31 protein-coding genes and 1 pseudogene are annotated in these 45,315 nt (G+C 73.8%); 16 read left to right on the top strand and 16 right to left on the bottom strand.

Annotation, left to right across the window (positions count from 1 at the left end; translation table 11 throughout):
- From sucB to ACMA1D_RS26045, 6 genes are all read left to right on the top strand, one after another.
- Positions 1 to 1,015: 2-oxoglutarate dehydrogenase, E2 component, dihydrolipoamide succinyltransferase (gene sucB / locus ACMA1D_RS26070; RefSeq protein ID WP_414726435.1), on the top strand; the 1,015-nt coding region annotated here is incomplete at its 5' end.
- 431 nt (positions 1,016 to 1,446) lie between these two features.
- Positions 1,447 to 2,070, top strand: coding sequence for a GntR family transcriptional regulator (locus ACMA1D_RS26065; RefSeq protein ID WP_349997574.1), 624 nt, complete (start codon positions 1,447 to 1,449; stop codon positions 2,068 to 2,070).
- A 742-nt stretch (positions 2,071 to 2,812) separates the two neighbouring features.
- Positions 2,813 to 4,090 (top strand): sensor histidine kinase, encoded by a 1,278-nt coding sequence (locus ACMA1D_RS26060; protein ID WP_414726434.1) that lies wholly within the window; start codon positions 2,813 to 2,815, stop codon positions 4,088 to 4,090.
- Entirely contained in the window at positions 4,087 to 4,740 is a 654-nt protein-coding gene (locus ACMA1D_RS26055) for a response regulator (protein ID WP_414726433.1), read from the top strand. The genes ACMA1D_RS26060 and ACMA1D_RS26055 overlap by 4 nt, the downstream gene beginning before the upstream one ends.
- 256 nt (positions 4,741 to 4,996) lie before the next feature.
- Entirely contained in the window at positions 4,997 to 7,729 is a 2,733-nt protein-coding gene (gene aceE, locus ACMA1D_RS26050; protein WP_414726432.1) for a pyruvate dehydrogenase (acetyl-transferring), homodimeric type, read from the top strand.
- A gap of 172 nt (positions 7,730 to 7,901) precedes the next feature.
- Positions 7,902 to 8,876 carry a helix-turn-helix transcriptional regulator gene (locus tag ACMA1D_RS26045; RefSeq protein WP_414726431.1) on the top strand — a complete coding sequence of 325 codons (975 nt, stop codon included), beginning with the start codon at positions 7,902 to 7,904 and terminating at the stop codon, positions 8,874 to 8,876.
- 99 nt (positions 8,877 to 8,975) lie between these two features.
- Here ACMA1D_RS26045 and ACMA1D_RS26040 read toward each other — a convergent pair whose 3' ends face one another.
- Positions 8,976 to 9,920, bottom strand: coding sequence for an SDR family oxidoreductase (locus ACMA1D_RS26040; protein ID WP_414726430.1), 945 nt, complete (start codon positions 9,918 to 9,920; stop codon positions 8,976 to 8,978).
- 255 nt (positions 9,921 to 10,175) lie between these two features.
- Here ACMA1D_RS26040 and ACMA1D_RS26035 point away from each other — a divergent pair, with 255 nt between their 5' ends.
- On the top strand, positions 10,176 to 10,706 hold the full coding sequence (locus ACMA1D_RS26035; RefSeq protein ID WP_414726443.1) for a DUF4240 domain-containing protein: 531 nt from the start codon (positions 10,176 to 10,178) through the stop codon (positions 10,704 to 10,706).
- A gap of 11 nt (positions 10,707 to 10,717) precedes the next feature.
- Here ACMA1D_RS26035 and ACMA1D_RS26030 read toward each other — a convergent pair whose 3' ends face one another.
- Positions 10,718 to 11,191: an N-acetyltransferase family protein gene (locus tag ACMA1D_RS26030; RefSeq protein WP_414726442.1), complete on the bottom strand. Its 474-nt coding sequence runs from the start codon at positions 11,189 to 11,191 to the stop codon at positions 10,718 to 10,720.
- 354 nt (positions 11,192 to 11,545) lie between these two features.
- Here ACMA1D_RS26030 and ACMA1D_RS26025 point away from each other — a divergent pair, with 354 nt between their 5' ends.
- On the top strand, positions 11,546 to 12,451 hold the full coding sequence (locus ACMA1D_RS26025) for a TIGR01777 family oxidoreductase (protein ID WP_414726429.1): 906 nt from the start codon (positions 11,546 to 11,548) through the stop codon (positions 12,449 to 12,451).
- A gap of 661 nt (positions 12,452 to 13,112) precedes the next feature.
- Entirely contained in the window at positions 13,113 to 14,429 is a 1,317-nt protein-coding gene (locus ACMA1D_RS26020; protein WP_414726428.1) for an FAD-dependent oxidoreductase, read from the top strand.
- Positions 14,430 to 14,701: 272 nt separating this feature from the next.
- Here ACMA1D_RS26020 and ACMA1D_RS26015 read toward each other — a convergent pair whose 3' ends face one another.
- Positions 14,702 to 16,360, bottom strand: coding sequence for a regulator (locus ACMA1D_RS26015; RefSeq protein WP_414726427.1), 1,659 nt, complete (start codon positions 16,358 to 16,360; stop codon positions 14,702 to 14,704).
- 641 nt (positions 16,361 to 17,001) lie between these two features.
- On the opposite strand from ACMA1D_RS26015, the gene lipB reads away from it, so the two are divergent.
- From lipB to ACMA1D_RS25995, 4 genes are all read left to right on the top strand, one after another.
- The gene (gene lipB, locus ACMA1D_RS26010; RefSeq protein ID WP_414726426.1) at positions 17,002 to 17,811 is read left to right on the top strand and encodes a lipoyl(octanoyl) transferase LipB; all 810 of its coding nucleotides are present in this window, start codon (positions 17,002 to 17,004) and stop codon (positions 17,809 to 17,811) included.
- Between the two features lie 158 nt (positions 17,812 to 17,969).
- Positions 17,970 to 18,920: a lipoyl synthase gene (gene lipA, locus ACMA1D_RS26005; RefSeq protein WP_349993121.1), complete on the top strand. Its 951-nt coding sequence runs from the start codon at positions 17,970 to 17,972 to the stop codon at positions 18,918 to 18,920.
- A gap of 212 nt (positions 18,921 to 19,132) precedes the next feature.
- Complete coding sequence (locus ACMA1D_RS26000; RefSeq protein ID WP_414726441.1) at positions 19,133 to 19,342, top strand: hypothetical protein; 210 nt, start codon at positions 19,133 to 19,135, stop codon at positions 19,340 to 19,342.
- A 10-nt stretch (positions 19,343 to 19,352) separates the two neighbouring features.
- Positions 19,353 to 20,033 carry a DUF4191 domain-containing protein gene (locus ACMA1D_RS25995; RefSeq protein WP_349993122.1) on the top strand — a complete coding sequence of 227 codons (681 nt, stop codon included), beginning with the start codon at positions 19,353 to 19,355 and terminating at the stop codon, positions 20,031 to 20,033.
- Between the two features lie 404 nt (positions 20,034 to 20,437).
- Here ACMA1D_RS25995 and ACMA1D_RS25990 read toward each other — a convergent pair whose 3' ends face one another.
- Positions 20,438 to 20,905: an RDD family protein gene (locus ACMA1D_RS25990; protein WP_414726425.1), complete on the bottom strand. Its 468-nt coding sequence runs from the start codon at positions 20,903 to 20,905 to the stop codon at positions 20,438 to 20,440.
- 268 nt (positions 20,906 to 21,173) lie between these two features.
- Between ACMA1D_RS25990 and glnA the strand changes: the two genes are divergently transcribed.
- Complete coding sequence (gene glnA, locus ACMA1D_RS25985) at positions 21,174 to 22,583, top strand: type I glutamate--ammonia ligase (RefSeq protein WP_414726424.1); 1,410 nt, start codon at positions 21,174 to 21,176, stop codon at positions 22,581 to 22,583.
- Between the two features lie 190 nt (positions 22,584 to 22,773).
- Here glnA and ACMA1D_RS25980 read toward each other — a convergent pair whose 3' ends face one another.
- The 4 genes from ACMA1D_RS25980 to ACMA1D_RS25965 form a co-directional block, all read right to left on the bottom strand.
- A complete protein-coding gene (locus tag ACMA1D_RS25980; protein WP_414726423.1) occupies positions 22,774 to 23,310 on the bottom strand; it encodes a toll/interleukin-1 receptor domain-containing protein in 537 nt (178 codons plus the stop codon).
- Positions 23,311 to 23,455: 145 nt separating this feature from the next.
- Positions 23,456 to 25,669 carry a glycosyltransferase family 4 protein gene (locus tag ACMA1D_RS25975; RefSeq protein ID WP_414726422.1) on the bottom strand — a complete coding sequence of 738 codons (2,214 nt, stop codon included), beginning with the start codon at positions 25,667 to 25,669 and terminating at the stop codon, positions 23,456 to 23,458.
- Between the two features lie 560 nt (positions 25,670 to 26,229).
- Positions 26,230 to 28,143, bottom strand: a complete 1,914-nt coding sequence (locus ACMA1D_RS25970; RefSeq protein WP_414726421.1) for a choline/carnitine O-acyltransferase — start codon at positions 28,141 to 28,143, stop codon at positions 26,230 to 26,232.
- Between the two features lie 332 nt (positions 28,144 to 28,475).
- Positions 28,476 to 29,339 (bottom strand): arpA protein, encoded by an 864-nt coding sequence (locus ACMA1D_RS25965; RefSeq protein WP_414726420.1) that lies wholly within the window; start codon positions 29,337 to 29,339, stop codon positions 28,476 to 28,478.
- Positions 29,340 to 29,871: 532 nt separating this feature from the next.
- On the opposite strand from ACMA1D_RS25965, the gene ACMA1D_RS25960 reads away from it, so the two are divergent.
- A complete protein-coding gene (locus tag ACMA1D_RS25960; protein WP_414726419.1) occupies positions 29,872 to 32,307 on the top strand; it encodes an SMI1/KNR4 family protein in 2,436 nt (811 codons plus the stop codon).
- Between the two features lie 193 nt (positions 32,308 to 32,500).
- Here the strand turns inward: ACMA1D_RS25960 and ACMA1D_RS25955 are convergent, their stop codons facing one another.
- The gene (locus ACMA1D_RS25955) at positions 32,501 to 32,785 is read right to left on the bottom strand and encodes a hypothetical protein (RefSeq protein ID WP_414726418.1); all 285 of its coding nucleotides are present in this window, start codon (positions 32,783 to 32,785) and stop codon (positions 32,501 to 32,503) included.
- 130 nt (positions 32,786 to 32,915) lie between these two features.
- Between ACMA1D_RS25955 and ACMA1D_RS25950 the strand changes: the two genes are divergently transcribed.
- Positions 32,916 to 33,284, top strand: a complete 369-nt coding sequence (locus ACMA1D_RS25950; protein ID WP_414726417.1) for an ArsC/Spx/MgsR family protein — start codon at positions 32,916 to 32,918, stop codon at positions 33,282 to 33,284.
- Between the two features lie 266 nt (positions 33,285 to 33,550).
- Here ACMA1D_RS25950 and ACMA1D_RS25945 read toward each other — a convergent pair whose 3' ends face one another.
- The 7 genes and pseudogenes from ACMA1D_RS25945 to ACMA1D_RS25915 all read right to left on the bottom strand — a co-directional run bounded on the left by ACMA1D_RS25945 (position 33,551) and on the right by ACMA1D_RS25915 (position 45,299).
- Entirely contained in the window at positions 33,551 to 34,138 is a 588-nt protein-coding gene (locus ACMA1D_RS25945; RefSeq protein ID WP_414726416.1) for a DJ-1/PfpI family protein, read from the bottom strand.
- A 1,014-nt stretch (positions 34,139 to 35,152) separates the two neighbouring features.
- Positions 35,153 to 35,926, bottom strand: a pseudogene (locus tag ACMA1D_RS25940) (ABC transporter ATP-binding protein); the annotation flags it as partial.
- A 148-nt stretch (positions 35,927 to 36,074) separates the two neighbouring features.
- On the bottom strand, positions 36,075 to 37,040 hold the full coding sequence (locus ACMA1D_RS25935) for a FecCD family ABC transporter permease (protein ID WP_414726440.1): 966 nt from the start codon (positions 37,038 to 37,040) through the stop codon (positions 36,075 to 36,077).
- A gap of 356 nt (positions 37,041 to 37,396) precedes the next feature.
- Positions 37,397 to 38,449: an ABC transporter substrate-binding protein gene (locus tag ACMA1D_RS25930; protein WP_414726415.1), complete on the bottom strand. Its 1,053-nt coding sequence runs from the start codon at positions 38,447 to 38,449 to the stop codon at positions 37,397 to 37,399.
- Positions 38,450 to 38,522: 73 nt separating this feature from the next.
- A complete protein-coding gene (locus ACMA1D_RS25925) occupies positions 38,523 to 43,349 on the bottom strand; it encodes an amino acid adenylation domain-containing protein (protein ID WP_414726414.1) in 4,827 nt (1,608 codons plus the stop codon).
- The gene (locus tag ACMA1D_RS25920) at positions 43,336 to 43,593 is read right to left on the bottom strand and encodes a phosphopantetheine-binding protein (RefSeq protein ID WP_349996754.1); all 258 of its coding nucleotides are present in this window, start codon (positions 43,591 to 43,593) and stop codon (positions 43,336 to 43,338) included. The genes ACMA1D_RS25925 and ACMA1D_RS25920 overlap by 14 nt, the downstream gene beginning before the upstream one ends.
- A gap of 41 nt (positions 43,594 to 43,634) precedes the next feature.
- Entirely contained in the window at positions 43,635 to 45,299 is a 1,665-nt protein-coding gene (locus tag ACMA1D_RS25915; protein ID WP_414726439.1) for a long-chain-fatty-acid--CoA ligase, read from the bottom strand.
- Positions 45,300 to 45,315 lie beyond the last annotated feature (16 nt).

Genomic DNA, 45,315 nt, shown 5'->3' with positions numbered 1-45,315 from the left:
CCCGGCGCCCGCTCCGGCTCCGGCTCCGGCCGCCCCCGCGCCGGCCCCCGCCGCCGCTCCGGCCGCGGCGCCCGCCGCTGCTGACGCCGAGGGTGCGTACGTCACTCCGCTGGTGCGCAAGCTCGCCGCGGAGAGCGGCGTCAACCTGGCCACGGTCAAGGGCACCGGCGTCGGCGGTCGCATCCGCAAGCAGGACGTCGTGGACGCCGCTGCCGCCGCCAAGGCCGCCCAGGCCGCTCCGGCGCCGGCCGCTGCCGCCGCGCCGAAGGCCCCGGTCCTGGAGGCGTCGCCGCTGCGCGGCCAGACCGTCAAGATGCCGCGCATCCGCAAGGTCATCGGCGACAACATGCTGAAGGCCCTGCACGAGCAGGCGCAGCTCTCCAGCGTGGTCGAGGTGGACGTCACCAAGATCATGAAGCTGCGGGCCCGGGCGAAGGACGCGTTCGCGCAGCGTGAGGGCGTCAAGCTCTCGCCGATGCCGTTCTTCGTCAAGGCCGCGGTCCAGGCGCTGAAGGCCCACCCGTCCGTGAACGCGCGGATCAACGAAGCCGAAGGCACCATCACGTACTTCGACGTGGAGAACGTCGGCATCGCGGTGGACGCCGAGAAGGGCCTGATGACCCCGGTCATCAAGGGTGCCGGCGACCTGAACCTGGCGGGCATCGCCCGTAAGACGGCGGAGCTCGCGGGCAACGTCCGGGCCAACAAGATCAGCCCGGACGACCTGGCCGGCGCGACGTTCACGATCAGCAACACCGGCTCGCGCGGTGCGCTGTTCGACACGATCATCGTGCCCCCGAACCAGGTCGGCATCCTCGGCATCGGTGCGACCGTCAAGCGCCCCGTGGTCATCGACCACCCGGAGCTGGGCGAGACCATCGCCGTCCGTCACATGACCTACCTGACGCTCTCCTACGACCACCGCCTGGTGGACGGCGCGGACGCCGCCCGCTACCTCGGTGCCGTGAAGGCGATCCTGGAGGCCGGTGAGTTCGAGGTCGAGCTCGGCCTGTGAACATCACCGCTGACGCGGTAGCCAAGCAGTGACCCGGCGGCCCCGGCCCACTTCGGTGGACCGGGGCCGCTGGCGTGTTCGGGTTGTTTGGTGGGGCGGCTGTTTGTGGGATGCGGGAGCGGGGAGCCGGGTGTGGACGGGGCGGGGCCGGTCCGCGGCGGAGGGCGGCTGGTGGGACGACGTCACGCGGGGGCGGCAGGGGCAGGGGGCGATGTGGCGTACGGCGGCCTCGCTCGCGGGCCTCGCCGTACGGGGCCACTGCCGGGTGTCGCCGGGCCGTCGTCACGCGCCCCGGGGCCGCTCAAGGCCCGTGCCGGGCCGCCGCGGGGTCCCCGGGGCCCCGTTACCGAGATAATGGCCGTCGTTCACCGTGCCCTCCCCCCGTCCAGCGCACGGTGCCTGAACCCACTCCGGAAAGGTAGGGCACCACCATGACCCCGCCCGTCGTCCATTCGCTGCGCGAGCAGATCCGCGAGCACATCCTGAAGGGGATCATCAGCGGACGCTGGCAGCCGGGCGAGCGGATCGTGGAGCGCCACATCGCCGTCGAACTGGAGGTCAGCCAGACCCCGGTCCGCGAGGCGCTGCGCGAGTTGGAGTCCCTACGGCTGATCGAATCGGCACCCAACAAGGGCGTTCGCGTACGCAGTCTGACCGCCGCCGACCTGAAGGAGAGCTATCCGGTCCGGGCCGGGCTTGAGCAGGTGGCCGCGGAGTTGGCCGCCGACCGGCTGGCCGACGACACCACGGCCCTGGAGCGCGAGGTGGCGGCGCTGTGCGAGGCGGACCGCGCCCCGGACGGAGAAGCCCAGGTCAGGCACACCGTCGCCTTCCACCGCGAGATCGTACGGGCCGCCGGCAACAGCGTCCTGCTGCACACCTGGGAGTCGCTGGGCGTCGAGGTGTGGACGACGCTGTCCATCCGCTGGCTGAGCCCGGAACCGCGCTCGCACGCGCAGGAACACCAGGACCTGGTGGACGCCTTCCGCCGACGCGACCCCCGCATCGGCGAACTCATCCGCACCCACGTCCTGAGCTGCGCACCGCGGGTCTGAACTCCCCTGGTGCCCCGCGCACGGGCCCGGGCAACGACCGGCCGCGGCGGCTGAGCAGCGGGCGCCGCCCGCCCCGTCCCTCGTGCCGGTCCCGTCGCAGCGGCGACCCCCGAGGTCACCGCTCCTCCCCGAACGCCCCGTCCCCCGGCGCCCTGTTCGCCGGGTCGGCCGCGCCGCGGCGCGACGCCGGTGGCGCGCCGTCACCGGCTTCGGGCCGTGCACCGGATGGGGCTGGGCGATCCGCCCCGGCGCCCGGGCCCGCGGCACCGGTCCGAGGTGGGCGGGCGGCCTCCACCGGCCGGGGGCGACCGCGGCAGGCGGGCCCACAGTGGACCAGGCTCACGGCGGTGACCGCCGTGAGGAGTAACCAGAGCATGTGCACGTCCCGTCCTCCTGCTGCTCGTGGGTGACAAGGTTCCGTGGCCGGGCGGGCGAGGGCCGGTGGGTGGCGGCGCCGCCCAGCTCCCCGCCGCCCCGGCCAGCCCCGCCCCAACCCCGGCCCCCGCCCCGCTCCGGGTGGCCGGGCGGGGACCGGCGGGCACGCTGCGACCCCCCGACCGCAGCGGCCCGCCCACACCCCGCTCCGGGCCCGGGTCCCGGCGGGTGGGCAGGGTCCACGATGCCGCGCCCCGGCCCCCCGAGGCATCGGGCCACGGACGGCAACGGGGTACGCCGGCTGTAGCCCACGGGCGTAATCCTCCGGGCCGATGCCGCGCCGCGGCGGGGCCCGTACGATCCCGCCATGCCCATCACCGCGCGCCGCGGGCGCAGCCGCCCGCCCCGACCGGACGGCGCCGCGGGGTCCGCGCCCGCTGAGCCGCGCAAGCGCGTCCGGCCCGCCGTGCGGACGGCGCTGGTCTGGGGCGCGGCGCTGCTGCACCCGGTGGCGCTGTTCGCCGCGGTGCAGGAGGTACCGCGCCATGCGGCGGCGACGCGGATCACGCTGTTGCTCGCCGCCACGGCCCTCCCGTGGTGGCTGCTGCGGCGCAGCCCGGTGCCGGCCCTGCTGTTGATACTGACGGGTACTGTCGCCGCTTCGACGGCGTCGGAGCTCACGTGGCCCGCCGTCTACTGGCTGATCCTGGTGGGCGACGTGGCACTCGGCTACCTGGCGGCGCACAGACCGGGGCAGACAAGCCTGCTGATGGCGGCACTGACCCTGTACGCACAGGTCACCGCGGCGTCTGTGGGGATGCTCGCCAGCGACGACACCCTCAATGCCCTGGCGCTGTGCGCGCTGGCCGTGGTGATCGCCTGGACGATCGGGCGGACGCTGCGCGAGCGCCGCGAACACGCCGCGGCCCTGCGCGACCAGGCCGCGGCCCGGGCCGTCACCGCCGAGCGGCTGCGCATCGCCCGCGAACTGCACGACATGATCGCGCACAGCATCGGCGTGATCGCCATCCAGGCGGGCGTCGGCAGCCGGGTCATCGACACCCAGCCCGCCGAAGCGCGCAAGGCCCTCTCCGTCATCGAGGCCACCAGCCGGGAGACGCTCGCCGGACTGCGGCGGACCCTGGTCGCGCTGCGCCGCGGCGAGTCGGACACCGAGGGCGCGGTGGGCCCCCGCGAGCCCGCCCCCGGCCTGGCCGACCTGGGCCGGCTGGCCGCGACGACGGCGGACGCGGGCGTCCGGGTCGAGGTGCGGTGGGCGGGCGAGCGCACGCCGCTGCCGCCCGACATCGACCTGGCGGGCTACCGGATCGTGCAGGAGGCGCTCACCAACGTGATCCGGCACGCCAGGACCGACACCTGCCGGGTGACCGTCGCCTACCGGGAGGCGGCGGTGGCGGTCGAGATCACCGACGCCGGCCGCGGTGGCACGGTCGAGCCCGGTGCCGGCCTGGGGATCATCGGCATGCGGGAGCGGGTCGGCCTGCTGGGCGGCCTGTTCTCGGCGGGCCCCCGACCGGGCGGCGGGTTCGCGGTGACGGCCGAGTTGCCGGTGCCTGCCGGGGCGACCGGCCCGAGCGCGGCGGCAGCGGACGGGGCGGCGGCAGCGCCGGGGGTGGCGCGATGAGCGTGCGCGTCGTCCTGGCCGACGACCAGCCCCTGGTACGGGCCGGGCTGCGGGTCCTGATGGCCGATACGCCCGACATCGTGGTGGTGGGCGAGGCGGCGACCGGCGCCGAGGCCGTGCGGCTGGCCGCCGAGGTCACTCCCGACGTGGTCGTGATGGACATCCGGATGCCCGAACTCGACGGCATCGAGGCCACCCGTCGGCTCACGGCCGACCACCCGGGCGTCCGCAGCCTCATCCTCACCACCTTCGATGACGACGACTACGTGTACGCGGCGCTGCGCGCCGGGGCCAGCGGGTTCCTCGTCAAGGACATGGCGTTGGACAGCATCCTGGAGGCGATCCGGGTGGTCTCGGCCGGCGACGCACTGATCGCGCCGAGCGTCACCCGGCGGCTGATCGAGGAGTTCGCCGACCGCCCGGAGCCGACGCCGTCCCGGGCCCCGGCCGTCCTCACCGACCGGGAGCGCGAGGTGCTCACCCTGGTCGGCCGGGGCCTGTCCAACGCCGAGATAGCCGCCGAGTTGGGCATCGCCGTCGCCACCGCCAAGGCTCACGTCGCGCGGTTGTTCACCAAGCTCGACGCCCGCGACCGGGTCCACCTGGTCATCGCCGCCTACGAATGGGGCCTGGTCAGAACCGCCCGCTGACCCCGCCCAACCACCCAGCCCAAGCAACGCGCTCAACCCACTCAATCCACGCGCCCCGTCCACCGATCCCCCTCCTCAGCCCAAGAATTCCGGCACTCCGTGCCGGGCATTGCGACACCGCGTGCCGACTTTTGCGGTTTCGCCCGGGAATCATTGATCGATCATCGATCAGCGTCTTATCGTCGGTGCTGGGGCGCGACCCGGCCCTGCCTGCCGCCTTCGCTCACTTCGTCCGGAATCCGGAAAGGGGCTCCTCATGCCCGACGCCGTACGCCCGCCGTACAGTCAGCTCGACCAGCTCCCGGACCGGGACCCGCAGGAGACCGCCGAGTGGCGCGAGTCCCTCGACGCCGTGGCCAAGGCCGCCGGGCCGCACCGCGCCGGGTACCTGCTGCGCCGCACCCTGGAGCACGCCGCGCAGACCGGGACCCCGAGCCTGCCGCTGCTCCTGGAGACGGACTACGTCAACACGATCCCCACCGCAGCCGAGCCCGCGTACCCGGGTGACGAGGCGATGGAGGCCAGGATCACGGCGTGGAACCGGTGGAACGCCGCCGCGATGGTCACCCGTGGTTCGCGGCTCGGCCTCGGCGGCCACATCGCCACCTACGCCTCCGTCGCCTGGCTCTACGAGACCGGCTTCCAGCACTTCTTCCACGGCAAGGAGGGTGACCAGTCGGGCGACCAGCTCTACCTCCAGGGCCACGCGTCGCCCGGCATCTACGCCCGTGCGTTCCTCGACGGCCGGCTCACCGAGGCGCACCTCGACCGGTTCCGGCAGGAGGCGGGCAGCGGCGACGTGCCCGGCCTGCCGTCCTACCCGCACCCGCGGCGGCTGCCCTGGCTGTGGGAGTTCCCCACCGTCTCGATGGGCCTCGGCCCGCTGTCGGCCATCTACCAGGCCCGGTTCAACCGCTACCTGGAGCACCGCGGCATCAAGGACACCTCACGCTCCCGGGTGTGGGCCTTCCTCGGCGACGGCGAGATGGACGAGCCCGAGGCGACCGCGGCGCTGGCGCTGGCCGGCCGCGAGGGCCTGGACAACCTCACCTTCGTCGTCAACTGCAACCTGCAACGCCTCGACGGCCCGGTGCGGCCCAACTTCAAGATCGTGCAGGAGCTGGAGGCCCAGTTCCGCGCCGCCGGCTGGCACGTCATCAAGTCGCTGTGGGGCCACGCGTGGGACGACGTACTGGCCAGGGACACCGAGGGCGCGCTGCTGCGCAGGCTGCGCGAGGTGCCGGACGCCCAGTTCCAGACGTACGCCACGCGCGACGCGGGGTACGTGCGTGACCACTTCTTCGGTGCCGACCCGGCGCTCGCCGCGCTGGGCCGGGAGCTGACCGACGCGAAGCTGCTCGAACTGTTCCAGAGCTCGCGCGCCGGCCACGAGCCGCGCAAGGTGTACGCGGCGTACCGCGCGGCGGTCGAGCACAGCGGCGCCCCGACGGTGATCCTGGCGCAGACCGTGAAGGGGTACACACTGGGCCCCGGCTTCGAGTCGCGCAACGCCAACCACCAGATGAAGAAGCTCACGGGCAAGGAGTTCCGCGCCATGCGGGACCTGCTCGAACTGCCCATCCCGGACAGCGCCCTCAGCGACGAGCTGGTGCCGTACGCCCACCCGGGCGAGAACTCCCCCGAGGTGCGCTACCTGCGCGAGCGCCGGGCCGCGCTCGGTGGCCCCGCCCCGGCCCGCAAGGTGGTTGCAAAGCCGCTGCCGGCGCCGGCGGACAAGCCGTTCGAAGCGCTGTACAAGGGCTCGGGGACCCAGGAGATCGCCACCACCATGGCGTTCGTCCGGCTGGTGAAGGACCTCATGCGGGACAAGGAGACCGGCCACCGCTGGGTGCCGATCGTCCCCGACGAGGCCCGCACGTTCGGCATGGAGTCGCTCTTCCCCTCGGCCGGGATCTACTCCCCGGTGGGCCAGACGTACGAGCCGGTCGACCGTGACCAACTCCTGTACTACAAGGAGGCCAGGAACGGTCAGATCCTCAACGAGGGCATCACCGAGGCCGGCTCGCTGGCCGACTTCACCGCGGCGGCGACCTCGTACGCCACGCACGCCGAGCCGATGATCCCGTTCTACATCTTCTACTCGATGTTCGGTTGGCAGCGCACGGCCGACCAGTTCTGGGCGCTGGCCGACCAGTTGGGGCGCGGCTTCGTCATCGGCGCGACCGCGGGCCGTACGACGATGACCGGCGAGGGGCTCCAGCACGCGGACGGCCACTCCCATCTGATCGCCTCCACCAACCCCGCCGCGCTCTCCTACGACCCGGCGTTCGCCTTCGAGGTCGCGGTGATCGTCAAGGAGGGGCTGCGCCGGATGTACCGCCCCTCGCCCGGCGAGGACCCGGACGTCTTCTACTACCTGACGGTCTACAACGAGACCAAGGTGCAGCCCCCGATGCCGCCCGGCGTCGAAGAGGGAATCCTCAAGGGCCTCTACCGCTACCGCCCGGCCGACGCCCTCCCGGCGCCCGCCGGCGCGGCCCCCACCGCAGTGCCCACCGCCGAAGGTGACGCACCGCGCCTGCAACTCCTCGCTTCCGGCACGGCCATCCACTGGGCCCTTGAGGCCCAGCAGTTGCTGGCCGCGGACTGGGGAGTCGCCGCCGACGTCTGGTCGGCACCCTCTTGGACCGAGCTGCGCCGCGACGCCCTGTCCTGTGACGCGGCGCAGCTCAAGGGCGAGGATCGGGTCCCGTACGTCACCCGTGCCCTGGCTGGCGCACCGGGCCCGGTCCTCGCCGTCAGCGACTGGATGCGGTCGGTCCCCGACCAGATAGCCCCCTGGGTGGAGCAGGACTGGTCGTCGATCGGCACGGACGGCTTCGGCCTCTCCGACACCCGCGAGGCCGCCCGCCGCCACTTCGGCGTGGACGCCCCGTCGGTGGCCGTCGCAGCGCTGGCCGCACTCGCCAAGCGCGGCGAGGTCAAGCCGGAGACGGTGCGCGAGGCCAGGGAGCGGTACGGCCTCTGACCGGCCCGTACGCCACCGTCCGCGCTCCCTGCCCCGCGCCCGCGTGGAGCGGGGAGCGCGGGGTGGCGGGTGGCCTGGCGGGACCGGCCACCGGACGCCGCGTGGGCCCGCCAACCGGCCCCCGCCCGGTGCCAGGGCGGCGACTGTCAGTGGCCGCGGGCATGATGACCCCATGCGCGCGGCCCGACTGATCAAGATGGTGCTGCTCCTCCAGTCCCGGGCCTCGATGACGGGGGCCGAGTTGGCGGAGCAGTTGGAGGTGTCCGAGCGGACGGTGGCCAGGGACGTGCTGGCGCTGTCCGAGGCCGGTGTCCCGGTCTATGCCGACCGCGGCAGGGCCGGTGGGTACCGGCTGGTCGGCGGGTACCGCACGCGGCTCACCGGCCTGGGCCGGGCCGAGGCGGAGGCGCTGTTCCTCTCCGGGGTGCCCTCGGCGCTGCGCGAGATGGGGCTCGCCGACGCGGCCTCGGCGGCCCGGTTGAAGGTCTCGGCGGCCCTGCTGCCCGAGTTGCGCGACGCGGCGGACGGCGCGGCCCAGCGCTTCCACCTCGATGCCCCGAACTGGTACCACGAGCCGGACTCCCCGCCGCTGCTCCCCGAGATCGCCGACGCGGTGTGGGACGACCGTCGCCTCCTCGGCCGCTACCGCCGCGGCGGCACCGAGGTGGAGCGCGTGCTGGAGCCGTACGGGCTCGTCCTCAAGGCGGGCGTCTGGTATCTGGCGGCGCGGGTGGACGCGTCGTGGCGGGTGTACCGGGTCGACCGGTTCGCCGCGGTGGAGCCGTCCGGGGAACACTTCACCCGTGACCGGGACTTCGCCCTGCCCGACTTCTGGGCGGAGCGCGCGGCGGACTTCCTGCGCTCGATCCTGCGCAACGAGGTCATCCTGCGGCTCACGGAGCGCGGCGTACGCCTGTTGCCGCTCGCCACCGACCCGCTCTCCGCCCGCGAATCACTGGCCGCGTCCCCCACCCCCGACGCCCGCGGCTGGACCACCGTGACCCTGCCCGTGGAGACCTTCGACGTCGCGTACGAGCAACTGCTCAGGCTCGGCCCGGAGTGCGAGGTCCTGGAGCCGCCGGAGCTCCGCGCCCGGATGGCGGCGGCCCTGGCGCGCGCCGCCGCGCTGTACGACGCGGTGGATTGACTTCCGCTCCCCGGGCTTTAGCCCGGGGAGCGGAAGTCAAGAACCGCCGATGCCCACGCTGCCAGCACCCGGCAGCAGCCCCCGACGGCCGGCGGGCCCCTACCGATAGTCCTCCGCCCGGCCGTCCCGGCCGCCGAAGACGACGTCTTCGAAGTAGCCGAAGGCGTCCGGTTGGGAGCCGTCGGTGTCGCGGAACCCGTAGACCTTGGCCAGTTGACCGCTGGAGAGCGAGGCACCGGTCCAGCGGGCCCGGTCCGGGTCGGCGGCGAGTGCGGCGACCGCGCGGCCGATGTACGCCGGGGACTCGGCGATGGCGAAGTGCGGCTCCTGCTCGACCGCGTCCCGCCAGGTCGCCTCGGTCACGCCGAAGTGGTCGAGCATCTCCTCGGAGCGGAGGAATCCGGGCGAGAGGCTCACCGCCGTACCGCCGTACTCCTTCAGCTCCTCCGAGATCCCGAACGCGGCCCGGATCGGCACGTTCTTGGTGATGTCGAAGAAGAGGTTGTTCCGGTAGGTCCGGTTGAAGTCGGCCGTGCCGTCCGTCACCTCCACCACCAGTCCCCCGGGCTCCTTGATGACCAGCGGCAGCGCGAAGTGCTGGGTGATCAGGTGCGTGTCGATGCCCAGGCGCAGCATGCGCAGCCCCTTCTCCAGGTCCACCTCCCACGCCTTGGTGTCGAACTCGATCAGCCGATCGCCGCCCCAGACCCCCACCACCAGGATGTCGAGCCGGCCGTGTTCCGCGTCGATGCGCCGCACCAGGTCGCGTACCTGGTCGGGTTCGAGGTGGTCGGTGCGGACGGCCAGGCCCGTGCCGCCGGCGGCCGTGACCAGTTCCGCCGTCTCCTCGATGGTCTCGGTGGCCCGCCCCACCTCGCTCAGGGCGGTTCCGGCGCCGGCCGCCTCGCGCGAGGTGCGGCCGGTGACGTACACCGTCGCCCCCGCCCCGCCCAGCGCCACGGCGATGGCCCGACTCGCGCCCCGGGTCGCGCCCGCGACCAGTGCCACCTTGCCCGTCAGGGTGCGTACGCCCTCGGTCTCCACGTCAGATGTCCCTTTCGTCCAGGCCCCGAAGCGGGCCGCGCACGACTGTGCCGAAGAAAGCGGTCATCTCCTGTCGTGATTGCGGCGCGGCTACGACGAGTTTTCCGCTCCCGGCCGCCGGCCGCCCGCCGACCACGCCCCGGCCCCCACCCGAGCGGGCGCATAACGGACCGGCCCGGGTGCGGTAACGACACAGCAGCATCCGGGTTGCTCGGCGTGCACGGCCACCGGACAGGGCCGATGCTGGTCCCTGTGATGGACGAGACGGAGTTCTGGGCGTTGATCGACGCCTCGCGCGAGGCCGCCGACGGCGACCCCGACGCGCAGGCGGACCTGCTCATCGACCGGCTGGTGCAACTCGACCCGGACGCCGTGACCGACTTCGCCCGCCACTTCGAGGCGCGCTACAACCGCGCCTACCACTGGGACCTGTGGGGCGCCGCCGCCGTGCTCCTCACCGACCCGAGCGAGGACGTCTTCGAGGACTTCCGCTGCTGGCTGATCGGCCAGGGCCGGGAGGTCTTCGAGGGGGCCCTGTACGACCCCGACGACCTCGCCGACCTCGTCGGGGACTTCGACCCCCGTACGGACGGCGACGCGGAGGACCTCGGGTACGCGGCCGACGAGGCGTACGAGCAGCTCACCGGGGCCGAGACGCCGGACCTCGGCCTCCCGGAACCGGCCGACGAACCCGCCGGGACCCCCCTGGACCTGACCGACGAGAAGGCCCTCGCGGAGCGCCTCCCCCGGCTGTGGGCCCGCTTCCGCGACGGCGGCGCGGGCTGACCCCGCCGCCGCTAGACGCTCCGCCCCATCAGCACGTCGTCCACGTACGCGCCGGCCAGCAGGAACTCCCCGGGCAGCACGCCCTCGACCACGAACCCCTCGGCCTCGTAGAGCCGGCGCGCCGCCGCGTTGTGACCGAGGACGCGCAGGGTCAGTCGGGACGCGCCCTGCCGCCTGGTCTCCGCGCACGCCGCGCGCAACAGGGCGCGCGCCGCTCCGCGCCCACGGGCCCACTCCTCCACCGCGAGCCCCTGTATCTGCCGTACGTGGGCGTTGGACGCGAGCGGCGTCGGCGGGCACAGCCGGATGTATCCCGCCACCCTGCCGTCCACCTCGGCCACCAGGTGCTGCGCCGGCGGGTGGTGGTCGGCGAAGAAGGAGCCGAACGGGGCGCGCGGCGGCGGCTGTACGGAGTGCAGCGTGGACCAGATGCGCCGGTCGATGGCGGCCAGCACCTCGTCGTCGGCCCACCGGGCGGGGCGCACCCGTAGGGAGCCCGCGGCGCCGTCGTCCGCGGCGGCGGGGCGCGGCGCCGGCGGGGCGTCCCCGTCGCCGGCCGCCGGGCGCGACGGGGCGGGGCGCGGGGGCTCCGTGGTCGGTGTGGTGCGGGCGGTGGGGCCGTCGGCGCCCGGCGGCGACGGTTCGCCCGGTGTGGCGGAAGGTGCGGGAACGGGCTCGGACATGGCGGCCACTGTGCCATCCGGAACCCCGCGTCGGACAGCCCATTAACGCAGGCGACCGTGCCCGGCCCGCCGTGCCGCGCCCCCGCCGTGCCGCAGCGGGCCGCGCCGCGCCGCGTTCGGCCGCCGCCACACATCCCGACGCCGATCGGGGGCAGGATGGCGGGCATGCGTATTGCAGTCACCGGTGCGAGCGGCCTCGTCGGCTCCGCGCTCGCACACGACCTCCGCCGCGACGGCCACCACGTCGTACGCCTCGTGCGGCGCGCCCCGCGGACCGACCACGAGGTGGAGTGGGACCCGCACCGGCAGTGGGTGGACGCGCCCGGGCTGATCGGTTGTCAGGCCGTCGTGCACCTGGCCGGCGCGGGCATCGCCGACCGGCGCTGGAGCCCGGCGCGCAAGCGGGAGTTGCGGGACAGCCGGGTGCTGGGCACGGCCGCCGTCGCCGAGGCCGTCGCGTCCCTCGACACCCCGCCCGACGTACTGGTCTCCGGCAGCGCCATCGGTATCTACGGCGACACCGCGGACCGCAGGGTGGACGAGGACACACCGCCGGGGCACGGCTTCCTGGCCGATCTGTGCCAGGAGTGGGAGGAGGCCGCCGAACCTGCCGTGGAGGCGGGCATCCGCACCGCGTACGCGCGTACGGGGCTGGTCGTGGCGCGCGCCGGCGGCGCCTGGGGGCGGATGTTCCCGCTCTTCCGGCTCGGCCTCGGCGGTCGGCTCGGCTCCGGTGACCAGTACTGGAGCTTCATCGCGCTGCGCGACGAGGTGGCGGCCCTGCGGCACATCATCGAGACCGAGTCGCTGGCGGGCCCGGTGAACCTGACCGCGCCCAACCCGGTCACCAACCGCGAGGTCACCGCCGCCATGGGCCGGGTGCTCGGCCGCCCCGCGGCGCTGGCCGTGCCCCGCCCGGCGCTCCGCCTCGCGCTCGGCGAACTCTCCTCCGACGTACTCGGCAGCCAGCGCGTCATCCCCCAGCGCCTGCTGGACTCCGGCTTCTCCTTCGCCCACCCGGACATCGACGGCGCGATCGAAGCGGCCTGGTCGAACCGCTGATACCGGGCCCCGACCACCAACCACTGAGCCCCCCGGCCGACGGCCGTACGCAACCCCGGCACCACGCCCGCTCGGATCCGTACGCCACGAGGCCCCGGGGACCACACCCACCCGGAGCCGTACACCACAAGGTCCCCGGGGACCACACCCACCCGGAGCCGCACGCCGCGGAGACCACGCCCGGGCCCCCACCCCGGAAGGCCCGGAAAGCGACCCCAGGCGGAGCCCCACCCCGCCGCGGAGCCACTCCCCGGCGCCCCGGCGGAGCCGCCCCCACCCCCCTGGGGCACCGCCCCCTGCCGCACCCGCCGTACCCACCCCGCCCGCAGCGTCGGTGCGGGCGACCCCGTGCCCGCGCACCGGCGCCCCGTACCGTGCGCACCCCCGCCCCGTACGCCGGTGTGGCCCCATCGCGCCCCGGGGCCACACCGCGGTGGGGCTCACGCTCCCGCTCCGTCGCGGGCCCAGGTCACCGCAGGTGCCCCGGGCCGCCCGGCCGCGTCACCGGCTAGACGTGCGACCGCCGTGCGACCGTGCTCGGTCGGTGCGCGACTGCCGGGGCCCGGATTTCTCTCTACCGTCGAGTCCGGTTCACGCATCCTCACCGCCAGCCGAGGGCATCAGGCCCCCGACGTGGTGCAGCGACCTCGGGGAGGGGCACGTGCTCGGCAGTGCACACCACACGGACGTCGTCGTCGTCGGAGCGGGTCTCGCCGGCCTCGCCGCGGCCCAGCAACTGACCAGCGCCGGCCTCGCGGTCACGGTCGTGGAGGCCGAGCCCCGGGTGGGCGGACGCATGACGACCGACGAGGTGGACGGATTCCGGCTGGACCGCACCGGCCAGTTGCTCAACACCTCCTTCCCCGAGCTGCGCCGCACCCCTGGCCTGCGCGACCTGCCGCTGCGGCCCTTCTCGCCCGGCGTCCTGGTGCACGGCGAGGGGCGTACGCACCGCATCGGCGAGCCGCGGGGCACGGGCGGCGCGTTCGCCACGGCCCGGGCGCTGGCCACCGCGGCCCGCACGCCGCGCGCCGGCGGGCTCGACCAGGCCCGGCTCGGCGCGGCCCTCAGCCGCCTCGCCGCCGTGCCCACGCACCGGCTGCTCGCCCGCCCCGAGCGCCCGGCCGCCGCGGCGCTCTCGGTCCGCGGCCTCTCGTCGCGCACCGTCGACGGCTTCCTGCGCCCCCTGCTCACCGCGCTGCTCGCCGACCCGGACCTGATCACCTCAAGCCGTTGCGCCGACCTCGCCCTGCGCGGCTACGCACGGGGCCGGCTGTGCCTACCGGCGGGCGGCGCCGCCACCGTGCCCGAACTGCTGGCCGCCGCACTGCCGCCGGGCACCGTGCACACCGGGGTACGCGCCCTGTCGGCGGCCACCACCTCGGTGACCACGGCCGAGCACGGCGAACTGCGCTGTCGCTCGGTCCTGGTGGCAACCGGCGCCGAAGCAGCCGCCGCCCTGCTGCCCGGCCTGCGGCTGCCGGCCTTCCACCCGGTGACGGTGGTGCACTACGCCGCCGACGGCGCCCCGCTGGGCGAGCCCGCCCTCGTCCTGACCAGCGACCGGCGCGGGCCCGTCGCCTACACGGCGGTGACGAGCGAGGTGGACCCGGGGCGCAGCCCGGCCGGGCGGGCGCTGATCACCGCGGTCGTCCTGGGCGCCGCCGCGACGGCCCCGACGGCGGCGCTGGACACCGCCGTGCGCGGCCAGCTCTCCCGCGTCTACGCCACCTCGACGGCCGGCTGGTCCCTGCTCGGCGCCTTCCACGACCCGCAGGCGGTGCCGACCATGCCGGCCCCCCACGACCTGCGCCGCCCGGTGCGCCTGCTGCACGGCCTGTACGTGTGCGGCGACCACCGCGACACCAGCTCGGCCCAGGGCGCCCTGTACTCGGGCCGGCGGGCGGCCCGGGAGGTGCTGCGCGACTTCGGTCTCAAACCGGGCTGCGACCCGGCCCCGCTCAGCGCCGCGGCCTAGCCGGCCGGTGGTACGCGCCCTGCGGCGACAGCACCCGTACGGGAACGAGCCCGAGAGGCGGCGCGGGTACGAGAACGCCCACGGGGGGGCGGCAGCACACCGACGGCAGCGGGCGCGAGAGGCGGCAACGCGCGCACGAGAGCGCGTACGAGAAGCGGGAGCGCGCGTACGACAGACGAACGCCGAACGGAGCGCTGCGCCCGTTCGGCGTTCGTCATGTGGGGAGCCGGGCTCCCCACGGGTGCGGGGGCGGGGCCCCCGGGGTTCGGGAATCACCCCAGGGCCGCCACCCGCTCCCGATAGCCGCGCACCGGAGCGGCGTCCCGGTAGGGCTCTAGCCGCCGCTCGAAGTCACGGACGTACTCCACCGCGCGCACCGACCGCATCTCCGACGCCTGCTGCGCCGCCTCCGCGCCCAGCGCGCACGCCTGCTCCAACTCGCCGAGCCCGAGCCTGGCCGTGGCGAGCACCACCCGGCAGAAGACCCGGCTGCGGGCGAACCCGGTGCCGCGCAGTTGGAGCGAGCGCTCCGCGTGCTGGGCCGCGGCCCGGTACTGCTGGAGGTCGCGGTAGCAGTGCCCGAAGTCGTCCGCGAGCTGCGACTCGTCGAAGAACCGCGCCCAGTGCGGCACGTCGTCGCCCGGCCGCGCCGTCTCCAGCGCCCGCTCCGCCCTGGCCAGCGAGGCCGTGCAGGCGCGGGCCTCGGAGAGCACCCCGTGCCCGCGGGCCTCCGCCGCGTGCAGCAGGGCCTGCACGACCGGCGGCGCCCCGGAACCGACGCCCTGCTGGGCCACCCGCGCCAGTTGCACCGCCTCCCGCCCGTGCCCCAGGTAGACGGCCTGCCGACTCATCGTGACCAGCACGTAGCTGCCGTACGCCCGGTCGCCCGCGGCCTGCGCGAGCCGCAGCGACTGGACGAAGTAGCGCTGTGCCAGACCGTGCGCCGCGATGTCGTACGAGGTCCAGCCGGCCAGCCGGGTCAGATCGGCGACGGCGGCGAACAGCCGCCGGCCGATGGCCTCCCCGTAGCTGCCGCGGAGCATGGGTTCGCCCTCATGCTCCAGGTAGCGCACCAGGGCCTGCCGGGCGTGGCCGCCACCGTAGGCGTGGTCCAGGGCCCGGAACAGCTCGCCGACCGAACGCAGTGCGGCGATGTCACCGGCGGTCACCCGATGGCCGGGGCCGCGGTCGGTGCGGTCGGTGAGCCGCTGGCGCGGCACCGCCACCCGGTTCTGCAACGGCACGCGCGCGTGGCCCACGCCCGTGACGGAACCGGCCGCGCCCGGCGCCCCGGCGAGCGGCTGCCCGCCGCCCGGACCCGCTGCGCCGCCCTGGCCGCCCGCAGTTCCCGGGCTTGCCGTTGCGCCACCGCGCCCGGCCGCACCGGCGGGCGCGCCGCCGGGCCGGACACCGCCGGGGGCCACCCGGCCCGGGGGCTCCGCACCGCCCTGGGCGGGGCGTGCGGTGACGGGCATGCCGCGCGCCACGCGCTCGTCGGCCCGTCCGATCAGCCAGTCCCGGCTCGGGACCACGAGGCCGGCCGGGGTGAAGGCGATCTTCCGTAGTTCGCTGTGGCTGCCGGAGTCCTTCCGCCACAGCCCGCTGACGATGTCCACCGCCTCTTCGGGCGAGGAGGCGAACTCCAGCCCGGCGTAGACGGGGGCACATGCGTCGAGGCCGAGGTCTTGGGCAGACAGCCGTCTGCCGAGGCGCCGGGTGAAGACCTCGGCGATCAGTGCCGGGGTCGTACCGCGCGGCTGCTGCCCGCGCAGCCAGCGCGTCACCGACGTCTTGTCGTATCGCAGGTCAAGGCCGTGCTCAAGCCCTAGCTGGTCCACTCGCCGGGCGAGGCCGGCGTGCGAGAAACCGGCTTCGGAAATGAGCGCGGCGAGCTGACGGTTAGGGGTGTGCTGCGGGGATCGTTCCGTCATCAGCCTGCCGGTCTCCCTGGATCGCATCGCTCTGTGGAACGGCGTGAATTTAGCGGTTGACAGTGCCCTCCTCGCCACCTTCGCCCCACATTCATCCGATCGTGTGAGAAGCGATGAGATACGTAACGCGCATGTGCCGTCCGACCTGCTCCCTTGCAGGCCCGCGCGGGTCCCCGCGGGCGCGCGCCGCCCACCTCAGGCTTCGATCCCGCCTTGCGCCGGCCTCCGTCGGGCCTCCGGCGCGGCACGCCCGCGCCCCCGTCACGACCGGCTCCCGACACGGCTCGATCTCGCCCCCGCCCCCGTCCGCGCTCCGGCTCGGCGCGCCCTTCGCACGCCCGTGCCACCGGCGCACCCCTCGCCGCGCTCTCCTCCGCCCCTTGGCAGCCCCTTGGCCACCACTGCCGTCGTGTGGCGGCGCTCCCCTCACGCTCCCTGACCGGCGCGAAGCCCCGTACCGGCCCCGCCGTCGTCTCTCCTCCCACCGCCCGACCTGCGGCGAAACGGCGGCTGCGCCCCGGCGCCCGGCGCGGTGGGGCGGCGCCGGGCGTGGTGCCGGGACGGCCGCGTGCCGGCTGCCTCGGCCACCGCCGTACAGTGGCTGAGGCGCAACGGTTGCGAATGTGTTCGAAGGAGCTGCCATGGGGGTTCCCCAGCCAAGCGGAGATCAGAGCGAGCTGCGCTTCGTCCACCTGGGCTTCGGTGCGGAGGCCGTCGAGTACCAGGAGGCGTGGCAGCAGCAGCGCCAGGTGCACGCGGCCCGCTTCGCCGACGAGATCCCCGACACCTGCCTGCTGCTCGAACACCCCCCGGTATATACGGCGGGGCGGCGCACCGAGGACAGCGAGCGCCCGCTGGACGGCACCCCGGTGGTGGACGTGGACCGCGGCGGCAAGATCACCTGGCACGGCCCCGGCCAGCTCGTCGGCTACCCCATCCTCAAGCTGCCGCGCCCGGTGGACGTGATCGCCCACGTGCGCCGGCTGGAAGAGGCCCTCCTGCGCACCTGCGCGGAGCTGGGCCTTGAGACCACCCGGATCGAGGGCCGCAGCGGGGTGTGGGTGCTCGGCGACCCCGTCGAGCAGCGCCCGGCCATCGGCGGTCTGAGCCTGGACTTCGACCCGCGGCTGACCGACGACGAGTTCGACGCCCGGCTGAACGGCCCCGAGTACGCCCCGTCCAACGCGGGCCAGCGCCGTGAGGACCGCAAGCTGGCGGCGATCGGCGTGCGCATCGCCAAGGGCGTGACCATGCACGGCTTCTCGCTGAACTGCAACCCGGACAACACCTCGTTCGACCGCATCGTGCCGTGCGGCATCCGGGACGCCGGTGTGACCTCGCTCTCCCACGAACTCGGTCGGGACGTGTCGGTGGCCGAGGTGCTGCCGCTGATCGAGCGGCACCTGACCGCCGTGCTGGGCGAAAGCGTGCCGCTGCCCCGCGCCGGGTAGCTGCCGGGCGGCCAGGGCGCCGCCCCGTTGTTCCGCGCGAGCGGAATGCACCCCGCAGCTCACGGGTTGGTCTCGACAGAAGAGCACGTGTTGTACGGGCGTACCCTGGTGTTCGCCGAAGATTCGAAAGCCGCGCCAAGCGAAGTGGAGTGCCGGACGTGTCCGCAGTCGCACCCGATGGACGCAAAATGCTGCGCCTGGAGGTCCGGAACAGCCAGACCCCCATCGAGCGCAAGCCCGAGTGGATCAAGACCCGGGCGAAGATGGGTCCCGAGTACAACCAGTTGCAGAAACTGGTGAAGACCGAGGGCCTGCACACGGTGTGCCAGGAGGCTGGCTGTCCCAACATCTTCGAGTGCTGGGAGGACCGCGAGGCGACGTTCCTCATCGGCGGCGACCAGTGCACGCGGCGCTGTGACTTCTGCCAGATCGACACCGGCAAGCCGCAGGAGCTCGACCGCGACGAGCCCCGCCGGGTCGCCGAGTCCGTCCAGCAGATGGAGCTGCGCTACGCCACCATCACCGGCGTCGCCCGCGACGACCTGGAGGACGGCGGCGCCTGGCTGTACGCGGAGACCGTCCGCCAGATCCACGCGGCGATGCCGGACACCGGCGTCGAGCTGCTGATCCCCGACTTCAACGCGGTGCCCGAGCAGCTCGCCGAGGTCTTCTCCTCCCGCCCCGAGGTGCTGGCCCACAACGTCGAGACGGTGCCGCGGATCTTCCGCCGCATCCGCCCCGGCTTCCGGTACGAGCGCTCCCTCGAAGTGATCACCAAGGCCCGCGAGGCCGGCCTGGTCACCAAGTCCAACCTGATCCTGGGCATGGGCGAGGAGCGCGCCGAGGTCAGCCAGGCCCTGCGCGACCTGTACGAGGCGGGCTGCGAGCTGATCACCATCACCCAGTACCTGCGGCCCACGCCGCGGCACCACCCGGTCGAGCGCTGGGTCAAGCCGCACGAGTTCGTCGAGCTGAAGGACGAGGCCGACGCCATCGGCTACGCCGGCGTCATGTCGGGCCCGCTGGTCCGCTCCTCCTACCGCGCGGGCCGGCTGTACCAGCAGGCCGTCGAACGGCGTAACGCCGCGGTGCCGGCCCAGACCGCCTGACCGAGCCGCCGCGGCCCACCCGGCCCGGCCGCCCGCCGCTTCGGCTCTCCCCCGTGCGGCCCGTACGACCTGCGACTTCCACGCGCCCGTACGGGCCGCATCGGCGTTTCCCGCGGTTTGACCGGGCCGAAACCCGCTGCTAACACCGAAGAGCGACCGTAGCGGAGCAGCACGCATCCGTGGACACCACGCGCCCCGAGGAGACCACCACCATGCTCGCCCTGCCCGTACGCCCGCCATTTCGCCCGTCCGTCGCCGCGACCCTGCGGGCGGTCGAGGGCCTGCTGCTGGGCCCCGGGCAGCGCACCGCCCGGCGCAACGCCTGGACGGCGGTCCTCGCGGACCGGCGCCGCGCCAAGGACCGGCGCGAGGCCGAACACCTGATGGAGGCCGTGGCTACCCGCACGCCACAGGCGACGTAAACTGCCGTACATGGCGAGGAAGGAAACATCCGAGAACCCCGGGCGGCTGAAACAGATCGCCCTGACCTACAAGATGACCAAGAAGGTCGACTCGAAGGTCGGCTTTGTCGTCGCGGCTGTGGGCATCATCACGTTCGGTGTCTTCCTCGCGATCGGTCTGTGGATCGACCATCCGATCCTGCTTGGCATCTTGGGCTTCGTGCTGGCCTTCCTCGCGATGGCCATCATCTTCGGCCGACGGGCGGAGCGGGCGGCCTTCGGGCAGATGGAGGGCCAGCCGGGCGCGGCTGCTGCGGTCCTGGAGAACGTCGGGCGCGGCTGGTCGGTGACGCCGGCCGTGGCGATGAACCGCAACCAGGACGTCATCCACCGGGCCGTCGGCAAGGCCGGCATCGTGCTGGTGGCGGAGGGCAACCCGAACCGGCTGCGCTCCATGCTGGCCGCCGAGAAGAAGAAGATGGCGCGCATCGTGGCCGACGTGCCGGTGCACGACGTGATGGTCGGGGACGGCGAGGGCGAGGTCCCGATCAGCAAGCTGCGGACCAAGCTGCTGAAGCTGCCGCGCGTGCTGCCCGGCGCCCAGGTGACCGTGGTCAACGACCGGCTCAGGGCCCTCGGCGACCTGATGAAGAACATGCCGATCCCCAAGGGCCCGATGCCCAAGAACATTCGCATGCCGAAGGGCCGCTGAACCGGCTCCCGGCCGACCCGGGCGAGCCCCGCGGCGCGACCTCAAGAGGGGTGACCAGGACCGACAGGTCCGGGCCACCCCTCTCGCGCGTTGGCCCTGGGCCGGGGACAGGCTGCGGGTTGTGTGTCCGTACGCCTACGCCTTCACGTACGTACGCGCACGCGCGCGCAGTCAGCCAATGCCAAGCCAGCCGCCAGCCAGCGAGGCGCACGTCAGCGCCACGGACCGTACGCGGAGGACGTACGCGGATTCCGCACGCAGGCGGTACGCGGAGGTACGCAGACCTCGGACGCGTCCCCGCGGGCCGGTCGTCGTGCGGGCCCGCGGGGGGGGCGTCGCACACGGGTGACGGACACATCCGCGCCCCGGCCGCAACGACGGCGCGGGGCGGGGCGGGAGCGCGGTCAGATGCGGATCTGGACGGCGCCCGCTATGCGGTCGTGGAGGCCGCGGGAGTCGCGGTCCCAGATGACGGCGGGGATGACCACGCCCAGCAGCACGCAGCGCACCAGCGTGCGCGGCAGGGAGAGGCGGTTGCCGTCGATGCCGACCACGCGGATGCGGAGCAGCATCTTGCCCGGGGTGCAGCCGAGCGTGCCCACGGTCAGCACCGACATCACGAGGAAGACCGGCAGGGCCCAGTTCCCCGCCGAGGTCGCGTTCCGGTCGGCCAGCAGGGCGTACGCGATGAGCATGCACAGCGCCCAGTCGACGAGCAGGGCGAGCATGCGTCGGCCGGGCGGCGCGATGGCGCCCCGGCCCTCGCGGGGCAGCCCCAGCCGTTCACCCCGGTAGCCGAAGTCGACGCCCATCTGCTCGGCCGTCGCACGCGGTCCGGAGAGCCACGATCCGAGTACTTGCCTGTTATCCACCCCACCAAGGTACTGCGCGGGTCTGACAACCGGGCCCTGCGGGTCGGCCAACGGCCCGATGGCGTGGTCTGCGGGTACGCGGCACCCTCGGAGTAGCAGGCATGACGGCCCCGCGCGCCGGTTAACCTCAGCGAAACAAATGGGTCATGCTCGGGAAATCCCGGCTACCTATGGTCGGGTTCAGCGCAGCACCGTACAGATTCAGACCGCACAGGTCAGCGCGATCGAAGCAACCCCGACCGCTCTCCGGCCGGGCTAGGAGGATTTGGTGTTCCAGAACGGCGACGACGCCAAGAAGTTCATCGCGGACGAGGACGTCAAGTTCGTGGACGTCCGCTTCTGCGACCTGCCTGGCGTGATGCAGCACTTCACGATCCCGGCGACGGCGTTCGACCCCTCCGAAGAGCTGGCCTTCGACGGGTCCTCGATCCGCGGTTTCCAGGCGATTCACGAGTCGGACATGGCGCTGCGCGCGGACCTGAGCACGGCGCGCCTCGACCCGTTCCGCCGGGACAAGACGCTCAACATCAACTTCTTCATCCACGACCCGATCACGGGCGAGCAGTACAGCCGCGACCCGCGCAACATCGCCAAGAAGGCCGAGACGTACCTGGCCTCCACCGGCATCGCGGACACCGCGTTCTTCGGCCCCGAGGCCGAGTTCTACGTCTTCGACAACGTGCGCTTCAACACCGCGGCGAACGAGTCCTTCTACCACATCGACTCCGAGGCCGGCGCCTGGAACACCGGTGCGGTGGAGAACAACCGCGGCTACAAGGTGCGCTACAAGGGCGGCTACTTCCCGGCCCCGCCGGTGGACCACTTCGCCGACCTGCGTGCGGAGATCTCCCTGGAGCTGGAGAAGGCCGGCCTCCAGGTCGAGCGCCAGCACCACGAGGTGGGCACCGCCGGTCAGGCGGAGATCAACTACAAGTTCAACACGCTGCTGGCCGCGGCGGACGACCTGATGCTCTTCAAGTACATCGTGAAGAACGTCGCCTGGCGCAACGGCAAGACCGCCACCTTCATGCCCAAGCCGATCTTCGGCGACAACGGCTCCGGCATGCACGTCCACCAGTCGCTGTGGTCCGGCGGCGAGCCCCTCTTCTACGACGAGCAGGGCTACGCGGGCCTCTCGGACACCGCCCGCTACTACATCGGCGGCATCCTCAAGCACGCGCCGTCGCTGCTGGCCTTCACCAACCCGACGGTGAACTCGTACCACCGCCTGGTGCCCGGCTTCGAGGCCCCGGTGAACATGGTCTACTCGCAGCGCAACCGCTCCGCCGCCATGCGCATCCCGATCACCGGCTCGAACCCGAAGGCCAAGCGCGTCGAGTTCCGCGCCCCGGACCCCTCGTCCAACCCGTACCTGGCCTTCGCCGCGCTCCTCCTCGCCGGCCTGGACGGCGTGAAGAACAAGATCGAGCCGGCCGAGCCGATCGACAAGGACCTCTACGAGCTCGCCCCCGACGAGCACGCCAACGTCCCGCAGGTCCCCACCTCCCTGCCGGCCGTCCTGGAGGCCCTGGAGGCGGACAACGAGTACCTCCAGCAGGGCGACGTCTTCACCGCCGACCTGATCGAAACCTGGATCGACTACAAGCGCACGAACGAGATCGACCCCATCCAGCTCCGCCCGCACCCGCACGAGTTCGAGCTGTACTTCGACCTGTAAGGAGCGGGACCCGCGCTCCCCGACGAGGAGCGCGGGCCTGACGACGGCCGGGGTGGGAACCAGGATGTGGTTCCTGCCTCGGCCGCTTGTTGTGTTGGCGGGGTGGCGGGCCGCGGAACGCCTTCCTCCCTGATCCCTGCTGCCGGCGCTGGAGCCCGCGCCGCGGACCGTTCCGCGCGCTCGCCTGGGCTCACGGCTTGGCGCGCGGGAACCCGGCCACCCTGCCGATCGCGTTTCGGCACCGGTCGGGCCCGCGTCGGGCGTTCCGGATCTTCCGGCTGGCCCTCGTCAACTGTTCGGCGATGAACTCGCTGTCCTGTCGGACGTTTCGGTAGTCGAACCTCAGGTACTGCCGCCGGGACATCTCGTCCAGCAGCCCGGGCGACCCGTCGCCGGCCAGGCTGCGAACTCCGGACAGAAGCACGGGTACCACCGTCCGCCGGTGCTTCAGCGCCTCTTCGATCTCACGCAGGGCCCAACTGTCCCCGCCACCGGACGTGCTGGATTCGCCCAGTTCCGCCGCCCAGCCCTCATCGATGATCGCGAGCATCACCTCGCACTCGGCCACCGCCGTCAGGATGGCCTCCGCGTAGTCCGCCCCCGGGGCGATCGACCGGGCTGCGCGGAACACCTGCCCTTGCCCGAAGTGTCCGATCAGCAGTTCGTCGAGCAGGGCCGCCGCATAGGCCCCGCCCTGCCGGCGGTAGTTGAGAAAGACCAGCGCCACTTCGCCCCCCTGCCCCGCCCGCCCCGCTGCACGGCGCCGCCATCCGTCCGCAGGGGCCGATGCGCTGCGCCGTGCCGGGCGGGACGGCTCCTCCCGCTCATCGGCCGCCCAGCGGGCGCCGTGAGCGGGGCGGCGCCCTCCTGTCCTACTCCTCCTCCCCCTCATCCCGCGCACTCAGCGCCACGTTGTTGCTCACCGTGAAGAACGGCTTGATGCGGGTCGTGCCGCGGGTGGGGTGTTCGCGGAGGGCCGGTGGGGCGTAGTCGGTCTTCTTGCGGTCTACTACGTCGCCCGTGATGCGGCCCAGGGGGATGGGCGGGGTGGTGGGGGTGTGGACGGTGAGGTCCCAGAGGTCGTGTTCTGTGGTGCGGCGTTGGAGGGCCTCGCGGTACGGGAGGACGAAGGTGAAGTGGCCGTCGGGGTGGGGGGTGACGGGGACGGTGAAGTCGTACGCGTCGCCTTCGCGGGCCGCCGCGCGCACCGTCGCGTCGGTCAGGGAGACGTTCGCGGGGGCCAGGACGCGGGCGGTGAGGGTGGCCGCTTCCTGCGTGACGGCCACCTGGGTGACCTCCGCGTGGGCGGCGCGGTGCCAGGTGCGGAGGGCCAGGAAGCCGTCGGTGGTGGTGTAGGGAATCCAGGGGGCGAGGGCGTCGGCGGCGCGGGCGGGAGGCTCGCCGATGAGGCGGGCCTGTTCGGTGAGGGCGGCGGTGAGGCGGGTGCGCTTCTGGGTGCCGCGCGGCGCCACGTAGCAGTCCCAGCGGCCCTCGGCCAGCACGTGGTCGCGGTGGCCGAGCAGGACCTCGGGGGTGCCGGACTCGGGGACCGGGACGCGGACCTCGCGGCGTTCGGGGTCGCGGCGCAGCCGGGCGACGAAGTCGAGCGGGCCCGCGGGGACGTGGGCGAGGGTGACGGTGATGTCGCCGGCCGCGGTGGAGCGGGCGTGGGCGGTGGGGCGCGGCGCCTCGGCGGCACCCGCAGCGGCCTGCGCGGCGGCGGTGGGCGCCTGCTCCGCGGCCGGCGCCGGCGCTTCGTCGCCGCGCAGCGCTGCCCGCATCCGCCGGAGCAGACCGGGGCGCGCGGCCTTGCGGTCGGACGCGTGGTCGGCGCCCTGGTCGGCCGCGGCCGGCGTCCGGCCGGCGGCAGCGGCGGGAGCGGCGGCGCGACCGGCGCGCGGGGTGCCGGCGCGGCCCGGGGCGAGGCTGGTGCACAGTTCCTCGTAGCGGCGGGCGATGACCTCGGGGGCGAAGGTGGCGGCCTTGGTCAGCGCGCCTTCGCCGAGCTTGCGGCGCAGCGCGTCGTCGGACAGCAGGGTCCGCAGGGCCTGGGCGTACGCGCTCACGCCGCCGTCGGTGGCCGAGCCCTCGGAGATCAGGGGGACGAGCAGGCCGTCCGCGCCGTGGCTGATGATCTCGGCGGGGCCGTGCGGGCAGTCGGTGGCGATGACGGGGACGCCGCAGTGCATGGCCTCCACGATGGTCATGCCGAAGGACTCCATGTCGGAGGAGACCGCGGCCAGGGCGCCCTTCGCCCACTCCGTCTCGATCGGCGACACCGCGCCCATCAGGAAGATCCGGTCGTACAGGCCCAGGTTGTCGATCAGGCGGCGCAGCTTGGCGCGCTCGGGGCCGCGCCCGTACACCCGGAGCGTCCAGTCCGGGTAGTCGGTGGCGACCGCGGCGAACGCCTTGATCAGCCGGTCGTAGCGCTTGACGGCGACCAGCCGGCCGGCCGACACGATCACCCGGGAGTCCAGCGTGGCGGGCTCGACCGCGGGCCGCGGGACGCCGTTGGGGATGGCCAGGATGGTGGTGGTGACGTCGGGCAGGGCCGTGCGGTACTGCTGGGCGTCCGCCTCGGAGACCGTCACGAAGGCGTCCAGGTCGCGCAGGGCGGTGTTCTGGTCGGTGCGCAGTTGGTCGCTGTGTGCGTCGAGCGACAGGTGCTCCTGGCCGATGCGGACCTGGTGCGGCTGGCCATAGCGGGCCAGGTAGCCGTTGAGGATGGGGCGGGTCGCGATGACCACGTCGGCGTCGGTGCCGGTCAGGAAGTCGGCGATGCGCTGGTCGTGCAGGGCGGTGTAGTGCAGCCGGCCGAAGTCGACGCCCTTGTCCGGGAACATCGTGTTGGGCTGCTTCGTCAGCTCGTGCTCGCCCTCGTACGTGGGGCTGTCCTCGCGCATGTCGATCAGCGAGGTCAGGCGCACCCGGGGGCCGTAGGAGAGCTGCGGTTCGTCGGCGACCCGATGCACGCTGACGACCTCGACCTCGTGGCCGGCCGCGAGCGCGGCGGAGAGGTTGACCGTGGAGCGGATGGTCCCCCCGATGCCGTACGCATTGTGGATCAGGAAAACGATCTTCATCTGTGAGACCCCACTGCTCCTGCCGTCACGGCCCGCCCGCGGGGCCGTGGACTGATGAACCTCCGGCCCGTCCGGCCGAGGACGCCCTTCGTCCGCCGCGGGGTTCTGCCACCGCCGGAGCCCCGAACCGTCTGGGTTCCGAGCCGCTGAAGGGCACGAGCATGATCGAATAGGAGGTATTCCGGGAGCAAAATTAACCCACAGCTCGTGCGCTCGTCACCTTGCGGCCGTCCGTACGGCCGCCGGCGGTGCGTGGTGGTGCGGTTGCCGGGGCGGTATCCCTGCGGCCCCGGCGGGGCCGGGGGGGGCGGCGGCTCACCTCGCGCGCGTACGCGGGTGGGTGCGCGCGCTGGCGCATCCGTACGGAGCCTGTGGGGCGGGGCGGCAGGTCTGCTCCTCCTTCCTTCCGCGCGTACGCGCGCGTAAGCCGGTCCGCGTGTGTGCCGCGTGGTGCAGCCGTACCGCGCGTACGCGCGCGTAACGCCCCGGGCCGGTTCGTACGGGGCCCGCGGCCGGCCCGTGTGGACCGGCCGCCGTGCGGGGGCCGGGTGGCCGGCCCGTCAGTTCGTGGCGGGGGCCGCCGGAAGCTGGTCCGTGGTGGGTGTGGTGGGCGTCAGGAGGGCGTGGAGTTCGGTCACCGCCCGGCGCAGTTCGGTGGCGAAGGCGTGCATCTGGTCGGCCACCGGGCGCGGGGTGCTCAGGTAGACGTGGAAGCGGTCCGGGAGCAGGACGTAGGCGACGCCGATGCAGCGGCTGCTGGTGGAGCCGAAGCCGAAGTACTGGATGTGGGTGGAGGGGGCGGAACTGGTGCTCAGGTAGTCGTCCCGCATGGTCACCCAGCCGGGGCTGCGGAAGAGCGCGGGCTGTTCGTGCACGCCGAGTTGCGCGCCCCGGCGGCGCTGGATCAGTTCGAGCTCCCACAGGTGCTGCTCGGGTGCCTGGCCCACCTGGCACTCCCGGGCGCGCGCCACGTGGCGCTCGGCGGCGGCGCGCAGCGCGGCGCGCCGGGTGTCGGCGCCGGCCGTCGGGTCCTCCATCGCCGCGACGAACGCCTGGATCTCCGGGGTGACCACCCGCATCGCCTCGGTGCGACCGCGCCGGTACTGGCGGGTGGCGATCGATTCGTAGGTGGCGCCGAGGTGGCCCTTGGCGCGCTGGTGGGCCAGTTGGTACGCGAGTTGGACGAAGGCGTCCGGCGAGATGCGCAGCGCCTTGGCCGTCCGGGAGCCGAAGTCGTCGAAGGCCACGGTGCGGGTCGCGGTGTGCGCGCCGTACGCGGCGAAGGCGTCCGCCGCCGCGCGGATCGTGGCGCGCAGCGGTGCGTCGAGGCTGAACGCGATGCGGTGCGGTACGGGTGCGCCCTGGGTGCGGGCGCCGGCGCCGCGGGCGTGTTCCTCGGCCGGCGTGCCGAGCAGGGCGTCGGTGAAGCTGAGGATCGTCGTACCGTCCAGCTCGCAGTGTTCGACGTTGATGCCGGCCTGGCCGTCGGCGAAGACGATCAGCGACAGCGCCTTGTCGAACCAGCGGTTCCCGCGGTCGCCGAAGAGCAGTTCGTCGCCGGCCTGGTGCGCGTCGGCGGGGGCGACGTCCTCCAGGCAGACGCAGAACAGCGCCGTCTCCACCGTGTCCAGCGCCGCCGCGTTGTCCGGGTGCGCGGCCAGCAGTTCCGCCCGGGCGGCGGCCCACTCCGCACGGGCCATGGTGGTCAGGTGACCCACCGAGGTGCCGGGGGCCGCCGGTTCCGCACCGATCTCGCGTACCGCGCGGAGCCCCGCGGCCAGGTCCGCCAGGCTGTGCGGCGTGCCGTCCTGGCCGAGCACGTCGAGGCGGAACAGGTGGCCGCGGTGGAAGACCACGATGTGCCTGGCCTGCGAGGGGCCCGGCCAGTCGGCGGTGTACGGGGCGCGCACGGTGTCCTGGACGGCGCCGGGGACGCGGGTCGCGGAGAACAGGTACTTGTTCTGCTCCATCGTCTGCGGCACGCCGCGCTGGACGAGCGGAGGCACCTGTTCCGCGTCGAGCAGCCGCTTGTAGTGCAGCGCGCCGACGATCAGCCCGGCGGCCCGTTCCACCTGCGGCTGACCGTCGTCCTGGAAGAGGAAGAAGAAGTTGGCGTTGAGCGCGATCCGGTCGCGGCGGCCGAGGTAGCGGTAGGGCCAGAAGGTGTCGAGCCAGCTATGGACGCCCTCGGTGGCGTCGTAGTCGGCCAGTGCGGCGTGCAGCACCGGGCCGGGCCCGTCAGCGGCGGCGAAGGCCGCGACTTCGGCCCGGGTGGCCGCCAGTTGTTCGGCGGTGAGCAGCGGCGCACACCAGTCGATGAACCGCTCGCAGCTTTCCTCCAGGGTCGGCAGCGGGACGCGCGGCAGGACGTCCTCGCGCGCGAAGGTGAGCAGTTGGGCGGGCGTTTCGGCGGGCGGCGCGCCGAGCGGGGTGGCGGGGGCCGCCGGGCCCTGGTTCTCCTGGCTGCTGGGCATGGGCGCCTTTCTCTGGTTGGGGGTGGCCGGGGGTGGTTCGGGGCGGCTGAGACGGGTTGAGGGGTGGTTGCCGTGATTGCGGGTGGTTGTGGCGGGTGAGGGTGGCGGGGTGGAAGTGAGTGCGGGTGCGGATGTGCGTTGCTGAACTTCCTTTTCCAGACGGCACGTTGAGGCAGACGGAGCCGCTCGGGGATGTCGAGGCTAAGGGCTGTGGTGGGTGGCGGGTGGCGCGGGGCGTCCGCGGAGTGGCGCGTTGGAGCGCCGCGGAGGGGCGGCGACGGGGCGGGCGGGTAGCGCGGAGGACGGAGGCGGCGTGGAGGCGCGGGGCGCCGTCAGTCGAGCAGGCGGTCGCCGCGGACCGCCTCCGCCGCGTGGTGGACTGGGAGCACGCGGCCGAAGAGTTGGCGGGTGCGCGCGACGGTGCCGACGACGCCGGGGCGCTGGCTGTACGCGAAGATCGCGGAGTGCCGTGCACCCGGGCCGCGCACCGTGCTGACCCGGTGCAACGCATAGCGCCCCAGGAAGAGTTGCAGGTCGCCCGGGGTGAGCGGGAGGCGGCGGACGAGGTGTTCGGCGCGCCCGGCGAGTACGTCCCTGACCTGGTCGAAGTTCTCGTCCTCGACCGACCTGAGGTGCGGGCAGTACTCGAAGAGTCCGCCGCCCTGCGGGGCCTGGGTCAACATGCTCACGGTGAACTCGTTGGTGTCGAAGTGCCACGGGTGGCCGCGGCCCGGCGGGACGACGTTGAGCACCAGGCCGGAGAGCGGGTCGGCGAGCTCGTACAGGGCGGGCAGTTCGAAGCACGCGGCGAGGAAGCACTGGAACGCCTGGTGCGCGTAGACCCGGCTGATCAGGGCCGATGCGGGGATGTGGTCGCGGGCGACGAAGGCGTTGCCGCGCTCGAAGGGTGTACGGGCCGGGTGGTCGGCCGGCAGGTCGTCGGTCACGGCGATGTTGTAGACGTTGACGGTCTCGACGTCGGCATGGGCCAGCGGTGCGAGTGCGGCGCCCTCACGGCGCAGCGCCGCGCGGAGTTCGGGGCGGATGAAGTCGCGCAGCACGGTGCAGCCGAGCGTGGCCAGTTCGCGCCGGGCGCGGTCCACCACGGCGCGCCCGGCGGGGCCGGCGAGGTCGAGAAGGGGGTACCGGTCCGTGTTGACCACCTGGTCGAGCGACGTCGCTTCCACAGTGCCCATGGGGTCCTCTCCGGGTGCGGGGTCGGCCGGGTCGAGCTGGTGGTGGCGCCGGGACCGGCCGGACCCGGCACACGGGTCCCACGGCCGGCCACCGACGCGCGGGCGCCCGCGCGAGGCGAGCGCGCCACCGGCCCGCCGGCTCCGTCCCCATAACTCTACTGACGGGTAAGGGAGTTGCCCGAGTCAACGGAGTCACGTCGTCCGCGACCGGCCACCCGCCGTACGTCGCGTGCCGTACGGCGGACGAGCGCCCGCACACCGCCGGAGCCGGCCGCTCCAGCGCGCCAGCGGCCCGCCCCGGGCGCCAGGGCCTTTCCCCGGCCGGCCTCCCCGGCCGGTGCCGTCGCGCCGCCGGCGGCGCCTCGCCATCGCTGCCTCGCCCCTGTTGTCGTCGCGCCGGCCGTCGGCGCTGCCGTCGGTGCCGGGCGTGGCGTCGACGACTGCCGGCCCACGGGTCGACAAGGGCCCCGCCATAGACCACTTGACCTGTGATGATGACCGATTGTCAGTGGTCGCTGGCAGAGTGATCGGCATGACGCAGAACTTCGAGTGGCGGCCTTTCCTTGAGCGTTGGAGCGCCGACCGGATGGCCGTGGCGGCGCACGAGGACCTGGACGAGGAACTGGGCGGGGACGTCGATGGGGACCTCGACGGGGACCTGTACGACGGCCTGGGCGAGGGCACGGGCGAGGAGTCCGAAGAGCGCTCCCGGACCGGCTGGTTGGGCTTCGAGCCGGCCGGCGGGGCGCGGATCGCCGCGCTGGAGCGACGGCTCGGCCTGCGGCTGCCGCCCTCGTACCGCTCGTTCCTCGCGGTCACCGACGGCTGGCTGCACGCCACGAGGTCGGTCCACCGGTTGGCCGCCGCGGACGAGGTCGCGCCGCACGGCGACCCGTCGGGGTTGCGGGAGGTCTACGAGGCGGAGCTCACCGAGGACTCCGCCCCGCAGGAGGTGCTGCTGGCCGGCATGTGGGAGCGGTCGCTGCAACTCGCCGCCGATGCGGACGGGGTCGATGTGCTGCTCGACCCGGGCGACGTGGCGGCCGACGGCGAGTGGGCGGTGTACGTGCACAAGGCGCTGCTGGGCGGGGACGTCGAGCGGTATGCGTCCTTCGCCGCGTTCATGCAGCACATGTTCCGCGCGCTGTACTGCGACCACGGCGACAACCACCCCGACTTCGTCACGCCCACCCTCCGGGAGGTGGCCGCGGCGGTGGAGCGGGCCTGGCAGGACGCGCTCGCCGGTGCGATCGAGGGGCCGTGGGCGACCCTGCGCGACGCCCGCGCGTACGGCGGGGCCCGGGCCCACGCCCTGGCCACCCAGTTCGAACTGCTGCTCGGCGGCCACGGACTGGCGCAGTGCCCGAGCGAGCGACGGCTCACCGATCCGTGGTACGCGGGCGAGTTGCTGCCGCTGTTCATCGTGCAGCAGATGCGGATGGCCAGGGACGAGAGGGCGCTCGTAGGACTGCACGCGGAGGAGGACCGGGGGCGAGTGGCGACGCTGTTCGCCGAGATCGCCGCCCACACCTTCAGGTACGAGGCGCCGGGGCCCTTCGGGGCGGCCGTGGCCACCGCGCGCGAACAGGCGCGGTGGGGCGGTACGGAGGAGGCGTGGCGCACCATCGCCGCGGCGCTCCCGGCCTGGGAACCGTACGACGAACGGCACCTGGCCCCGATCGGGCTGCTCGCCGATCCGCTGCTCGGCCCGCTCCTCACCCCCGAGCGCCGCAGGCAGCTCCTCGCCACCCCGCGCGCGGGGCAGCGCGGCCGGCCCGCCGGACACGCCGCACCGGGCGGCCTGGCCGACGGCCCGTGGGTGGGCGGCAGGCCCCTGGGCCCTTCCCGGCTGGCGGGTGCGGGCGTCGGCCCGGAAGTGGCCGAGGACCCAGGTGCGGGCGCCGGGCCGGGGGACCTCGGACCGGGGGGCCTCGGCCTGGCGGCGGGCGGGTGCACGGAGACAGGTGCCGGCTCGACGGCGGCCGGGAGCACGGATGCAGGTGCCAACCCCGGGGTGAGCGGGAGCACGGAGGCGGGCACCGGCCCGGCGGTAGCCGAGAGTACGAGCGCGGACGCGGGCGGTGCCGTGCCGCGTAATGCGGGTGCGGCGTCCGGCAGGGGCCGCGTCGCGGGGGCCGGCGTTGGTGGACCGGGGCGGGGCACGGCGACCGGGGCCGGTGCCGCCCCCGGTCGTGGGGGCGGGCTCGCCTGGCTGGCGGCGGCCGACGCGCCCCGGGAGTCGTACCGGTTCATCCTGCTGCGCGACCGGACGCCGAGCGAGGCGGCGCAAGCGCTTGGCACCGGCCCGCTGTTCGCCCCCTACCTCCGCCGTGAGTGGTCCTGGCTGCGGGCGACCGGGGTGCCGGCCGGGGACGACGGGCACCGCCCGATCCTGCGCGTCGGGGCGGGCGGTGCGGGCTGGAGCTTCGGCTTCGACGACGATCCCGAGCCGTTCCCGACCGGCCCACCCGGCGCCCCCGGCCTACCCGGCGCGCCGACCCCACTCGGCGAGCGGGCCTCATTGGGCGGGGCGGCCCTCACCATCTGGTGCCAGCGGCCGGCGCAGCCGTCGGCCGCGTTCCCGCACGCGCTGTACGTCGACTACGCCGAGGACGGGCGGCAGCGCTTCGGCTTCGTCCTGCGCGGCACCGCGATCGAGCGGACCGGTGCCGTGCCCGACGCGCTGGCGCCGGAGCGGTTCTGCGCTGCCCTGGACGGGGAGCCGGACGTGGCGCCTGGCGTGGCTCCGGGTGCGGGCCCGGTCGCGGGCCGGGGCCCGGGCCGCGACGCGGAGGCCGCCCGGGCCCGGGAGCAACGCGTGCTCGCGGCGGTTGCCGAGTTCTTCGGGGTCTCGCTCCCCCGGTTCGCCCTGCTGCACGGGCGCCTGCACGTGGTGCGGAGCAAGCCGTGGTCGGGCCCGTCGGCCCCGCACCGCATACGGGCGACCTCCCGCACCGTCCACCGCTGAGCCCCCTCCCCACCTCGGCCCGGCCCCTGCCCCCTCCCCGGTCCGCCCCGCGCCGTCGCCGCGGCTCGGCGCACCGGGCTTCGTCGGTCGCGGGGCGTCGGGCACGTGCCACCGCCCCGCGGCCGGGAGCCGCGGGGCGATGGTCGTCGTGGTCCGGTGGATGGTGTCGGGCGGCCGGCGGGCCCTGGTGTCGCTAGTCGTCGAAGCCGATCAGGGTGCGCACCAGGGCGCAGGTGGTGTCCGACGGCGGATGCACTCCGATGCGGGCCGCGGTGTTGCGTATCTTGCGGTTCGACGCCTGCTCCGGGCGGTACGCCCCGGCGTGCATCAGGGCGATGGCCAGGCGCATGGCCTTCAGGCGGCGGTGGTGCGACTCGTACCACTCACGCGGGTGTCCGGCGGGCACCCGCTTCTTCGGCAGCGTCGGGAAACTCGGCAGGTCCGGCAGGTACGGAAGAGGTGTTGCGGCAACGGCCATCGGCGTCCTCCAGATGTGTCGTACGCCCTCTCTCTTACTCCCCCATTTTACTTCAGGGCACTGACAATCGCCCCAGGCCAGACGGGGTTTAGCGGGTCTGCGGAGCGGACTGCGGGGTACCGTGGGCGGCATGGAGATCTGGATCAATCCGGCCTGTTCCAAGTGCCGCAGCGCGCTCACCCTGCTGGACGCGGAAGGGGCGGAGTACACCATCCGCCGCTACCTCGACGACGTGCCGAGCCAGGACGAGATCCGGGCCGTGCTCGACCGACTCGGCCTGGAGCCGTGGGACATCGCACGGACCCAGGAGGCCGCCGCGAAGGAGTTGGGCGTGCGCGAGTGGCCGCGCGACGCCGGGGCGCGCGACCGCTGGATCGCGGCGCTCGCCGAACACCCCAAGCTCATCCAGCGTCCGATCATCACGGCCGACGACGGCTCGGCCCTGGTGGCCAGGTCGGACGATGCGGTACGGGAGGCCATCGCCCGCTCGCAGGGGTGACCCAGCGGGCGCACCGCGCCTGCTGGCACACCGCCGGCGGGGCATGGCCGGCGGACCGCGCGGCCCCCGCCGCGGGGAGCGGTTCGGCCGGCCGCTCAGCACGGCGACCGGGCCCCGGCCGGCCTGTTGACCGGTCGGGGCCCGGCGGTTCGGATCGCTACTCGGCGGATCGGGCCGCTATCTGCCGGAGTCAGCCGCTCCTCGGGGCACCGCGGCGCCCGGGCCAGGTTCGGGCGGGCCCGGCCGGACGGGCCCCATGCCATGGCTCACTTGTACTGGATGCCGCGTCGCACCTCGGCCGCGGCCTCGGGACTGTCCAGGCGGCTGACCAGGTGTAACGCCATGTCGATGCCGGCTGAGACGCCGGCGCTGGTGATGACGGAGCCGGTGTCCACGTACCGGTCGTCGGCCCGCACCTCCACCGAGGAGTCGATCTCGGGGAAGAAGTCCATGTACCGCCAGTGGGTGGTGGCCGGGCGGCCCGCCAGCAGGCCGGCCGCCGCGAACACCAGCGAGCCCGTGCACACACTCGCCATCAGCGTGCCGCCGCCGTGCAACGTGCGCAGCCACGCGAGGTGTTCGTCATCGACCTGGAGCTTGTCGGTGCCGTCGCCGCCGGGGTGCACCAGTAAGTCCAGCGGCGGGGCGTGCTCCACGTCGCAGTCGACGGTCAGGCCGAGCCCCTTGGAGCAGCGGACCACCCCGGGCTCGTGGCCGATCGCCACCACCTGGACGGGGAACGCGGCGACGTGGTCGGCCCAGTAGCCGAGGACCTCCCAGGGCCCCACGGCGTCGAGTTCCTCGACGTCAGCGAAGAAGAGGACACCGGCGGTCAGGGTCGGAACGGGATTCATGAGGAAGTACCAGCTTTCGTGATGTGGGGGACGGTCAGCAACACGGGTGGAGCGGTGGGACACGTGGGGCGAGTAGTGCAGTGGGGCACAGCGCGCGAAGGGGCGACGGTGAGCGGTGGACAGGGGCAGAGCCACGCATCCGAAACAGCGGTTGCGCGCACCAACTCATCGACGTACCAAGGCAGTTGGAACGAACCACCGGGTCGCGCGCCAGCGCACCCGACGGTCGGGGAACAGCGCCGTACGGGAGGTACGGAGTGCAGAGTTACAGGGGGTGCGGAGGTACGAGCCTTGCGGGACGTACGGGCCTGACGGGATGCACCAGACCGATGGATCGATGCACGACTGGATCGGTGTACGACCAGATCGACGTACGGCTGAATCGATGTACGACCAGATCGACGCACCGCCGGGTCGACATGCCAACGTGCTGACATGCCAACGCGCTGACGTGCTCGCGTACTGGCGGGCTCACGTGCCGGTGAGCCCGGGTACGGGCGGGCCCGCGCGCTGGTGGGCCCAGGTGCTGACGTACGGACTTGCTGGCGTACGAACCTGACGACGTGCGGACGTGCGGACGTGCGGACGTGCGGACGTGCTGACGTACCGGCCGCCGGTGTGCGCGGCAAAGGTACGGACCTGCCGGTGGTGCTCGTGCGGTGGTGCTCCGCAGGGGCGGCCGTGGGGGCCTGGTGCTGCGGAGGGCTGGGGGGGTGGGGCCTGTGCGGTTGTGGGTGGTGCCCGTGGTGCACCGGGGGCGGCGGGTGGGCCGTCCGCGGGTGGTGCCGGGTGGGGTCAGCCGAGGGCGGGGGCCTCGCGTTCGGTCGGCGCCAACGGGTCGGGTTCCGCGGGCCGTTGCTGCTCGTGCGGCGCGAGCGCGGCGCCGTCGTGGCCCGCTGCCGCATCCGATGCCGCGCCCGCCGCCCCGCCCGGGGCCGCGCCCACCGCATGCGTCGCACTCGCCACCTCGTCCGACGCCGCGCCCGCAGCCGCACCCGTCGCCGGCTGGCGGGGTGCCGCCAGCGGGTCGGCCCCGTAGGTGATCCGGATGACGCCGTCGGCGTGCCGTTCCGCGACCGCCCGTACGCCGAAGACCTCGCACAGCACGTCCGTGGTCAGGACGTCGAGCACCCGGCCGGCCGCCGCCACGACGCCGTCGTGGAGCACGACGAGGTGGTCGCAGAGCCGGGCGGCGAGGTCCAGATCGTGCAGGACGGCGAGCGTGGTGGTGCCGGTGGACTTGATGAGGTCCAGGAGTTCGAAGCGGGCGCGGATGTCGAGGTGGTTGGTCAGTTCGTCCAGGACCAGCAGCTTCGGGCGCTGGGCCAGGGCCCGGGCGAGCAGCACGCGTTGCCGTTCGCCGCCGGAGAGCGAGCTGAAGTCGCGTTCCGCGAGCGGCCCGGCGCCACAGACCTGCATGGCCTCCTCCACCGCCCGGTGGTCCTCCGCGCCGTCCCGCCCGAACAGCCCGTGGTGGGGGGTGCGGCCGAGCGCGATGATCTCCTTCACGCACAGGCCCACCGCATTGCCGGTGCTGTCCTGGAGGACCGCCGCGGTGCGCCGGGCGGCGGCTCGCGCGGGCAGTTGCCACACGTCGTCGCCGTCCACCCGGACCACGCCGCGGGTCGGGCGCAGCGACCGGTAGACGGCGCGCAGCAGGGTGGACTTGCCGCTGCCGTTGGGGCCGATGAGGCCCACGATGTCGCCCTGCTGGGCGTCCAGACTGACGTCGCGCAGGATGGGCTGCTGGTCGAGCGTGACGTGCAGCCCGTCCACGGTGAGCTTCATGCGGTCGTCACGCTCCTCAGACGGGGGTCGAGCCGGTCGGTCTGCTGCGCCGTGCCACGTGTGGCACGCCCGGATTCGGCCAGCCGAACTCGGCCCGGAATCCGCCGCGTCAGGGGTCGGCGCGCGCTCCGGGAACGCATCATGCGACTCACGAGGCATCCAGAGTCTTGTTGCGACGCAGGAGCCACAAGAAGAAGGGTGCCCCGAACAGAGCGGTGAGGATGCCAAGCGGCAACTCATTTGGCCGGTTAACGGTGCGTGACAAGAGATCGACAACCACGAGATAGATGGCTCCGACGACCGCGGCCAGCGGCAGCAACCTGCGGTGATCCGCGCCGACGGCCAGCCGCACCAGGTGCGGAATCATCAGGCCAACGAAACCGATGCCGCCGGCCACCGCGATCACCGTGCCGGTCAGCAGCGAGGAGAGCACCAGCAGGACGGCGCGCAGCCGGTGCACGTCGACGCCGAGCGCGGTGGCCGACTCGTCGCCGGCGAGCAGCGCGTTGAGCTGCCGGCCGAACAGCGCCAGGCAGACCGTGCTGGTCAGGACGACGGTGCTGACCAGGCCGAGCTGGTTCCACTTGGCGCCGGCGACGCTGCCCAGCATCCAGAACATGACCGAGCGCAACTCGGTGGGCGTGGCCTGGAGTTGCAGATAGCTGGTGCCGGCGAGGAAGAGATAGCCGATGGCGACGCCGGAGAGCACCAGCCGGGTGGGGGCGAGCCGGCCGCCGCTCTGGCCGAGCAGGAAGACCAGGGCGACGGCGAGCATCGCGCCGGCGAACGCCGCGGCCGAGACGCCGAGCCCACCGAGCGCGCCGCCGGCCATCGTGATGACCATGACGGCGCCGAGCGAGGCGCCGGAGGAGACGCCGAGCACGTACGGGTCGGCGAGCGGGTTGGACACCACCGCTTGCAGGACCACGCCGGAGACCGCGAGCCCGGCGCCGACCAGGGCGGCGAGTACGACGCGGGGGGTGCGGAAGTTCCACACGATCTGGTCAAGGGCGGGGTCGGCGGCGGCCCCGGAGCCGGTGAGGTGGTGCCAGACGATCTGCCAGACGTCGACGACCGGGATGGTGACCGCGCCGATGCTGATGGCGACCATCATGATGAGCGCGAGGAGTACGAGCAGTCCGATGAGCAGCGGGACCGTGGGCACCTTGACGATGCGCGGGCCGCGGGCCGGGCGGGGCGCGGCGGCCGGCGGCGCCCCGGCGGCCCGCTCCCGGGTGCCGGTCGCACTGCGCAGCGCGAGGCCGCGCCCGAGCCAGCCGGGGAGCGCGCCGGCGCGCGCCGCAGGACGCTGGCTCGGCCGGTCGGCGGCGGCCCCGGCGACCGGGCCGGCGAGCGACCTGGCGGGGCCGCCGGCAGGTTGGGGAACGGCGGCGTCCGGCGGGGTGAACGCGCTACGGGCGCGTGCTATGCGCTGCGCTGGGGCCTGGCGGGCGCGCGGGTCCTCGGCGGTCACCGCTCCGCCACCACCCCGGGGTGCAGCAGCGCGCCGATCTTGCGCACCGCGAGGTCGTTGCTCGGCCCGAGGTAGGCGGAGTCGGAGAGCGTGACGTAGCGGTTGTTCTTCGCCGCCGGCCACTGCGGGAACTGCTTGAGCAGCTTGCGGGCATACGCGGCGGGGTTCTTGTCCTGGTAGCCGATGACCACGAGGGCGTCCACCGGTTCGGCCGCGACCTTCTCCTTGCTGAGGTCGGCGAAGGTGTTCTTGGTGACCGAGGCGAACGCGTTGGTGCCGCCGGCCTTGGCCAGGATGTCGTTCCAGATGCCGTTGGCCGCCACCGAGCTGAAGTCGTTGCCGCCCATCGACATGTTGGAGAAGACGACCATCACCCGCGGGCGCTCGCCCCCCTCCTTCCGGACGGCGTCGCTGACCTGGGCGACGTTGCGTCGGGAGGCGCTGATGAGCTGCTCGGCCCGGTCCTTGACCTGGAAGATCGTGCCGAGGTCGCGCAGCAGCTGGTAGCTGTCCTCGATGGTCATCTTGGAGGTGTCCTCGTCGCAGCCCTGCGGCGAGACGTAGCTGTTGGCCGCGACCGAGGCCAGGTCGTCGCGGGTGGCGAAGCCGTTGCCCGAGTTGAAGCCGTACGCCGTGGTGGACAGCACCAGGTCGGGGCGGAGTCCGAGCATCGCCTCACGGGGGATGTCGAACGCGTCGTTGGGCTTGACGCCGCCGTCGGGCAGCTTCTCGATGGCAGCCGCGCGGCCGGCGACCTCGGACGCCCCGTACGACTGCTGGTTCGCCACGATCCGGTCGCCGAGCCCGAGCGCGAGCAGCGAGGAGACCTCAGCAACCGATGCGCCGTTCATGACGACGACCCGACTGGGCGCCTTGGTGTACGTGGTGGTGCGGTCGCAGTTCTTCAGCGTGACCGGATAGCCGGCGCCGGAACGCCCGCCCTTCGCGGCGTTCTCCGTCGTCGCGGTGGACATGCTTCCGCCGCAGGCCGCCGTGACCAGGCAGAGCGCCCCGGCCAGCACCGCCATGGCGGGCCGTTTCTTTTGCATGCGGGCTCCTTGGGGGTGGGTCGGACTCCGCCTCAGTAGTCGGGGCGAAGTCCGACCCAGTTCCCGCGGTGCGCTAACCCGCCGCGTTCACTGCTGTCCCACCACCCCCGGTCGGGCGGGGCAGGATGCCGGTTTTGACGCAGTGGTCCAGGTATCGGAAGACCAGCGAGCGGTCGATGGGCGGGCACTGGATGCCGGTGTCGGCGAGGCCGCGCCGTACGTTGTCGGACCGGATGTCGCCGAGCCCGAGTTCCGGTTCGGCCGCCGCGCCGTCCGGCTCCGGGGCACTACCGCCACTACCGGCGGGCGCCGCGGCGGCGGAGCCCGCGGCCCCCTGGTCCGCGGTCTGCGAGTCCGCGGCCTGCGGCGCGTCGCCCGCCGGCTCGCCACCGTCGAAGGTGTCGAAGAAGGCGAGCGTGGTGGTGGCGACGTCGGCGGCGCGCGGCAGTTCGGCGCGCCAGCGGGCCAGCGGCATCCGGCGCACCGGGTAGCCGTACTCCGCGATCCAGCCGTACAGGTCGTCGAGGCGCACCTGCGGGGCCGGCGCGTGGTTGAAGACCGTGCCGCGCTGGCCTGCGCCGCCGGCGAGGTGCACCACGGCCCGGGCCACGTAGTCCACCGGGGTCCACACCTCGGCCTCGAACAGGTCGGGCACGATCCCGGCGGGGATGCCGGCGCGCAGCACGCTCCAGACGAAGTCGCGGTCGTTGACGTACCCGGTGTCGGGGGCGCCGACGACGCGGCCGAGGCGGTGCACGGTGACCGGAAGGCCGCGTTCGGCGGCCTGTTCGGCCAGCCGCTCGGAGGCCCACTTGCTCTGCTGGTAGCCGTAGATCAAGCCCGGGTGCGGGGGCAGGAACGCCTCCGGCACCTCGGGGCTGTGGCTGCGCGGCGGGGTGGTGGAGAGCGTGGAGACCAAGTGGAACGGGACGCTCCGGGGGGCCGCGAGGCGCAGCAGTTCCCGGGTGGACTCGGTGTTGGCGGCGCGCAGGCTGGAGTACTCGCGCATGATGCTGACCGTGGCCGCGTTGTGGAAGATCGCGTCGACGCCCGCGGCGAGTTCGGCCAGCCGGTCCGCGCTGAGCCCAAGGCCGGGCTTGGCCAGGTCGGCCGGCTCGGCGACGATGCGCTGGGCGGCCTCGCCGAGCGCCAGTTGCTGCGCGTCGAGCGCCTGCCGCAGCCGGGCAGCGGCCTGCCCCCGGTCGGCCGCCCGGACCAGACACACCACCTCGGCGTCCGTGCTGGCCAGCAGTTCGGCCAGCAGGTGTACGCCGACGAAGCCGGTGGCGCCGGTGAGCAGCACCCGGCGGGGCGCCGCGTACCGGTCGGCCGGAACGGCGTCGGCCGTGGCCGCCGGGGCGATGTCGGCGTCCAGGACGGCGTCCCGGGCGACGGCCGCCACCGCCGGCGGCAGCCCGTCAGCCGAAGCGTCCGGTGCGGTCGTTGCGTCCGGTGCGGCGGCGGCCCCGTGGGCCTGGGCTGCGCCCGGTGCGGCCTTGGCGACGTCCCCGCCGGCCTGTTGTACGAGGTGCGCGGCGAGGTCGGCCGCGGTCGGGTACTGGAAGAGCCAGGCGACCTTCACCTCCCTGGCCAGTTCCACGCCGAGCCGGTTGGCGACCTGGATGGCCTGGAGCGACTGGGCGCCCAGGTCGAAGAAGTCGTCGCGCGGGCCGATCTGTTCGGAGCCGAGGACCTGTGCCCACACGCCGATGATGGCTTGCTCAAGCGGGTCGCCGGCGGCGTCGGTCGCCCCTTCGCCGGTGGCGGTCTCGGGGTCGGCGGCCGGTGCGCCCTCCAGTGCGGCCAGCGCCTTGCGGTCGATCTTGCCGGAGGCGGTCAGCGGCAGCCGCGGGTGGAAGACCAGCGCGGAGGGGACCATCGCTGCGGGCAGGTCGGCGCGGAGCCCGGCCCGTACGTCGGTGGCCTCCGGCGCGGGTCCGTCGGCCACCAGGTGGGCGACGAGCCGGCGGGTGCCGTCGGGCAGGATCTGGCCGACCACGGCCGCCTCGCGCAGGCCCGGCTGGCGCAGCAGGGCCGCCTCCACCTCGGTGGGGTGCACCCGGTGGCCGCTGATCTTGAACTCGCCGTCCACCCGGCCGACGAACCGCAGCAGCCCGTCCTCGCCGAGCCTGACCAGGTCGCCGGTGCGGTAGGCGCGCGGTGTCTGGTCCGCGCCGATGGGCCGGGCCAGCGGTGCGAAGCGCTGCGCGTCGGCGGTGCGCGCGCCCCGGTAGCCGAGCGCCAGCGCCTCGCCCACCAGGTGCAGTTCGCCGACCACACCGGGTGCGTCGGCGCCGACCGTGCCCGCGGCGTCCGGCGCCTGGTCGTCGTCGACGGGGACGAGGACGGCGCGGGTGCCGGGCAGCGGGCGGCCGATGGGCACGTCGCCGGCGGCCAGTTCGGGGGCGTGCAGGTCGGCGACGGTGGCGACCACGGTCGCCTCGGTCGGCCCGTAGGTGTTGAACAGCCGCACCGCGCCGCCCACCGCGCGCCGCCAGCCGTCGACCCGCTCGGGCACCGCGGCCTCGCCGCCGATGATCACCGTGCGCAGCGTGGCGGGGAGCGTGGCCGCGCCGGTGGCCAGCGCGTAGGCGACCTCGTGCCAGTACGCGGTGGGCAGGTCGAGCACGCTGATCCGCAGCCGCTCGCAGGCGTCGGCCAGGGTGGGCACCGACTCGGTCATGGCGTCGGTGCGCACCACCAGGGTGGCGCCGGCGCACAGGGTCAGGAAGATCTCCTCGACGCTGGCGTCGAAGTGCAGCGGCGCGAACTGCAACACCCGGTCATCGGCGGTCAGCCCGTACCGCTCGGTGGCGCCGGCGACGAAGTGGGCGAGCGCGCCGTGGCCGATCTCCACGCCCTTGGGGGCGCCGGTGGAACCCGAGGTGTAGATGACGTACGCGAGGTCGCCGGGGGCGGCGGCGTGGTGGGCCGGCGCGGGTTCGGCGACCGGCGCGGCCGGGGCCGCCCCGTCGAGCAGCAGCACCGGCACTCGGCCCGCGCCGTCCGGCAGCGGCACGGCCGCCTCGTCGCCGGCGCCGGGCTGCGCCCCGCCGGGCAGCTTCGCCGCCTGGTCGGCGGTGGTGAGCACGGCGGCGGCCTCGGACGCGGCGAGCAGCGCGGTGGTACGGGCCGCGGGCGCGCCGGGGTCGATCGGGCAGTACGCGGCGCCCGCGTACAGCGTGCCGAGGATGGCGGTGACGGCCTCGATGCCGCGGGGCACGGCGAGCGCGACGAGCGAGCCGGGGCCGAGGCCGCGGGCGGTGAGCCGGTCGGCGACCTGCCGGGCCGCTGCGACGAGTTCGGCGTAGCTCAGGCTGCGGTCGCCGTGTTCGACGGCGGTCGCGGTGCCGTGGGTCGCGGCCCGCTCGGCGATCTGGTCGAGCACCGGGCGGTCGTCGCCGTGCAGCGGCCCGCCGTCGACGACGGGCCAGTCGGCGGGCGCCGCTCCCGGGTCGGCGGCGCGGGTCGGCTGCTGGGCGGCGTCCGCCGCCGGGGTGTGCTGCGCGGGGACGGTGGCCGCGGCAAGCGCGGGCGTGGCCGCGGGGCCCACCAGTTCGTCGAACGGGCGGTGCGGCTCGGCGAGCGCCGCGCGCAGCAGGGCGAGGAGGGCCCGCTGGTGCTCCACCAGGTCGCCCGCGGCGTACACCTCGGGGTTGGCGTCGAAGGCGAACCGCAGTCCGGCGCCCTCGGCCCGGTCGTAGACGTTGACCGACAGGTCGTCCACGGGGCCTGCGGACACGTTGTGCACGGTGCTGGCGTGGCCGGCGAAGCGCAGGTCGTACTCGAAGGGCATGATGTTCACGCCCGGGCCCGACAGCCGGCGCTTGCCGCCGATCAGCTTGAGGTCGCGCCGCAGGTGCTCGTACCGGAAGCGCTGGTGCGGCAGGCCGGCGCGCAGTTCGGCGGCGACCCGCGGGGCGAGGTCGGCGAGGCTGTCGCCGGCGGCCATCGGCACCCGCAGCGGCAGCACGTTGCGCACCATGGCCGGCACGCGCAGCGAGACCGAGCCGAGCCGGCCCATCACGGGCACGCTCAGGACGGCCTCGGCGGCGCCGCTGACCTGGTGGATGAGGCGGGCGGTGAGCGCGAGCAGCACATCGGACCAGGTGACCGAGAGCTGGTCGGCGACCGCGCGCAAGGTGGCGACCTCGGCCTGCGGCAGATCGGTGACCTGGCGCAGGAAGTGCCGGGCGGGCAGCGCGGTGTGGCTGCTGAGGCTGGGCACCGGGGGCCGGTCGGCGTACCGCTCGGCCCAGTACGTGCCGTCCTTGGCGCGCCGCGGCGAGCCCTGGTAGGCGGCCTCTTCCTCACGCACCGACTGGAGCGTGCCGAAGCCGCTCTCGCCGGTCGGGCGGCCGGCGGCGAGGGCGGTGTACACCTCGGCGACCCGGCGGGCGACCAGCGAGAAGCCGAAGCCGTCGAGCGCGATGTGGTGGACCCGGTGGTACCACCAGTACTCGTCGCTCGCGACCTGGAACAGGGCGTGCCCGAAGACCGGTTCGCGCTCCAGGTCCACCGGGCGGGCCATGTCCCGCGCCATCCAGGCCAGTGCGGCGGCGCGCGGCGCGGCCTCGCTGGTCAGGTCGGCCACGTACGGCTGCCAGTCGAGGTCGGGCACGTCCAGTTGCCGGGGCCGGCCGTCGACGACGGCGAAGCGCACGGTGAGCGCCTCGGTCTCGGCGACCACCTGGCGCAGCGCGGCCACGAAGACGTCCGGGTCGACGGCGCCGGCGATGCACACGTACTCGGCGGTGTTGTACGCCGGGCTGTCGACGTCGAGTTGCTGCCCGGTCCAGATGCCCTCCTGGGCGATGAGCAGCGGGTGGCCGGCGGTGGCCGCCCCGCTCTCCTGGGCGCCCGGCGCGCCGGGCAGGGCGGTGCCGTCAGGCTTCGACATGTTCGGCCTCCGACAGGCGTGCCGCGAGCAGGTCCCACCAGGCGGCGAACGAGGTGCGCTCGGCGAGCTCCACGAAGCTCACCTCGGCGCCGCCGGCGCGCCAGCGCTCGGCGAGGGTGACGATGCGCAGCGAGTCCAGGCCCGCGTACAGGGGGTTTTCGCTGAGGTCTACTTCGTCCGGCTGCTGGTGCAGCACCTCCGCGAGGTCGGCGCGGAAGGTCGCCAGCGTCAGGGGCTCAGGCATCTCGATCTCTCTCGGGTAGCGGGGCGGGGCGGCGACGGCGGTCAGTTGACCTTGCGGTCCGCGTCCTTCCAGAAGCGGTCGCGCAGTTCGCGGCGGAGGATCTTGCCGCTGGGGTTGCGCGGCACGTGGTCGATGAACTCGTACTTGGCCGGGAGCTTGAAGCTGGCGAGCCGGTCCACCAGGAAGCGGTGCAGGTCCCTGGGGGTGGGCTGGTGGTCCTTGGCGGCGACGACGAAGGCGTGGATGGTCTCGCCCCAGCGCTCGTCGGGCGCGCCGACCACACAGGCTTCGGCGACGCCGGGGTGGGCTTCGAGGGCGCCCTCGATCTCGGCCGGGTAGACGTTCTCGCCGGCGACGATGACCGCGTCCTTGATCCGGTCGCTGATGAAGACGTAGCCGTCGGCGTCCAGGTAGCCGGCGTCGCCGGTGTGGATCCACTCGCCGACCAGCGTCTCGCGGGTCTTGTCGGCCAGCCCCCAGTACTCGACCATGCGCGCCGGGGTGGCCAGACACACCTCGCCGACCTCGCCGGTGGGCAGTTCGTTGCCGGCCGCGTCGATGACCTTGGCGCGCACGCCCGGGTACGGGTGGCCGGCGGCCTTCATCCGCGGATGGCCCGGCACGTGGTCGGCCGGGGGCAGGCAGACGGCCGTGTTGCCGGTCTCGGTGAGGCCGTAGATCTGGGCGAACTCGCAGCCGAAGAGCGCCAGGCTCTGTTCGAGGAGCGCCTCGGAGATCGGCGAGCCGCCGTAGACGATCTTGCGCAGGGTGCGGAAGTCCTCGGGGGTGACGCCCGGTTCGGCGAGCATCATGCGCAGCATCGCGGGCACCACGCAGGCGGTGGTGACGCCGAGTTCCTTGATGAGCGCGTTGGCGTCGTGGGCGGCGAAGGCGCGCAGCGCGACGACGGTGACGCCGGCGTTGAAGTTCTGGGTCGCCCACCACAGGCCGCCGACGTGGAAGCCGGGGATGCCGATGAGCGCGATGTCGCCGGCGCGCCAGTCGATCCAGTCCAGGCCCTGCGAGGCGAGCGCGTCGCGGATGGCGAAGAAGCTGCGGTGGGCCAGGACGACGCCCTTGGGCAGTCCGGTGGTGCCGCTGGTGTAGATCTGGGCGACGGGCGTGTCCGGGTCGGCCTGCTGCTGCGGGGCGGTGTCGGGGTGTGCGCCGTACCAGGTGGCGAAGTCGACGGCGGCTGCGGTCGGCGCGTCGGCGGCCGGCGCTTCGGAGGCTGCCGGGGCTGCGGTCGGCGCGGTTGCGGCGCCGGTGCCGAGCCGGACCAAGGTGGCCGGCGCCGCCTCCGGGACCCGGTCGATGATCGGCGCGAACTCCTGCTCCAGGAAGAGGAGTTCGCTGCCGGAGTCGCGCAGGATGTGGCTGACCTCGGGCGCGGTCAGGCGCCAGTTGATGGGCACCAGTACGGTCTGGCTCTTGGCGCAGCCGAAGAGGATCGCGTAGTAGTGCTCGGACTCCTTGCCGAGATAGGCCACGCGCGCACCGGGACGCAGCCCGGCGGCCTCGATGGCGTGCGCGATGCGGCTGCTCTCGCGGTGGAGTTCGCCGTACGTCAGGACTCGGCCCTCGCACAGCACGGCCGCCACGTCCGGCTGCCGCTCGGCGTGGAAGCGCACCGTCTCGTCGAGGGTGTGCAGGTTCGCGTGGTGGAGCCTGCCGTCCGCCGTACGCGTCATCGTGGATTCGGCCATGTCCTGCGCCTCCGCA

This window comes from Streptomyces sp. 796.1 (assembly GCF_047525675.1).
GTDB lineage: Bacteria > Actinomycetota > Actinomycetes > Streptomycetales > Streptomycetaceae > Streptomyces.
The sequence above is the reverse complement of the archived record's forward strand: the minus strand, read 5'-3'. Positions and strand labels throughout refer to the sequence as shown.

Bases quoted from the DNA above. Each gene is read 5' to 3' on its own strand.
- ACMA1D_RS26065 (WP_349997574.1), top strand. From the start codon at position 1,447: ATGACCCCGCCCGTCGTCCATTCGCTGCGCGAGCAGATCCGCGAGCAC.
- ACMA1D_RS26060 (WP_414726434.1), top strand. From the start codon at position 2,813: ATGCCCATCACCGCGCGCCGCGGGCGCAGCCGCCCGCCCCGACCGGAC.
- ACMA1D_RS26055 (WP_414726433.1), top strand. From the start codon at position 4,087: ATGAGCGTGCGCGTCGTCCTGGCCGACGACCAGCCCCTGGTACGGGCC.
- aceE (WP_414726432.1), top strand. From the start codon at position 4,997: ATGCCCGACGCCGTACGCCCGCCGTACAGTCAGCTCGACCAGCTCCCG.
- ACMA1D_RS26045 (WP_414726431.1), top strand. From the start codon at position 7,902: ATGCGCGCGGCCCGACTGATCAAGATGGTGCTGCTCCTCCAGTCCCGG.
- ACMA1D_RS26035 (WP_414726443.1), top strand. From the start codon at position 10,176: ATGGACGAGACGGAGTTCTGGGCGTTGATCGACGCCTCGCGCGAGGCC.
- ACMA1D_RS26025 (WP_414726429.1), top strand. From the start codon at position 11,546: ATGGCGGGCATGCGTATTGCAGTCACCGGTGCGAGCGGCCTCGTCGGC.
- ACMA1D_RS26015 (WP_414726427.1), bottom strand. From the start codon at position 16,360: ATGACGGAACGATCCCCGCAGCACACCCCTAACCGTCAGCTCGCCGCG.
- lipB (WP_414726426.1), top strand. From the start codon at position 17,002: ATGGGGGTTCCCCAGCCAAGCGGAGATCAGAGCGAGCTGCGCTTCGTC.
- ACMA1D_RS26000 (WP_414726441.1), top strand. From the start codon at position 19,133: ATGCTCGCCCTGCCCGTACGCCCGCCATTTCGCCCGTCCGTCGCCGCG.
- ACMA1D_RS25995 (WP_349993122.1), top strand. From the start codon at position 19,353: ATGGCGAGGAAGGAAACATCCGAGAACCCCGGGCGGCTGAAACAGATC.
- ACMA1D_RS25975 (WP_414726422.1), bottom strand. From the start codon at position 25,669: ATGAAGATCGTTTTCCTGATCCACAATGCGTACGGCATCGGGGGGACC.
- ACMA1D_RS25970 (WP_414726421.1), bottom strand. From the start codon at position 28,143: ATGCCCAGCAGCCAGGAGAACCAGGGCCCGGCGGCCCCCGCCACCCCG.
- ACMA1D_RS25965 (WP_414726420.1), bottom strand. From the start codon at position 29,339: ATGGGCACTGTGGAAGCGACGTCGCTCGACCAGGTGGTCAACACGGAC.
- ACMA1D_RS25960 (WP_414726419.1), top strand. From the start codon at position 29,872: ATGACGCAGAACTTCGAGTGGCGGCCTTTCCTTGAGCGTTGGAGCGCC.
- ACMA1D_RS25955 (WP_414726418.1), bottom strand. From the start codon at position 32,785: ATGGCCGTTGCCGCAACACCTCTTCCGTACCTGCCGGACCTGCCGAGT.
- ACMA1D_RS25950 (WP_414726417.1), top strand. From the start codon at position 32,916: ATGGAGATCTGGATCAATCCGGCCTGTTCCAAGTGCCGCAGCGCGCTC.
- ACMA1D_RS25945 (WP_414726416.1), bottom strand. From the start codon at position 34,138: ATGAATCCCGTTCCGACCCTGACCGCCGGTGTCCTCTTCTTCGCTGAC.
- ACMA1D_RS25935 (WP_414726440.1), bottom strand. From the start codon at position 37,040: ATGATGGTCGCCATCAGCATCGGCGCGGTCACCATCCCGGTCGTCGAC.
- ACMA1D_RS25930 (WP_414726415.1), bottom strand. From the start codon at position 38,449: ATGCAAAAGAAACGGCCCGCCATGGCGGTGCTGGCCGGGGCGCTCTGC.
- ACMA1D_RS25925 (WP_414726414.1), bottom strand. From the start codon at position 43,349: ATGTCGAAGCCTGACGGCACCGCCCTGCCCGGCGCGCCGGGCGCCCAG.
- ACMA1D_RS25920 (WP_349996754.1), bottom strand. From the start codon at position 43,593: ATGCCTGAGCCCCTGACGCTGGCGACCTTCCGCGCCGACCTCGCGGAG.
- ACMA1D_RS25915 (WP_414726439.1), bottom strand. From the start codon at position 45,299: ATGGCCGAATCCACGATGACGCGTACGGCGGACGGCAGGCTCCACCAC.